This is a genomic window from Acinetobacter nosocomialis NIPH 2119, from assembly GCF_000368085.1.
GTDB classification, from domain to species: Bacteria; Pseudomonadota; Gammaproteobacteria; order Pseudomonadales; family Moraxellaceae; genus Acinetobacter; species Acinetobacter nosocomialis.
This window is the reverse complement of sequence record NZ_KB849239.1, coordinates 2,941,715-2,999,385: the sequence shown is the minus strand read 5'-3', so window position 1 is coordinate 2,999,385 and position 57,671 is coordinate 2,941,715. Positions and strand designations below refer to the sequence as shown.

At 40.6% G+C, this 57,671-nt stretch carries 45 protein-coding genes and 1 tRNA gene (1 of these 46 cut by a window edge); 36 read left to right on the top strand and 10 right to left on the bottom strand.

Annotated elements, in window-relative coordinates:
• The 3 genes from prpB to acnD form a co-directional block, all read left to right on the top strand.
• Window positions 1-191, top strand: the 3' portion of a protein-coding gene (gene prpB / locus F984_RS17855; RefSeq protein WP_002050520.1) for a methylisocitrate lyase. Its footprint begins 694 nt before the window's first position; only the last 191 of its 885 coding nucleotides appear in the window; the start codon falls outside the window, past its left edge; it ends in the stop codon at window positions 189-191.
• Window positions 192-460: 269 nt separating this feature from the next.
• Window positions 461-1,618, top strand: coding sequence for a bifunctional 2-methylcitrate synthase/citrate synthase (gene prpC / locus F984_RS17850; RefSeq protein ID WP_004711157.1), 1,158 nt, complete (start codon window positions 461-463; stop codon window positions 1,616-1,618).
• Complete coding sequence (gene acnD, locus F984_RS17845; RefSeq protein ID WP_004711156.1) at window positions 1,618-4,224, top strand: Fe/S-dependent 2-methylisocitrate dehydratase AcnD; 2,607 nt, start codon at window positions 1,618-1,620, stop codon at window positions 4,222-4,224. Before prpC ends, acnD begins: the two co-directional genes overlap by 1 nt.
• 59 nt (window positions 4,225-4,283) lie before the next feature.
• Here the strand turns inward: acnD and F984_RS17840 are convergent, their stop codons facing one another.
• Entirely contained in the window at window positions 4,284-6,074 is a 1,791-nt protein-coding gene (locus tag F984_RS17840; RefSeq protein WP_004711154.1) for a retron Ec67 family RNA-directed DNA polymerase/endonuclease, read from the bottom strand.
• Window positions 6,075-6,524: 450 nt separating this feature from the next.
• On the opposite strand from F984_RS17840, the gene F984_RS17835 reads away from it, so the two are divergent.
• From F984_RS17835 to F984_RS17830, 3 genes are all read left to right on the top strand, one after another.
• The gene (locus tag F984_RS17835) at window positions 6,525-7,454 is read left to right on the top strand and encodes a hypothetical protein (protein ID WP_004711149.1); all 930 of its coding nucleotides are present in this window, start codon (window positions 6,525-6,527) and stop codon (window positions 7,452-7,454) included.
• A 331-nt stretch (window positions 7,455-7,785) separates the two neighbouring features.
• Window positions 7,786-7,920, top strand: coding sequence for a zinc ribbon-containing protein (locus tag F984_RS22970; protein WP_001983336.1), 135 nt, complete (start codon window positions 7,786-7,788; stop codon window positions 7,918-7,920).
• Between the two features lie 124 nt (window positions 7,921-8,044).
• The gene (locus tag F984_RS17830; protein WP_004711148.1) at window positions 8,045-8,620 is read left to right on the top strand and encodes a DUF4126 domain-containing protein; all 576 of its coding nucleotides are present in this window, start codon (window positions 8,045-8,047) and stop codon (window positions 8,618-8,620) included.
• Between the two features lie 723 nt (window positions 8,621-9,343).
• Here F984_RS17830 and F984_RS17825 read toward each other — a convergent pair.
• Together F984_RS17825 and F984_RS17820 are read right to left on the bottom strand one after the other, a co-directional pair.
• The gene (locus F984_RS17825) at window positions 9,344-9,688 is read right to left on the bottom strand and encodes a hypothetical protein (RefSeq protein ID WP_004711142.1); all 345 of its coding nucleotides are present in this window, start codon (window positions 9,686-9,688) and stop codon (window positions 9,344-9,346) included.
• A gap of 192 nt (window positions 9,689-9,880) precedes the next feature.
• On the bottom strand, window positions 9,881-10,165 hold the full coding sequence (locus F984_RS17820) for a hypothetical protein (protein WP_004711139.1): 285 nt from the start codon (window positions 10,163-10,165) through the stop codon (window positions 9,881-9,883).
• Window positions 10,166-10,846: 681 nt separating this feature from the next.
• On the opposite strand from F984_RS17820, the gene F984_RS17815 reads away from it, so the two are divergent.
• A complete protein-coding gene (locus F984_RS17815) occupies window positions 10,847-12,076 on the top strand; it encodes a beta-ketoacyl synthase N-terminal-like domain-containing protein (RefSeq protein WP_004711136.1) in 1,230 nt (409 codons plus the stop codon).
• Window positions 12,077-12,173: 97 nt separating this feature from the next.
• On the opposite strand, the gene F984_RS17810 is transcribed toward F984_RS17815, so the two are convergent.
• The gene (locus F984_RS17810; RefSeq protein ID WP_004711133.1) at window positions 12,174-12,875 is read right to left on the bottom strand and encodes an SDR family NAD(P)-dependent oxidoreductase; all 702 of its coding nucleotides are present in this window, start codon (window positions 12,873-12,875) and stop codon (window positions 12,174-12,176) included.
• A gap of 243 nt (window positions 12,876-13,118) precedes the next feature.
• Here F984_RS17810 and F984_RS17805 point away from each other — a divergent pair, with 243 nt between their 5' ends.
• The 7 genes from F984_RS17805 to F984_RS17775 all read left to right on the top strand — a co-directional run bounded on the left by F984_RS17805 (window position 13,119) and on the right by F984_RS17775 (window position 18,548).
• Window positions 13,119-13,703 carry a TetR/AcrR family transcriptional regulator gene (locus F984_RS17805; RefSeq protein WP_004711132.1) on the top strand — a complete coding sequence of 195 codons (585 nt, stop codon included), beginning with the start codon at window positions 13,119-13,121 and terminating at the stop codon, window positions 13,701-13,703.
• Between the two features lie 197 nt (window positions 13,704-13,900).
• Window positions 13,901-15,100: an MFS transporter gene (locus F984_RS17800; protein ID WP_004711130.1), complete on the top strand. Its 1,200-nt coding sequence runs from the start codon at window positions 13,901-13,903 to the stop codon at window positions 15,098-15,100.
• 487 nt (window positions 15,101-15,587) lie between these two features.
• Window positions 15,588-16,091 carry a DUF2867 domain-containing protein gene (locus tag F984_RS17795; protein ID WP_004711127.1) on the top strand — a complete coding sequence of 168 codons (504 nt, stop codon included), beginning with the start codon at window positions 15,588-15,590 and terminating at the stop codon, window positions 16,089-16,091.
• Between the two features lie 80 nt (window positions 16,092-16,171).
• Window positions 16,172-16,873 carry a DUF1003 domain-containing protein gene (locus F984_RS17790; protein ID WP_004711125.1) on the top strand — a complete coding sequence of 234 codons (702 nt, stop codon included), beginning with the start codon at window positions 16,172-16,174 and terminating at the stop codon, window positions 16,871-16,873.
• A gap of 111 nt (window positions 16,874-16,984) precedes the next feature.
• Window positions 16,985-17,650: an RluA family pseudouridine synthase gene (locus F984_RS17785; protein ID WP_004711124.1), complete on the top strand. Its 666-nt coding sequence runs from the start codon at window positions 16,985-16,987 to the stop codon at window positions 17,648-17,650.
• Between the two features lie 111 nt (window positions 17,651-17,761).
• A complete protein-coding gene (locus F984_RS17780; RefSeq protein ID WP_002050544.1) occupies window positions 17,762-18,142 on the top strand; it encodes a ribonuclease E inhibitor RraB in 381 nt (126 codons plus the stop codon).
• 25 nt (window positions 18,143-18,167) lie between these two features.
• Window positions 18,168-18,548: a nuclear transport factor 2 family protein gene (locus F984_RS17775; protein WP_004711122.1), complete on the top strand. Its 381-nt coding sequence runs from the start codon at window positions 18,168-18,170 to the stop codon at window positions 18,546-18,548.
• Between the two features lie 46 nt (window positions 18,549-18,594).
• Here F984_RS17775 and F984_RS17770 read toward each other — a convergent pair whose 3' ends face one another.
• Window positions 18,595-20,685 carry a TonB-dependent receptor gene (locus tag F984_RS17770; protein ID WP_004711120.1) on the bottom strand — a complete coding sequence of 697 codons (2,091 nt, stop codon included), beginning with the start codon at window positions 20,683-20,685 and terminating at the stop codon, window positions 18,595-18,597.
• Window positions 20,686-20,759: 74 nt separating this feature from the next.
• Here F984_RS17770 and F984_RS17765 point away from each other — a divergent pair, with 74 nt between their 5' ends.
• Window positions 20,760-21,905 (top strand): acetyltransferase domain-containing protein, encoded by a 1,146-nt coding sequence (locus tag F984_RS17765; protein ID WP_004711118.1) that lies wholly within the window; start codon window positions 20,760-20,762, stop codon window positions 21,903-21,905.
• A 40-nt stretch (window positions 21,906-21,945) separates the two neighbouring features.
• Here the strand turns inward: F984_RS17765 and F984_RS17760 are convergent, their stop codons facing one another.
• Window positions 21,946-22,413 carry an Lrp/AsnC ligand binding domain-containing protein gene (locus tag F984_RS17760; protein ID WP_001247568.1) on the bottom strand — a complete coding sequence of 156 codons (468 nt, stop codon included), beginning with the start codon at window positions 22,411-22,413 and terminating at the stop codon, window positions 21,946-21,948.
• 136 nt (window positions 22,414-22,549) lie between these two features.
• On the opposite strand from F984_RS17760, the gene F984_RS17755 reads away from it, so the two are divergent.
• From F984_RS17755 to F984_RS17735, 5 genes are all read left to right on the top strand, one after another.
• The gene (locus F984_RS17755; protein WP_001263980.1) at window positions 22,550-23,815 is read left to right on the top strand and encodes a D-amino acid dehydrogenase; all 1,266 of its coding nucleotides are present in this window, start codon (window positions 22,550-22,552) and stop codon (window positions 23,813-23,815) included.
• 21 nt (window positions 23,816-23,836) lie between these two features.
• Window positions 23,837-24,940 (top strand): alanine racemase, encoded by a 1,104-nt coding sequence (alr, locus tag F984_RS17750; protein WP_004711116.1) that lies wholly within the window; start codon window positions 23,837-23,839, stop codon window positions 24,938-24,940.
• A 10-nt stretch (window positions 24,941-24,950) separates the two neighbouring features.
• On the top strand, window positions 24,951-25,310 hold the full coding sequence (locus F984_RS17745) for a RidA family protein (protein ID WP_000071347.1): 360 nt from the start codon (window positions 24,951-24,953) through the stop codon (window positions 25,308-25,310).
• 162 nt (window positions 25,311-25,472) lie between these two features.
• On the top strand, window positions 25,473-26,912 hold the full coding sequence (locus tag F984_RS17740) for an amino acid permease (RefSeq protein WP_004711115.1): 1,440 nt from the start codon (window positions 25,473-25,475) through the stop codon (window positions 26,910-26,912).
• A 369-nt stretch (window positions 26,913-27,281) separates the two neighbouring features.
• Complete coding sequence (locus F984_RS17735) at window positions 27,282-28,712, top strand: amino acid permease (protein WP_004711113.1); 1,431 nt, start codon at window positions 27,282-27,284, stop codon at window positions 28,710-28,712.
• A gap of 60 nt (window positions 28,713-28,772) precedes the next feature.
• Here the strand turns inward: F984_RS17735 and F984_RS17730 are convergent, their stop codons facing one another.
• Window positions 28,773-29,654 carry a LysR family transcriptional regulator gene (locus F984_RS17730; RefSeq protein ID WP_002050510.1) on the bottom strand — a complete coding sequence of 294 codons (882 nt, stop codon included), beginning with the start codon at window positions 29,652-29,654 and terminating at the stop codon, window positions 28,773-28,775.
• 165 nt (window positions 29,655-29,819) lie between these two features.
• Here F984_RS17730 and F984_RS17725 point away from each other — a divergent pair, with 165 nt between their 5' ends.
• The 7 genes from F984_RS17725 to F984_RS17695 all read left to right on the top strand — a co-directional run bounded on the left by F984_RS17725 (window position 29,820) and on the right by F984_RS17695 (window position 38,414).
• Window positions 29,820-31,337, top strand: a complete 1,518-nt coding sequence (locus F984_RS17725; protein ID WP_004711111.1) for a CoA-acylating methylmalonate-semialdehyde dehydrogenase — start codon at window positions 29,820-29,822, stop codon at window positions 31,335-31,337.
• 11 nt (window positions 31,338-31,348) lie between these two features.
• Window positions 31,349-32,239, top strand: a complete 891-nt coding sequence (gene mmsB, locus F984_RS17720; RefSeq protein WP_004711109.1) for a 3-hydroxyisobutyrate dehydrogenase — start codon at window positions 31,349-31,351, stop codon at window positions 32,237-32,239.
• An 81-nt stretch (window positions 32,240-32,320) separates the two neighbouring features.
• The gene (locus F984_RS17715; RefSeq protein WP_004711108.1) at window positions 32,321-33,970 is read left to right on the top strand and encodes an AMP-binding protein; all 1,650 of its coding nucleotides are present in this window, start codon (window positions 32,321-32,323) and stop codon (window positions 33,968-33,970) included.
• An 11-nt stretch (window positions 33,971-33,981) separates the two neighbouring features.
• Entirely contained in the window at window positions 33,982-35,109 is a 1,128-nt protein-coding gene (locus F984_RS17710) for an acyl-CoA dehydrogenase family protein (RefSeq protein WP_004711105.1), read from the top strand.
• A gap of 21 nt (window positions 35,110-35,130) precedes the next feature.
• Window positions 35,131-35,904: an enoyl-CoA hydratase gene (locus tag F984_RS17705; RefSeq protein WP_004711103.1), complete on the top strand. Its 774-nt coding sequence runs from the start codon at window positions 35,131-35,133 to the stop codon at window positions 35,902-35,904.
• A 12-nt stretch (window positions 35,905-35,916) separates the two neighbouring features.
• Window positions 35,917-36,942 carry an enoyl-CoA hydratase/isomerase family protein gene (locus tag F984_RS17700; protein ID WP_004711101.1) on the top strand — a complete coding sequence of 342 codons (1,026 nt, stop codon included), beginning with the start codon at window positions 35,917-35,919 and terminating at the stop codon, window positions 36,940-36,942.
• Between the two features lie 119 nt (window positions 36,943-37,061).
• Window positions 37,062-38,414, top strand: a complete 1,353-nt coding sequence (locus tag F984_RS17695) for an MFS transporter (RefSeq protein WP_004711099.1) — start codon at window positions 37,062-37,064, stop codon at window positions 38,412-38,414.
• A 95-nt stretch (window positions 38,415-38,509) separates the two neighbouring features.
• On the opposite strand, the gene abaI is transcribed toward F984_RS17695, so the two are convergent.
• Window positions 38,510-39,076 carry an acyl-homoserine-lactone synthase AbaI gene (abaI, locus tag F984_RS17690; RefSeq protein ID WP_079377154.1) on the bottom strand — a complete coding sequence of 189 codons (567 nt, stop codon included), beginning with the start codon at window positions 39,074-39,076 and terminating at the stop codon, window positions 38,510-38,512.
• Window positions 39,077-39,139: 63 nt separating this feature from the next.
• A complete protein-coding gene (locus F984_RS17685; protein WP_004711096.1) occupies window positions 39,140-39,556 on the bottom strand; it encodes a DUF4902 domain-containing protein in 417 nt (138 codons plus the stop codon).
• Between the two features lie 816 nt (window positions 39,557-40,372).
• On the opposite strand from F984_RS17685, the gene abaR reads away from it, so the two are divergent.
• The 9 genes from abaR to F984_RS17640 all read left to right on the top strand — a co-directional run bounded on the left by abaR (window position 40,373) and on the right by F984_RS17640 (window position 57,409).
• Window positions 40,373-41,089 (top strand): LuxR family transcriptional regulator AbaR, encoded by a 717-nt coding sequence (gene abaR, locus F984_RS17680; protein ID WP_004711094.1) that lies wholly within the window; start codon window positions 40,373-40,375, stop codon window positions 41,087-41,089.
• 680 nt (window positions 41,090-41,769) lie between these two features.
• The gene (locus F984_RS17675; RefSeq protein WP_004711091.1) at window positions 41,770-43,659 is read left to right on the top strand and encodes a fatty acyl-AMP ligase; all 1,890 of its coding nucleotides are present in this window, start codon (window positions 41,770-41,772) and stop codon (window positions 43,657-43,659) included.
• A 50-nt stretch (window positions 43,660-43,709) separates the two neighbouring features.
• Window positions 43,710-45,485 (top strand): acyl-CoA dehydrogenase family protein, encoded by a 1,776-nt coding sequence (locus F984_RS17670; protein ID WP_079377502.1) that lies wholly within the window; start codon window positions 43,710-43,712, stop codon window positions 45,483-45,485.
• The gene (locus tag F984_RS17665; RefSeq protein ID WP_002054205.1) at window positions 45,482-45,742 is read left to right on the top strand and encodes an acyl carrier protein; all 261 of its coding nucleotides are present in this window, start codon (window positions 45,482-45,484) and stop codon (window positions 45,740-45,742) included. Before F984_RS17670 ends, F984_RS17665 begins: the two co-directional genes overlap by 4 nt.
• Window positions 45,739-49,698 (top strand): non-ribosomal peptide synthetase, encoded by a 3,960-nt coding sequence (locus tag F984_RS17660; RefSeq protein WP_004711087.1) that lies wholly within the window; start codon window positions 45,739-45,741, stop codon window positions 49,696-49,698. Before F984_RS17665 ends, F984_RS17660 begins: the two co-directional genes overlap by 4 nt.
• A 24-nt stretch (window positions 49,699-49,722) precedes the next feature.
• Window positions 49,723-53,469, top strand: coding sequence for an outer membrane lipoprotein-sorting protein (locus tag F984_RS17655; RefSeq protein WP_004711085.1), 3,747 nt, complete (start codon window positions 49,723-49,725; stop codon window positions 53,467-53,469).
• On the top strand, window positions 53,466-54,737 hold the full coding sequence (locus F984_RS17650; RefSeq protein WP_004711082.1) for a hypothetical protein: 1,272 nt from the start codon (window positions 53,466-53,468) through the stop codon (window positions 54,735-54,737). Before F984_RS17655 ends, F984_RS17650 begins: the two co-directional genes overlap by 4 nt.
• Before the next feature lie 52 nt (window positions 54,738-54,789).
• A complete protein-coding gene (locus tag F984_RS17645; RefSeq protein WP_004711080.1) occupies window positions 54,790-56,655 on the top strand; it encodes an alpha/beta fold hydrolase in 1,866 nt (621 codons plus the stop codon).
• Entirely contained in the window at window positions 56,648-57,409 is a 762-nt protein-coding gene (locus F984_RS17640) for a 4'-phosphopantetheinyl transferase family protein (RefSeq protein WP_004711077.1), read from the top strand. Before F984_RS17645 ends, F984_RS17640 begins: the two co-directional genes overlap by 8 nt.
• A 171-nt stretch (window positions 57,410-57,580) precedes the next feature.
• Here the strand turns inward: F984_RS17640 and F984_RS17635 are convergent.
• Window positions 57,581-57,656, bottom strand: a tRNA-Gly gene (locus F984_RS17635).
• Window positions 57,657-57,671 lie beyond the last annotated feature (15 nt).

Below are 57,671 nucleotides of genomic sequence, written 5' to 3'. Positions count from 1 at the left end.
TTGCGCTTTATCCGCTTTCTGCTTTCCGTGCCATGAACAAGGCAGCTGAAACTGTGTATGAAACCTTACGTAAAGAAGGTACACAAAAGAACGTGGTTGATATTATGCAAACGCGTAAAGAGTTATATGAACGCATTAATTATTATGCGTTTGAAGACTACTTAGACAACGCATTTGCTAAAAAGAAGTAATAAATTAAAAAGTTGATTAATTGGAATCTGATACTCGGAGGCGTCATCTGCAACTGTTTGAGACAGGACTACATTTTTTAAAATTGGTTCTGCGATAGATAGGATATTTGATGGTTGTGGACGAGTTTTGCAGATGACAATGGTTTTGCCTACTTTTGCCAAAACAAAAGTAGGTCGAACCGAAGGTTAATCCTGAAATAAGAAGTGAAAATGGTACGACTCCGTCGTGCTTAATAAATAAATTCAGATAGATAGGAAAGGACAATCTTATGAGCTCAAATGAAACAACAACAGGCTTCAAACCAAAAAAATCAGTTGCACTTAGTGGACAAGTTGCAGGCAACACAGCACTTTGTACCGTAGGACGTAGCGGTAACGACTTGCACTATCGTGGCTATGACATTCTTGACCTTGCAGCGGGTAGCCAGTTTGAAGAAGTTGCTCACTTGCTCGTACATGGCAAATTACCAAACAAAGCTGAACTCAAAGCATATAAAGCAAAATTAAAAGCGCTTCGTGGCTTACCAGCAGCACTTAAAACTGCACTTGAACAATTACCACCGTCTGCTCACCCAATGGATGTAATGCGTACAGGTGTTTCAGTGCTAGGTTGCTTAACGCCAGAACACGAAGACCACAACGAAGCTGGTGCAAAAGACATTGCTGACAAATTAATGGCAAGCTTAGGCTCAATGCTGCTTTATTGGTACCACTTCAGCAACAACGGTCGTCGTATTGAAGTTGAAACTGATGACGACTCAATTGCAGCGCATTTCTTACATTTACTGCATGGCGAAAAACCATCTGAAGAATGGATTCAAGCAATGCATACCTCTCTGATTTTGTATGCTGAGCACGAATTCAACGCATCAACATTTACATCACGTGTGGTTGCAGGTACAGGTTCTGACATGTACTCGGCAATTACAGGCGGTATTGGTGCACTTCGCGGACCTAAACATGGCGGTGCAAACGAAGTTGCATTCGTGATTCAACAACGTTATGACAATCCAGATGAAGCAGAAGCTGACATCCGTAAACGTGTTGAAAATAAAGAAGTCGTGATCGGATTTGGTCACCCTGTATATACAGTTTCTGACCCACGTAACGAAGTGATCAAGAAAGTGGCGCATGACTTAGCGCAAGCACAAGAGAACACCAAAATGTACCTCATCGCTGAGCGTTTAGAAGCAGTGATGAAAGAAGTGAAAAATATGTTCCCGAACCTCGACTGGTTCAGTGCGGTGAGCTATCACTTAATGGGTGTTCCAACTGCTATGTTTACACCGTTATTCGTAATTGCTCGTACAGCAGGTTGGTCAGCACACGTGATTGAACAACGTCAAGATGGCAAAATTATTCGTCCAAGCGCGAACTACACAGGCCCTGAAAATCTCGAATTTAAACCATTGGCGGAGCGTGGTTAATGAACACAAAATACCGTAAACCGCTGGCAGGTACCCAGCTTGAATATTACGACGTGCGTCAAGCCGTTGAAGATATTCAGCCAGGCGCATACGAAAAACTGCCTTACACCTCTAAAGTACTTGCAGAGCAATTGGTACGCCGTGCCGATGCCGAGAACTTAACTGCTTATTTAACACAGTTAATTGAACGTCGTCAGGACTTAGACTTTCCTTGGTATCCTGCACGCGTGGTGTGTCATGACATTTTGGGGCAAACTGCATTGGTTGACCTTGCAGGTTTGCGTGATGCGATTGCTGAGAAGGGTGGTGACCCATCTAAAGTTAACCCAGTTGTACCAACACAGCTTATTGTCGACCACTCTTTAGCAGTGGAATACGGTGGTGCTGACCCAGACGCTTTTGCAAAAAACCGTGCTGTTGAAGACCGTCGTAACGAAGACCGTTTCCACTTTATTGAGTGGACCAAAACCGCATTTAAAAATGTCGATGTGATCCCTGCTGGGAACGGCATTATGCACCAGATTAACTTAGAGAAAATGTCTCCGGTCATTCAGGCGCGTGATGGCGTAGCATTCCCAGACACATGCGTAGGTACAGACTCACATACACCACATACCGACGCTTTGGGCGTAATTTCTGTGGGTGTTGGTGGTTTAGAAGCTGAAAACGTAATGTTAGGCCGTGCATCTTGGATGCGTCTACCAGACATTATTGGCGTTGAGTTGGTTGGTCAGCGTCAGGCAGGCATTACTGCAACAGATATCGTACTTGCTTTAACCGAGTTCTTGCGTAAAGAGCGTGTGGTTGGTGCTTACCTTGAGTTCTTTGGTGAAGGCGCTGACAGTATGTCTGTGGGTGACCGTGCAACCATTTCGAACATGACACCAGAATATGGCGCTACGGCTGCGATGTTCTACATCGACCAAAACACAATCGACTACTTACGTCTAACAGGTCGTGAAGATGCTCAAGTGGCATTGGTTGAACAGTACGCAAAAGAAATTGGCCTTTGGGCATCTGAAATGACCAAAGCAGAATACCCACGTGTACTACGTTTTGATCTATCGACAGTTACACGTAACATCGCGGGTCCATCAAACCCACATGCACGTGTATCAACTGCGGACCTAAAAGAAAAAGGTATTGCAGGTGTTGTTGAAAACCGTTCTGATGGCTTAATGCCTGATGGCGCAATCATTATTGCTGCAATTACTTCATGTACCAACACTTCTAACCCACGTAACACCGTGGCGGCAGGTTTGTTGGCACGTAAAGCAAATGAGCTTGGTTTGGTTCGTAAACCTTGGGTGAAATCATCATTTGCACCAGGTTCAAAAGCGGCTGCACTTTACCTTGAAGAAGCAGGTGTTCTAAAAGACTTAGAACAACTTGGTTTTGGTATTGTGGCTTACGCTTGTACAACGTGTAACGGTATGTCTGGTGCATTAGATTCAGCTATTCAGCAAGAAATTATTGACCGTGACTTGTACGCAACCGCAGTACTCTCTGGTAACCGTAACTTCGATGGCCGTATCCATCCATATGCAAAACAAGCATTCTTGGCATCTCCACCACTTGTTGTGGCATATGCAATTGCGGGTACGATCCGTTTTGACATCGAAAAAGATGCGTTAGGTCATGACAAAGAAGGTAACCCGATTTACCTCAAAGACATTTGGCCATCTGACGCTGAAATTGATGCCTTAGTTAAAGAAGCCGTGAAGCCTGAACAGTTCCGTAAAGTCTACATTCCAATGTTTGACTTGGGCGAAGTTGAACAAGCGAAAAGCCCACTTTACGACTGGCGTCCGCAAAGTACTTACATCCGCCGTCCACCATATTGGGAAGGGGCATTGGCTGCACCACGTACTTTGGCGAACATGCGTCCGCTTGCGATTTTGGGCGACAACATCACCACCGACCACTTGTCGCCTTCAAACGCGATTTTGATGGACTCGGCTGCGGGTGAATACCTTCACAAAATGGGCGTACCAGAAGAAGACTTCAACTCATACGCAACGCACCGTGGTGACCACTTGACTGCACAACGTGCAACATTTGCAAACCCGAAACTCTATAACGAAATGGTTCGCCGTTCAGACGGTACCATTAAGCAAGGTTCAAAAGCGCGTGTAGAGCCGGAAGGCGAAGTGATGCGCATGTGGGAAGCAATTGAAACCTACATGAACCGTAAGCAACCGTTAATCATTATCGCGGGTGCTGACTACGGTCAGGGTTCAAGCCGTGACTGGGCTGCAAAAGGAGTACGCCTTGCAGGTGTTGAAGCGATTGTGGCAGAAGGTTTTGAGCGTATTCACCGTACTAACTTGGTGGGTATGGGCGTGTTACCACTCGAGTTTAAACCGGGTGTAAACCGTAAGACTCTAAAACTAGATGGTACAGAGCTTTATAGCGTGATTGGTAATATTGCGCCGCGTTCGACTTTAACTTTAGTGATTGAACGTGCCACAGCAGATGGTAAAGAAGAGATTCTTGAAGTACCTGTGACGTGTCGTTTAGATACAGAAGAAGAAGTTTCTGTATATGAAGCGGGTGGTGTATTACAGCGTTTTGCGCAAGACTTTTTAGAAGGCCAAGTGGCTTAATATTTTAGTTAAACATTATTGATGTTGTTCAAAAAAAGCCCTATCTTGATGATGGGGTTTTAACTTTCCATATTACAATAAATATAATGATAGAATTGTATATGAAAAATAGTATTAAATATTAAATCAAACTTTGAAAAATCAATAGTATCCTGTTGTTCATAAATTATTTTTTCTAATAAAACTTTTTTTCCATAATGTATCTTAGAGTCAAATTTAGTATTTTTTTTCTTATCATCTGAGTGAAAAGTTTTAGAACCTATCGGTATTGTTAGAATTAAAGGATCATAAAAATCTTCAATAACTTTATTTTTAGGTAATTGAAGAATATATAAATTATTAAAGATATGATACCAATCTAATAGTCCAGCTGTGGTCATAGAAGAATGACTTATTTTTTTGAAAGTGGTTTTGAATTCAGCACTAGCTTTTGAAATAACGGCATCTCCATCAGAATCTCCATCAACTATAATTAAGCATGGTTTCAAACAAATATTTCTAGCTTTGTAAAATTGTTTATAATTTTGAAGAAATATTTTAAGTAATCCTGTCCCGCCTCCGTAACCAGTTATTTTAGAAAATCGCTTAGTTCCCTCTAGTGAAGAAAATTTAAGAAAACTTAAAGATTCTTTATAAAGTTTATGGCAAGCTAATTTAAAGTGCAAAGGATCAGTATAGCCTTCACCAATTATTAACATTCTCTGTGGATGGACAAAGTAATGATGAAAGAGAAATTTGGCATAGAGTTTTTCAAGACTATTTAATTCACTAAAGTTTCTTGCGCAATTTGGAAAGTTAATGTCTTGTTGATTTTTTATTTGGTAGATGTGACTTAAAATACCATTTAATGCTTCTCGGCTTATTTTTTGTTTATCCATGTGAACTTTTGATTTAAAGAATTCACCTTCAGCACAGAATTTTTGAACCATTGATCTTGTATAACGATAATAAGTTCGATCAATATTTACTTTTTTGTTAATAGTTAATCCTGTTACTTCTTGTTTATTATATTTGTCAGTTAATCTTGTTTTTTTAGGATTAATCTTAAATTTACTGCTATTAATTGTATGATTTAAGGCTGAACCTAGAACCCATTTTTCACCATCAAATTCGATGATATCCTCAGAAAATTGAGGTAAATTGGTTGATAGTGTCAAATCATCAACATATCTTGTATAAGTAAATTTATATTCTTTTGCTAATTTTACCATTTTAACATCAAGAATATTACCGATTAGATTACTAATTATGGGTGAGCAAGGACTACCTTGAGGTAAAAAACCTTCTTGTGAGGTAGATGTTCGGTATGTGACAATTTGGGCAATTAAGACTGCAATATCCAAAGGTAAAAGGAAAAGTTTATTTTTAGTAAAAAAGCCAACAACTCTAGAAAAAGTAATACTTTCAAAAAAATCTTTTAGATCGATATTTAATACGAGCCGTTTGCCAGTATGTTGTTTCGCATTACTATAAATACCAAAATTAATCTCTTTATATTCAATGATTTTTCGATTTTGTTTTGATGCTGGAATATTTACTATAAGTTTTTTTCTGAATCCATGTGAACTAATACATTTAATATAAGAAGAGGTTGATAGTCTTTTTAACTCTAATTCCTCATAACAATTACTTAGCAGAATAGACAAACGAGTTTGTAATACTTTAAGTTCAGAAGTAGGGGCAAGAATTTTCCTTTTATCGCCATTTTTTTTGGGAATTTCAAAACTTTGATATCTCAAAGAAATATTTTGGCTAAACAAGATGCGAGTAAAATTCTTTTCTGAATAGCCTAATAAATTTGCTAAATCTTTTTGTGTTTGACAAGATTTAAGCTCTTTTAAATATTTCAAAAGGTGCCCCTTGGGAACTCATATGGTCAACGCACAACAGCATGGTTAGCAGGGTGCCCAATAATTGGTTGGCAAATTTGACAATAAGCCACTGACATTTTCAAAACAGAATGCGATACGCAATCTAAAAATCTTCCCAAAGGACATTAAAATATTAATTTAAAATTTAAATGGAAACAATTCTTTATGTATATAAATTTGAAAATATCTATATTGATAAATAAGAAAAGAAAATATTTTATAGAATATATATGGGGTGAATGATAATAAAAAAATCCCAGCATCCTTAGAAAAGCTTTTGCCTATGCAAAGCTAAAATACAATAACGTTAAAATTAATAGATATATTTGTTATTGTGTACCTTATCATAATTCTTAAGGTAAACTTATTGATTTTGTTTAAAAAACATCCTAGTTTAGAGTAGGTTTCTTTGTTTTGCCAGAGGCTTTTATGAGGTTTAAAGATAGAAATTTGAGAGGTATTGCAGAGTGTATTGTGGGAGACCAGCAATATTTCCCTTATAGAAGTAGCTTTTATATTTCAGAGTTTTTTAATGAGTGTGATTTACCTTATGTACATGATGGTAGTACAAGATGGTGGTGGACAGCAGAAAGATTAAAGGAATTATTGGAAGAACCTTGCGCAAAAGACTCTTTACCTGAGAAATTTATTAATCTGCTTAGGGTATTAATGTATAAGTCTGATGCAACAGAAGATGATCCTGAAAGAATAAATGCATTACTTGAATTGAATAAACCATTAAGTCGAGAAGGATTCGAAGCTTTTTATGGAAGAGATAATATTTTATATGTAAGAAATATTAGAACTAATAGTTTAATAAAACCAAGTGAAAATCCACATAGACCATTCACAGAAGATGAGTTAAAGAAAAGAGAATTACTCGTAAACTTTCTAGAAAGATGTTCAGAAGATGAATTGATTGAAAAAGTTTTATTACCCTTATTTAGAATACTAGGTTTTCAAAGGATTACCGTAGCTGGGCACAAAGACAAAGCTTTAGAATATGGCAAAGATATTTGGATGAAATTTACACTGCCAACACAGCATATTATTTATTTTGGGATACAAGTTAAGAAAGGAAAATTAGACTCTTCTGGAATGACTAAAGCAGGGAATCATAATATTGCTGAAATTTACAACCAAACTACAATGATGTTAGGACATGAGATTTTTGATCCTGAAACAAATAAAAGAGTTTTAGTTGATCATGCTTATATCATTGCGGGTGGAGAAATTACTAAAGCAGCACGAAATTGGTTGGGAAATAAACTTGATGCTAATAAGAGAAGTCAAATAATCTTTATGGATAAAGAAGATATTCTAAATTTATTTACAGTTAACTTAATCGAAGTTCCGTAATTATCTTAGATCAATAAAAAAAGCCCGACATCCTGTCGGGCTTTTTCGTATTTGGTTGCTAGATATGACTCCTGTCGTATCTCACGATCCTGATGCATGAACCTATTATTGTTGTTTTATGTTCCGGAACATCCTGTTCCTGTATGAGTCCATATTAGAAAAAAAGCAGAGGACAGCCAATCCGCTAAATCCCTAAATCTGTGTAAGATAAATCGTACAAATAACATTTTTTGCATTTATGCCATCATCATCGGGCGAAATGGACAATTGACAATCACTCTAACTGGGTTATATTCCTGTTTAATATATATACGATTATAGGAATGTAATCATGGTAACAGCTGGCGAAAAACCCGGAACAGGCTTCTATTTCTGTGCTCAGTGTGGACATAGAGTGTTTTTAGAAATTAATACCGACCCTTTACCACCTTGCACGAAATGCTACTGTACACAATTTAAACGTTAAGAATGAAATAATATTTGCGTTCGCATTTAACAAAAAGCCCTGTCACCCGATGGGGCTTTTTTGTTAATTTAAAAATAAGACTTACATAACAAGACCCGTGATGGGCATGAAAAAGGAAACCGTTATGGAAACTATATTGGGTTTATGTATTGGCGTGGGTCTGAGCGCTGCCTGCGGTTTTCGCGTGTTTGTGCCGCTACTGGTCATGAGCATTGCCACCATGATGGGCTGGTTTGAGCCATCGAAAGGTTTTGAATGGTTAGCGCTGCCATCGGTGTGTTTGGCCTTAGGTGTGGCAACGGTGTGTGAAATTGCAGCCTACTATATTCCGTGGGTCGATAACGCCTTAGACACAGTCGCAACTCCTGCGGCGATGATTGCGGGTACGTTAACGACAATGGCGGTCAGTAGTGGAGAAATGTCTCAGTTTGCCAGTTGGGCGGCAGCGATTATTGTAGGTGGTGGTACGGCAGGTGTGGTGCAAATGAGTACCGTCGCTGCACGCGGTGTTTCAACTGCAACCACAGGTGGCTTAGGGAACTTTATAGTTGCGACAGGGGAGTGGATTGGCGCAATCTTACTTTCGGTTTCTGCCATGTTAGTGCCCGCGCTTGTGGCAATAGTGGTGCTGATTGCGGTTATTTGGGTGGTACGTTGGATTCGCCATAAAAAGCAAGAACAGGCGCATAGTCCCTTGTAGGTTCGTCTAAATATCAATTTTTAATAAGCATAAAAAAAGCCCGACATCCTGTCGGGCTTTCTTGTATTTGGTGATTAGATATGACTCCTGTCGTATCTCACGCTCCTGGTGCTTGAACGTATTATTGTTGTTTTATGTTCCGGAACATCCTGTTCCTGTATGACTTCATATTAGGAAAAAAGAGGGGTGTCGCCAATCCGCAAAATCCTTAAAAGTTTGTAGGATAAAACGTACAAGATTGCCTTTTAATTTATCATTATGTTCTCATGGTATTGTTTTAAACCGAGATATATCCATGCTGAGTGATTGTGAAAAATGTGATGAGTGCGGAAGCCAGTATTTAAAAAGTAAATCTAGCATGGCTTCGTTGTGTCCTGAATGTGCTTCTATAATTTATGGATATGCAAATTGTGAGCACGTTTTTGAAGAGGGACGTTGTATACATTGTTACTGGGATGGCAGCACAACCACTTATATTGAAGACTTAAAGAAAAACTCATAAATATTCAGATATAAAAAAAGCCCAACATCCTGTTGGGCTTTTTCGTATTTGGGTACTAGATATGACTCCTGTCGTATCTCACGATCCTGATGCATGAACCTATTATTGTTGTTTTATGTTCCGGAACATCCTGTTCCTGTATGAGTTCATAATAGGAAAAAAGCAGGGCATCGCCAATCCGCAAAAACCTTAAAAGTTTGTAGGATAAAACGTACAAGCTACTATTCATTTTGAGGTAAAGGCCAAAGAATATCTTTGTTTTGCTTGAATTTTTTGTACCAATATTGGCTTATAAACGCTTTGTCATCTCTATCGAACTGATAAACGAATATATCTAAAGCTTCATTTAGGTCGAGGTCATAGCGAAACTTGGCAGTAGCTAAATGATCTTGTATTTCATATAACTGATTAAATATAGGTAAAGATTCTTCATAAGCTAACAATTGAATTTTTTGAAGAAGTTCTTTTATTTGAAGCTCATACGCATCTAAAACTCTTGCCAGATCAATCCTTACATCTCTATATGTGATAAGTCTTTGCTCAAATTCATCCCATGTGTAGTTCATTCTAATAAATGTTCAAAAGTTGAATGTAAGCACAGCATAACTGGATTGGTTATAAAATTAATCTGATTTTTCAAAATGCTAGATCGGCAAATCAAACAACTTAGGCCTCTGTGCCACAACAGACTTTAATTTTTTGCGCTGATTTAAAGTACAACACCATTGCGACACAGAGATAAAGAGCTAAGCCAAAGCTTAGCCCAGACTACTTTTGTCACACCGCTGCATGGTGCTTAAAAAAGTAGGGGCAAAGTCCCGTGGGAGAACAGGACTTTGCAAACTGACATGTTCTAGGCGCTTCATCATTTTCGGGGAATAAGCTTTTTCAAGTTGCTGGTAAATACAGTCACAACTGGCCTCGCTATGCCCACCCGACAGGCAAATTTTTTCAAACTCCTGTTGGGCATGAAGGCTACAACCTGCCACACCTAAGCTACCGACTATGAAACTTAAAGCCAAAAAGGGTTTATAAATTTTCATATTATTCTCATGAGTATTTATATCTATAACTAAAATAAAAAATATAATTTCTTGGGAAGTTAAAATAATTTTTTAAATAAAAGTTAATCCTCCTATAAATACAGGAAAATAAAATAATTAAAATTTTAAAATAAAGTTAGTTTATAAATTTAAAAAAATAAGGCGTAAAAACCCAAATTTTAAATCAATAAAATAGTTAAAAAACAGAGAAAACGAGATTAAAAAATGTCATGGCCAACTCCTTAAAAAATGGAGTTCTACCACCAGATTACCGCGAATTAATTAGGGTGGTAGAACGAAAGGGGGTTAGCAGACTGGCCTCGTAGAACCAGCACGCGCGGGGCGTCCCCCTCCCGTCCTACCGCAAAGAAAAGGGGACGCAAGGGTCTAACGACTTATAGATTGTACTATAAACCGCTACGAGGTTACGGTCTGCTAAAACCGTCTGGCAATGTAGGCCAGCAACGAGATAATAATCGGTGATTTTAAATACGTCAATTTAATATTTAAAATATTTTTGATTTAATAATAAAACTAAATATGTTTTTAAAATAACAGAATTATTATTAACTTTTTATTTATATTTGATGAGAAAAAATAATAAATATAGAAATATTTTGCCAGTTCCAAAAAAGAACTTGATTGTTAAGATCTATTTTTGTCGTTTTTATAGAGATAAGAATGGAACGAGTTGTCATCACAGGTATGGGAATTAATTCTTGTATTGGAAATACATTAGAAACAGTAACCGAGTCCTTAAAAGCAGGCCGCTCAGGCATTCGCTATAACGATGTCTATGCAAAACTAAACTTTCGGAGTCATGTGAGCGCCACTGCCGAAATGAATTTTGAAAATATCAATCCAGAACTAAAAAAACACATGGGCGTTTGCGCGATGTACGCCTACAACTCGGCACTCGATGCGTTACAACATGCCGAGCTTGATGTAAATGACATTGCCAACAACTCAAAATATGGCGTGATTGGGGGAACAGGCGGTACCTCAACAGCGTCTATCATCGACATGCTGCACACCTTAAAAGAAAAAGGCGCAAGCGAGGTATCGCCCGATTTAGCACCACGCTACCTCACCAGTACCATTAGCTCTAACTTATCGCGTGCCTTTAACTTAAAAGGCGTATCTCAATCGATCGCAAGTGCCTGTGCGACTTCAGCCGATGCAATTGGTTATGCTTATCACCTTATTGCCGCTGGTAAACAAGACCTCATGCTGGCGGGTGGTGGCGAAGAAGACCATTGGTCGCAAACGGCAATATTCGATGCAATGGGCGCATTATGCTCTAAATACAACGACGCACCAGAAACCGCTTCACGCCCATATTCTGTCGATAACGATGGTTTTGTGATCGCTGGCGGCGGTGGCATGGTGGTTTTAGAGTCTTTAAGCCATGCCCAAAAACGCGGAGCAAAAATTTTGGCAGAAGTGGTTGGCTACGCTGCCAATAGTGACGGTGTCGATATGGTGGCCCCGAGCGGTGAAGGCGCGACACGTTGCATTAAACTGGCACTCGCAGAAGCCAAGCAAAACGGCTGTGAAACCATCGACTATATCAACACGCATGGTACTTCAACGCCGGCAGGCGACATTCCCGAACTATTGGCCATAGAGCGAGCTTTTGGTGGCGAAAAAGTCCCGCCACTCAGTTCGACCAAGTCGATGACTGGGCATAGTTTGGGGGCAGCAGGCGTACACGAAGCGATTTATTCTATTTTAATGCTGCAAAATAACTTTATTGCGCCGAGTATTAATATTACCGAACTACGCGAAGAAGCTAAAAAGTTCGATATTGTTCAAACGAGCCGAGAAACCGAACTCAAAACAGTCATGAGTAATAGCTTTGGTTTTGGTGGGGTAAATACCTGTCTGGTTTTTAGAAAATGGGAAGGGTAATTTAAACTCGAAATATATATGGGCGTGAGAAAAAGAATAAATTTAAAAAGTTAAGAAAAGCGTAATGGATTACGCTTTTTCTCTCATCAGAAATAGTTTAAGCAGCTTGAATGGCTTCTCCACAAAGAGAAACAGTTTCTTGTTTATGTTGGTGTAGGTACCAGAACTGATCTGCAACTGTTTCAGGATGTACCGCGTAGGTTTTATCCTTCGCTTCTGGGGTTCCATCTACAAAACCATTTACAATCACTTGGCTCACATAAACATTTGAGTCAGCAAGACTATGAGCAAGCAAGTTGGTGGCTTTGTATTGAGCGGCAGCGGTGGTTGCTAACGATGAATATTCTTTGGCAACCAAGTCGATACCCACTGCATCGAAAGCAAAAATTCCGTTTGTCGATAAAATGCTACCGTGGTTCTTCTCTAAATCACCTAAGCAAGCTTGTACCGTCGCAATATAGCTCGAAACACGAATATGAAAGCTTTTAGTAAGCTCTAGTGGAGGGGTTTTTAAGATATTGCTTTCAATATCATGGAAAGCATTCCAATGAATATTTTTAATCTCTCCTAATTGATCTTTAATGCGTTTAATTAGGTTTGGTATATCTTCAAGAACCGCTAAATCACATGTAAAAGCATAAGCTTCAATACCTTGTGCCTTAAGTTCTAAGATGGCTTTTTCAAGTTTTTCAGCATTACGCGCCACTAAACCGATTTTATAGCCTTCCTTACCAAACTTATGTGCCACGGCTTTGGAAATACCTGTTCCATAACCAAAAATTATAATATTGTTGTTCATTATAAAGTTCCAAAAAACCAATTATTTGGTTAGAAATAATTTATAATATGTTTTTATAATGTATTCAAGCGAAAAAATTAAATCTAAAAATAATGCAGAAAGAACAAGACAAAAATATGAAAAACCTAGGGTAGTGATTTCTGAATTGAAGAACCGTTTGCTATAGAAATAATTTTTTAGTTTGACTTCTCTATCTTCCTATCATAGATTAATTGGAACGATCGTTCCTGTTAAGTATGTTTTATGCGAACCAAAGAATTTGAAACCGATGAAATTGCTGATGCTGCAATGCAGGTTTTTTGGCGTCGTGGTTATGCTGCAACTTCAGTTCAAGACTTGGTTGATGGTACAGGCTTATCTAGAAGTAGCCTTTACAGTACCTTTCAAAACAAACAGGGGCTTTATCAAAAAGCGTTACAGCGCTATGAAATTTTAACCACACTTAACAATGTGAAGTTGTTGGCTGGTTCAGGTTCACCCAAAGCACTGATTCGGCAATTACTGATAAATGTGGTTGAAGATGAGCTGAATGATTCAGAACACAAAGGCTGTCTTGTTGCAAATGCTTGTTTGGAACTGGCTGGACATGATGAAGATGTCTCTCAATTCGTTGCAAGTAACCTACAGAAACTTCAACATGCTTTAGAGAGTTTATTAATTAAAGCTCAACAATCTGGTGAAATCGCTTCTACCCAAAATCCGCGTGCGCTAGCAAGTTTCTTTCTAAACACTATGCAAGGTTTACGTGTTTTAGGGAAAGGCAGCCCACTTGAACAAAGAAAGCAATATTTAATGGATGTGGTTGACGTTGCTTTAAACGTTTTATAAAACTCATTTAAACCTTAACTATGGTTGAGCTGAATAGTTAAGGTTTTTATTTAACTTAAATTGGAATGATCATTCCAAAATAATGATTTTAGTTCACATGGAGAACAAATGTCTTCCTATCCTAACCTGATAAAACAAGCTTATAGCAAGAAAGAGCAGAGTAAGTACGCTGTAAAAGAATTTGAGAGTAAATCTTTATGAATACTAAGAGTAATGAAACATCTCATCAGGTAACTGATGAATTCTCTACTCAATTACCAATTTGGAAACTGTTGGCTTTTACAGTTGCAGGCTTTCTGACCATTATGACAGAAACCATGCCAGCAGGGCTTTTGCCCCAAATCAGTCAAGGCTTACATATTTCAGAAGCTTATGCAGGACAGCTTATAGCAGTGTATGCCTTAGGTTCTGTTTTAGCGGCAATACCGCTAATTAGTCTTACTCGTAGTTGGAATCGGAGACCCTTATTACTCAATGCTATTGCAGGGTTACTTTTATTTAACGCGATTACTGCCTTATCAAATGACTACATGCTGACGTTGATTGCTCGTTTTATTGCAGGGATGGCAGCGGGTGTTATTTGGGGGCTTTTAGCAGGTTATGTAAGACGTATGGTCTCTGCATCGTATCAGGGACGAGCTTTAGCAATTGCTGGGGTTGGGCAACCGATTGCTTTATCAATTGGGGTTCCTTTGGGTGCATGGTTGGGAACGTTGTTTGAATGGCGTGGTGTGTTTTGGATCATGTCTTTACTGGCATTGATTTTATTTGTCTGGATTCGGTTTAGCATTCCTGATTTTGCAGGGCAGTCAGCACAGAAAAGGTTACCCATTTTAAAAGTTCTTTTAATACCGGGCATTAGAGCTGTTTTAGCAGTCGTCTTCCTTTGGATATTGGCACATAGCATTCTCTATACTTATATTTCATCATTTCTGGCCTCGACAGGGCACACATACAAAGTTGAGAATATCCTGTTTATATTCGGCATTTCTTCAATTGTCGGCATTCTCATTACAGGCATGTTTATCGATCGTTCATTAAGAAAAATAACGCTTTTAAGCTTATTTATCTTTGCTATCGCAACAGTGCTCTTGGGTGTTTATAGCTCTTCAAGTTTTGTCGTACTGGCGGGTGTTGTGTTATGGGGAGTTACTTTTGGTGGGGCTCCAACACTATTACAAACAGCCTTGGCAAATTCTGCGGGTCACGAAGCAGATGTAGCGCAGTCTATGTTGGTCACGGTATTTAACCTTGCTATCGCATTTGGTGGAATGATTGGCGGAGGACTGCTTGAAAGTTTTGGGGCAGCTTCTTTTCCATGGTTTATGCTAGTTTTTGCCTTGATCGCATTATGTACCGTTTACCAAGCCCGTAAACATGGTTTTATCTCTTCATAAAAGACTTTTGTTCTTCATGACTAAAAAATGAAGGGTAATTTACTTTTTATAGTCTGGTGCTAATTGCTCAAAATAGTTGATGATTTGGTAAAATAAACCGAAAAACAGAAGTAAAGTGGAATTTAAATATAACTAATTATAGGTAAATGGGAATAAATTCTTTTAAAGTTGTCTAATGGCGTAAAAATTCCCAAAAATATTAAAAATTCGCTTTTCTTAGAAAAACAATCCCGCAGGGTGCTGGCTAAACTATATCTCAAGGGTGTGATAGGGATCGAAAAGAGTAGCATGCACCAAAACGTATAACGTTAGTGTGTACTCACCCAAAAGGTCTCGATTCGGCTTAGGACGCTATAGATCAAAAGTTTATAGGCACAAGGTTATAACTTACAAAGTTATGATTGTTGAAGTAAACCATAGATGTTTTCCCTTGACACCCTAAAAAATTCTCTATAATAAAAAAAGATACTTTACAAGAATATAATCTATGAATAAGCCTTATCTTTCTGCTTTACCTAGCGACAGTCAAATCTCATCTCAATTAAACAATGCTTACTTTCACGACTCGTGGAGTATTGTGCTGGGTCGGCCAGACCTGAATGTATTTGGGCAACTTATTAAACTGTTCCATCACACTCCAGAGTGGGTAGAGTGGAGCATGAATGTGCGTAATAAAATTACTTCAAAGATTGGGCTTAAAGACTTAGGAAGTTTCAAACAAATAGATACGAATAAAAAAGAAAATGAGTATGTCGCAGGCGATCGAATTGGAATTTTCACCTTACGGCAACGTACCGAAAATGAATTAGTGATTGGAGATGATGACAAGCATTTAAATGTGACTTTATCTATTTATAAGAATGAAAAGACTCAAGTACTGACGGTAACCACAGTGGTGCATATTAAAAATTGGCTGGGAAGACTCTACATGATGCCGGTGATTCCTGCACATCGAAAAATAGTGCCAGCAACTTTACAAATATTGGGTTAAAGCATTATTTTTATTTACGATGTTGTCGCCTGAAATCATTTATATAATATGCTTATTATTATAATTGCGAGCTGAATAAGATGGAGAATAAAAACCAGTGTCGCCAATGCGCCGTATGCGGAAAGAATTTCCCGTTAAAAGATCTGGTTTCGGGTGAAGTCATTCGAAATGTGATTAGCGATGAAATTATCCAAGATCATCCAGATTGGAATTACTCAAGCTTTATTTGTCGAGCCGATCTGGCAGATTATCGAATTAAATACGTGCAATCATTATTACGTTCCGAAAAGGGCGAACTCTCTAATTTAGAAAATGAAGTGATTGGCAGTATGCAACGCCATGAATTAATTAGCCGAAATACCGAATCTGATTTTGATCAAAAGTGGACGTTTGGAGAAAAGTTAGCAGATAAGATTGCATCATTTGGCGGAAGTTGGTCTTTCCTTATTTGTTTTGCGATCTTTTTAACAGGTTGGATAGTATTAAATACAGTCGTGATGGTGGTACGTCCTGTCGACCCTTATCCTTTTATTTTACTGAATTTAGTGCTGTCATGTTTAGCCGCAATTCAGGCACCTATTATTATGATGAGTCAAAATCGTCAAGAAGCCAAAGATCGGCTGCGCTCCCAACATGACTATCAAATTAATTTAAAAGCGGAACTTGAGATACGCCATTTGCATGAAAAAATGGACCATCTTTTATCGCATCAGTGGGAAAGGCTTGCGCATATTCAAGAAATTCAGCTCGATCTTTTAGCGGAAATGAATAAAAAGCGATAAAGATTTTTCGAGTTTCACGTGGAACATGATGATAGCTTATAGATTGTTTTTGCGGTAGGTCTGAAATTTCTTTATGATTTGCCGTCATGCTCCATTGCTGTTTCTAAGACCATGCCTTTAAACGACAACTTTGTTTACGCTCCACCACAAGATCCGCTTTCCATTTTATTTGAAGATGACGATTTGATTGTGGTTGATAAACCTGCGGGTTTGTTGTCGGTCATGGGCCGGTTACCTGAGCATCATGACAGTGCTTATTTAAGGGTACTGGAAAAGTTCCCTTTGGCTAAAGTGACGCATCGTTTAGATATGGCAACCTCGGGTTTACTTATGTTTGCCAAGCACCGTGATGCAGAAGTCGCGGTAAGTAAAATGTTTCAGGCCAGAACAGTCAAAAAACATTATATTGCGTTGGTGCAAGGCCAAGTCGAACAAGAGGGTAGTGTTGAAGTTCCACTCATTACCGACTGGGAAAATCGCCCAAGACAAATTGTACATTTTGAATTGGGTAAACATGCTAAAACCTTGTTTCAACCGCTCGTTTATGATGAAAAAACAGATCAAACGCGAGTGTTACTTGAACCAGTCACAGGACGTTCACATCAGCTACGTGTGCACATGATGCACATTGGACATCCAATTATGGGCGACAAGCTGTATCACCCTGAACCTAAACGTTTTCATTTAAGCCGTATGGCCTTACATGCTGCGTATTTGGCTTTTCAACATCCATTGAAAGGAACCGATGTAGTGATTGAATCGCAAGTGCCTTTTTAAAAAATTAAAATTTGATGCAATTCGCAACTGAATACATATCCAAACTGCAATAAAAGTCGGTTATTCTTGATGTCGAATAATACAAATTAGAGCAACAACAAGGACAATCTAATGAATCGCGACTACGAACAATTTCCCGATGACGATAACGGCAATGTACTTTGGCAAATGGTTGAAGATGGGGATGACTTAACAGAGCTACATGAAATTGAATTTTCAATTGCTTTTCATGATCAAAAAAATGCAGAGCAATGTGCACTTTATTTACTTTACCAAGAACAAAAAGTTTCTCTTTTCCAAGATGACTCTGTTGAGCCGAATGAATGGGTAATTACCATCTTTGTTAATATGGAACCTGAGTATTCAGATATTGTTGACTTGGAACAATGGTTTGCCAGCATCGCTGAAAAATTTCAGGGTGAATATGATGGTTGGGGCTGCATGGCCTATGTCTTCGAAGAAGAGAGTGAGGAAGATGACCTGTTACAGTAAGGACTAAAAATAGTAGGAGATAATCATGAGCTTATCTCAGAAACAAATTGCGGTACGGTTTCTAGAACTTGCCGCAGCAGGCGAAGTCGATGAAGCCTATAGCAATTACACTGCGCCTAACTTCAAGCATCACAATCCTTATTATGCGGGTGATGCGACTTCTTTGAAGGAAGGGATGCGTGAAAGCGCGGCTGAAAATCCCAATAAAGTCTTTAATGTTCAACATGTCATTGAAGATGGGACTTTGGTCGCCGTGCATTCGAAACTTGAAATGCAAATGAACGGCAAATCTACCATTTTGGCTGTGGTTCATATTTGCCGTTTTGAAAATGGAAAAATTGCTGAGCTTTGGGATATTGGACAAATACAGCCCGAACAGCTTGTAAATGAAAATGGCATGTTCTAATAAAAAAGCCCGAAAATAATTCGGGCTTTTTTATTTTATAGATAAATTAAAACTTCCACTGTGCCGAAATTGAAGCATTCAATGGTTCACCCGGCTGAACCCATAAATCGCTATAGCTTGAGACATAGTAGGTTTTATCAAATAGGTTGTTTACGTTCAGTTGATAGCGTAAGCGGTCAGATGGAGCATAGTAAGCATTTAGGTTTACGAGGGTATAGCTTGGTAAATTAAAGCCATTATCAAGGTTATGTCCGCTACGCTCGCCTACATAGGTAAGGTTGGCACCTACACCTGCTTTTGTTGAGCCTTCTTGTAGAAACTCATAATTGGTACTTACAGCACCTTGGTGTTTTGGAACATTACTTAGACGTGCACCTTTTGCCAAGTCTTGGTCTTTTTCAATTTGAGCATCAGTATAACTGTAGTTGGCATTGACGAACCAGCGGTCAGTGATTTGGCTATTTAAGTCAAACTCAATTCCTTTACTGCTCACTTCGCCTGCTGCGGTTTGAAAGTTACTGTCGATTGGGTCGGTTGTGAGTACATTTCGCTTTTTCATTTTAAACAGGGCGAGACTCAGCACACTTTGGTCATTCACTTTATATTTGGTGCCGACCTCATAACTTTCACCTTTTTCAGGAGCAAAAGTCTGGCCATTGCGGTTCATACCACTATTCATGGCAAATGAGCGACCATAGTTGGTATAAAACGCCCATTGGTCAGAGGCTTTAAAATTTATTCCGAAACGCGGACTATTCTGGTGAAGCGTCTGGTTGCTTTCAGTCTGACTCAGGTGATTTTTAAAGTCTTGTTCGACCTGATCAAAACGGTTGCCAAATAGCACACTCCACTGATCATTAAAGAAGATCTGATCTTGTACATTAAGCGCAAAGTAACGCTGCTGTTCCTTTGTATTGGTAAATGGTGCTAGGTTTGGTAAATATTTGCCATATTCAGGTTGGTAAATATCAATTGTGTTTGGTGAGCTTGTGCTGTGATTACGACGAAGCTGGTTTTGTTTGTAGTCGAGTTGACCAAGTTCGGTTGAAAGTAAAATTTCATGGCGAGCCCAAGACGTATCAAGCTTGCCAAGTAACTCTGTCTGAGCCAGCACATCTTCGCTTGTATAATCACGATAGCGACGTTGACGCTCTAAAGTACGTCCATCGGCTTGTATACGACGAGGTTCGGTTGCAAAGCCGACCATTTTAGCGTCTTTATAGCTAACCGCACTATTTAGCTTCCAGTCAGGGTTAAATTCGTGACTCAGACGTAATTGGTAAAAGTAATCTTTTATTTTCAAATCACCATCGTCAGGTTCACCTGTAAAGGTTTTCGGGTCCATCACAAACTCATGATTGACAGTGCTTACACCACGGTCAAAGGTTCCTTTATGCTCTGTAAATTCACTGTCAAAGTCGAGTTGCGTTTGGTCTGAAATTTTCCATGTGAGCTGTGGTGAAAAGAACCAGCGTTCACTGCTGACATGATCACGAAAGCTTTGATTATCTTCATGAGCCACTGCTACACGATAGGCCAGTTCATCGTTTATAGGCGCCGTGTGTTCCAGACTAATTCGATATTGTTCTTGGGTATTGGCACGTAGGTTAACTTCACTTTCGCTTTCCCACTGTGGTTTTTTACTGTTGAGATTAAGCAAACCACCTGTTTCACCGCGTCCATATAGCGCAGCCATTGGCCCTTTTAAAAACTCTAAAGATTCAATATTTACGACATCTTTGGGAGCACTAATACCTCGGTTGACACTCAAGCCGTTACGGATCATGGATGCACCTAAATTGGGGTCGGTACTAAAACCACGGAAAGAGTAGTTATCCCAAAAGCCGCCACCAAAACTGTTTTGATGAAAAACCCCACTCACCAAGCTTAATGCGTCATCAATCCGTTGAACGTCTTGTTGTTCCATCATTTGTTTTGAAACATAAGCACGGTTAAAAGGGACATCTAAAACATCGTGAGAAAATTTAGTCGCCGAGCTATTTTGGCTCACACCTTCTTGGGTACTTTCAGCCTGAACGCGTATGGTCTCAAGTACCGTTGACGTTTCTTCTGCCCAAGTGAATGTCGATATAAATGATAGACCCAACGAAGACAACAATCCTAATTTGTGTTGCATAAATAATCAGCCATAAAAGACAAAAGAACTATAATGTAATAGTATAACGTTACATTATTTTATTGATTACTGCTATGTCTTTAGAAAAAAATATTGAACGTTTACAGTCGATTGATGCATTGCGTGGTTTGGTTATCCTCATTATGTTGCTCGACCATGTAAGAGAAACTTTCTATTTACATAAACAGGTTACCGATCCAATGGACGTAACAGTAACAGAACCAGCATTATTTGGCAGTCGTTTATTGGCCCATATTTGTGCTCCGGTTTTTGTACTTTTAACCGGTATTTCTGCATTTTTATTTCAATCAAAAAAACAGGACTTACAACAAACACGTGTTTTTTTATTAAAGCGCGGCTTATTTTTAATTGTATTAGAGCTTACCCTTGTGAACTTTGCATGGACAGCAACTTTTCCACCCGAAGTCATTTATTTACAGGTGATTTGGGCTATTGGTATTAGCATGGTGGTGCTAGCTTGTTGTGTAAGTTTGCCTTTGCCAGTCCTTGCTGGTGTAGCGTTAGTCATTATTTTTGGGCACAACTTATTAGATTCTGTGCACTTCTCACAAGGCATTCTACAAAATATATGGTTCGTTTTACACGAACGTGGCTGGCTTGAGTTTGCGGGCATTAAGCTTCGCACAAGCTATCCGGTTTTACCTTGGATTGGTGTGATTTTATTGGGCTACGTATTAGGCCAGTTGTTTAGTTCAAAATATACAGCAAAGCAAAGAGGCCGCGCTTTACTTAGTTTAGGTTTAGCAAGTATCGGGTTATTTGTTTTACTGCGTTTTATTAATGTTTATGGTGACCATCCGTGGCAGCATTTTGAGTCATTACAACTAAGCCTCATGAGCTTTTTTAACCTCACCAAGTATCCGCCGTCTTTACTGTTTATTTTGCTAAATGTTGGGATCGGACTAATTGTACTGACTGCTTTTGAACGTATGCAGCAATACTCATTTCTAAAACCATTGGTCGTGTTCGGCTCGGTGCCGATGTTCTTTTATTTACTGCATTTATATGTGCTGAAACTGATGTATGTATTTGCGCTAAGTATGTGGGGAGCTAACTATGGGAGCTATTTGTCGGTCGGCCATGTATGGATGCTGTGGCTAATCAAGATTGTACTGTCTTTTGCACTCTATCCAGCGGTTAAGTGGTTCTCGAAATTCAAACATCAAAACAAGCATATTTCGATTTTAAAATATTTTTAATTTCCAAAAGGTGAGTAAAGCGAGTTCAAGAATGCTCGCTTTACTTACTTACATCTAAGTATAGGGTTTCTTTCACTTCTTCCATGACCACATAACTATGTGAAGATGCCGAAGCAGGAAGTTTCTTTAATAGATCTCCCAATAAACGGCGGTATGCACTCATTTCTTTTAAACGCGCTTTTACAAGGTAGTCAAATTCGCCTGAAATTAGGTGGCATTCAAGCACTTCAGGAATCTCAACTAAGTCTCTGGCCACCTGATCAAATACGTCACCAGATTTGGCAGATAACTTAATTTCTAAAAAGACCAGCAGATTGCGGTCTACGTAGGCGGGGTTTAGGCGGGCGTAATAACCCATAATAATGCCATCGCGTTCAAGGCGTTTTACACGCTCTGAACAGGGGGTGGTAGAGAGGTTGACTCTCGATGCCAATTCACTAATCGCAATTCGTCCTTCACGCTGCAAAATATCCAGAATCATGCGATCTATACGATCTAACGGGCGCATAGATATTTCCTCTTTTTTTAAAATTCTCGCGAGAAAAACATAAAATTACCTAGATTATAGCCTGAAAAACAGTGAAATAAACTATTGAAGCAGAAATATACTAGTGAAATAAACTGGTGTGCGTGAGGGAATGGAAATGCGCGTAATTGTACTAGGTAGCGGCGTTATTGGAGTGGCAAGTGCCTATTATCTGGCTCGACAAGGAGCCGAGGTTACTGTTCTCGATCGCCAGTCAGGTCCTGCTGAAGAAACAAGTTTTGGTAATGCAGGCCAAATTTCGCCTGGGTATTCGACCCCTTGGGCAGCACCAGGAATTCCTTTTAAAGCTGTGAAATGGATGTTCCAACACCATGCACCGCTTGCGATTAATTTAGATGGCAGCATGTGGCAATTACAGTGGATGGCGCAAATGCTGAAAAACTGTAATCCGCAAAGTTATGCCGTGAACAAAGAACGTATGATGCGTGTGGCTGAATACAGCCGTGACTGTTTACGTGAACTCAGAAAAGATACGGGTATTCACTACGAAAACCGCGCTAAAGGTACTTTGCAGCTATTTCGTAAAGAAGCACAAATGGAAGCGGTTCAACGCGACATTAGCGTGCTTGAAGAGTGCGGCGTAAGCTACGAGTTATTAAATGGCAACGAGCTTGGTCGTGTAGAACCAGCTTTAGCAAATGCACAAGATAAACTCGTGGGTGGTTTACACTTACCAAATGATGAAACAGGCGACTGCTATTTATTTACCAATGCTTTAGCTCAAATTGCCAAAGAGTTGGGTGTTAACTTCCAGTTTAATCAGAACGTAGAAAAATTGATTGTTGAAGGCGACCAAATTAAGGGCGTTCAAGTTAATGGTAAAGTTTTAACAGCAGATCGTTATGTCTTAGCGTTTGGTAGCTATTCACGTGATTTCTTGAAACCACTTGATCTACAGTTGCCTGTATATCCTGTGAAAGGTTACTCGTTGACGATTCCTATTGTTGACCCAGCTTTTGCTCCGCAATCTACAGTGCTTGATGAAACCTATAAAATCGCGATTACTCGTTTTGACCAACGTATTCGTGTAGGTGGAATGGCAGAGTTAAGCGGTTTCAATTTGGGTCTAAACGAAGACCGCCGTGCAACCTTGCAAATGGTGACTCAAGACTTGTTCCCGGGCGGCGATATGGCACAGGCGTCTTTCTGGACAGGTTTACGTCCAATGACACCAGACAGTACCCCAATTATTGGTGCGACTCGCTTTAAAAATCTGTTCTTGAATACAGGTCATGGCACCTTAGGTTGGACCATGGCGTGTGGTTCAGGAAAATTAATCAGTGACATCGTATTGAATCATAAGACTGATATCAGTACCGATGGTCTTTCAATCCAGCGTTATTCACACGCACATGCGGCTTAACGGACGTTAGGAAAGTAAATCATGCCTCGTCCTATTACCGCAGTGATCCACCGTCAAGCTTTACAAAATAACTTGGCGGTGGTGCGCAAGGCTATGCCAAACAGTAAGATCTTTGCTGTTGTAAAAGCCAATGCTTACGGACACGGAATTGAACGTGTTTATGAAGCATTTAAAGCAGCAGATGGCTTTGCCTTACTTGATCTTGATGAAGCAAAACGAATTCGTGCTCTAGGTTGGACAGGTCCAATTTTATTGCTCGAAGGAGTTTTCTCTCCTCAAGATTTATTTGAATGTGTGCAGTATCAACTCAGTTTCACCGTTCATAGTGAAGCGCAAATCGAGTGGGTAGAAAAGCATCCTTATCCAGCTCAATTTGATATTTTCTTGAAAATGAACAGTGGTATGAACCGTCTTGGTTTTAAACCACAACACTATGTTCAAGCTTGGGAACGTTTAAATAACTTGGCAAATGTGTCCAAGATTACGCACATGATGCATTTTTCAGATGCAGATGGCGAGCGTTTCGGTCAGCAAGGTATTGATTATCAAATTACTGCCTTTGAAGAAATTGTGAAGGATTTACCAGGTGAAAGATCGGTAAGTAATAGTGCGGCAATTTTGCGCTATCAAGACCAGCTCAAATCAGATTATGCCCGCAGTGGCATCATGCTCTATGGCAGCTCGCCAGATTACCCAACGCATAGTATTGCAGATTGGGGCTTACAGCCGACTATGAGCTTACGCAGTGAAATTATTTCCGTTCAGCATTTAGAACCGAATGAAAGCGTAGGTTATGGCTCAAACTTTGTCGCAGAGCAACCCATGACGATTGGGATTGTGGCTTGCGGCTATGCCGATGGTTATCAACGTATTTCGCCAACAGGTACTCCGGTTTTAGTGGACTCAGTACGCACGCGTACAGTTGGCCGCGTCAGTATGGATATGTTGGCAGTTGATTTAACGGGTATTGATAGTGCCAAAGTCGGTAGTGAAGTGGTGCTCTGGGGGCAATCAAGTACAGGCGTTGTTCTACCTATAGACGATGTTGCAGTTTCATCCGGTACGGTGGGTTATGAACTGATGTGTGCTGTCACCGCCCGTGTTCAATTTATTAATCAGGTATAAGGAAATCCGAATGTCTAATTCAGATATACAAAAGATCAACACCAACGAAGTCATGAGCGCCGTGACTGTTTTTAACAAAGTGGTTTATCTGTCAGGTCAGGTGCCTAAAAATACCGAGCAAGACGTGGCAGGCCAAACTCGTGAAATTCTTGCCACGATTGATGAACTTTTGGCATTAGCCAATACCGATAAATCTCGCTTGCTTTCTGCGCAGCTCTATTTGAAAAATCTTTCTGACTTTTCAACCGTAAATGCAATTTGGGTTGACTGGTTAAAAGGGTGTGTTGCTCCATCGCGTGCCACAATTCAGGCCGATTTGGTCAATCCGGATTGGCTCATTGAAATTGCCGTGACGGCAGCACAAAAGTAATTCGTTTTTACTCCAAAAATGATGATGTATCTAACAGAAGGAAGATAGATACGGTTTATCCAGTCATTTTTTGGTGAACAGATTCAGTGACCTATGGCATACGGTTCAATTTTCGCCATAGGTTGCTGATCTTAACAAAGGAATTCAAAAAGGAATTTTAATATGACAACGGCTCGTCATTCAGATACGGAAAATTCTCCCGATCATCTGCAACGAAAACTGTCTAACCGTCATTTACAACTGATTGCAATTGGCGGTGCAATTGGAACTGGCCTATTTATGGGCTCAGGTAAAACCATCTCCCTCGCAGGTCCTTCAATTCTCTTTATTTATATGATTATTGGAGGAATGTTCTTTTTCTTAATGCGTGCAATGGGTGAACTACTCCTTGCAAATCTGCATTATAAATCTTTTGTTGATATGGCTCATGACCTGATTGGTCCTTGGGCCGGTTACTATTTGGGTTGGACCTATTGGTTAGGCTGGGTGCTGGTGGGTATTGCGGACCTTTCAGCAGTCATTAACTATTTGAGTTTCTGGTTACCTGATGGTGCAAGTTTCTCTCCAATACAGCAGGCCATGATTAGTGCAGGCTGTGTATTGTTTGTGATGGGTCTTAACCTCCTAACAGTACGTCTATTTGGTGAAATTGAGTTTTGGTTTGCCCTTATTAAGATTCTGGCAATTATTGGCCTGATCGGGGTAGGTGGCTACATGATTTTCAGCCATTTCCAAGCTCCGCAAGGCGCTGTTGCCAGCATTAGTAATGTCTGGTCACATGGCGGTTTATTCCCGAAAGGTACAGAAGGCTTCTTGGCAGGATTCCAGATTGCCGTTTTTGCTTTTGTCGGGGTTGAGTTGGTTGGTACGACAGCTGCTGAAACCAAAGACCCGCAGAAGAACTTACCAAAAGCAATTAACGCGATTCCGGTACGTATTATCCTCTTCTACGTGCTAGCACTATTTATTGTGATGTCAGTAACCCCATGGGACCACATTCGTGCAGACAAAAGTCCGTTTGTTGAGTTGTTCTTAAATGCCGGTATTCCTGTTTCAGCCATCATCATGAACTTGGTGGTACTTTCTTCGGTGATGTCTTCAATGAACAGCGGCGTGTTTTCAACCAGCCGTATGTTGTTTGGTTTATCAAAAGACGGTCAGGCACCTGGTGCATTTGGTCGTTTATCAAAACGCGCAGTTCCTTCAAATGGTTTGATTTTCTCTTGTACCTTTATCATGGGCGGAGCGGTGCTTCAGTACTTTGTTCCAAACACCATGGAGGCATTTACTTTAGCAAGTTCACTTTGTGTGATTCTATTCATTAGTGTTTGGAGTCTCATCATGGTGTGCTATTTACGCTACCGTAAATTACGTCCTGAATTACATGAAAAATCAACATTCAAAATGCCAGGTGGCGTTTGGATGAGTTATGTTGTTTTGGCATTCATGCTTTTCACTTTAGTTATTTTGGCATTAGAGCCAGATACATTGAAAGCTTTATATGTCAGTCCAGTATGGCTGGTTATTTTAGGTGTTACCTATCATGTGTTGTATAAACCACGCATGAAAAAACTAGGACGTGAACTCGTCAACGATCATTAAGTTTTATTAAAAAGCCAATCAATCATGATTGGCTTTTTTTATTTTTATTAGATTTTTTATCGGAATAATATTGTTTATTTTTGGATCAATAGAGCAGTTTGGAGGGTGTTGGCAAAGTACTTTTAGGATGATCACATGCTAAACTCCGGCTAATCTGGTGAATCGAGATTGGATAATTAAAATTGCCGTGAAGGCAGTACATAAATAATGCAACTTAAAAAATAGGGACAAAAGATAGATCAATTAAGGAAAAAATATACTTGAACATCTTGTCCTGAGGTATAGACTCAGCAACCCACGATATACGGTTCGTTTTCTCCCTATAGGTTGCTGATTTAAATTAAGCAAAATATAAAAAGGACTTCTAATATGACAATGGTTCATCATTCAGATGAGGCAGGCTCCCCTGATCATTTACAACGGAAATTAAGTAATCGCCACTTACAGCTCATTGCAATTGGCGGCGCAATTGGTACCGGTCTATTTATGGGCTCGGGCAAAACCATCTCTCTCGCAGGTCCTTCAATTCTTGTAATCTACATGTTAATTGGTGGAATGTTCTTCTTCCTTATGCGCGCATTGGGTGAATTACTACTTGCTAATTTACATTACAAGTCATTTGTCGACATGGCGTATGACTTGATTGGTCCGTGGGCTGGCTACTATATAGGTTGGACCTATTGGTTAGGCTGGGTATTGGTCGGTATTGCCGATCTTTCTGCGGTTATTAACTATTTAAGTTTCTGGTTACCCGAAGGCGCCAGTTTTTCACCCATGCAACAAGCGATGATTAGTGCGGGCTGTGTACTATTCGTCTTAAGCCTTAACCTTCTTACAGTGAAGTTGTTTGGTGAGGTTGAGTTCTGGTTTGCGCTTATTAAGATTTTAGCCATTATCGGTTTGATTGGTGTGGGCGGCTACATGATTTTAACCCACTTCCAAGCTCCTCATGGTGACGTGGTAAGCATCAGTAACGTCTGGTCACATGGTGGTATATTTCCAAAAGGTGTGAGCGGGTTTTTGGCAGGTTTCCAGATCGCCGTATTTGCCTTTATTGGTGTTGAGCTGATTGGTACAACTGCTGCTGAAACGAAAGATCCAGAAAAGAACCTACCAAAAGCAATTAACGCGATTCCGGTACGTATTATCCTGTTTTATGTGTTAGCACTTTTTGTGGTGATGTCTGTAACACCTTGGGATCATATTCGTGCCGATAAAAGCCCATTTGTTGAGTTGTTCTTAAATGCAGGTATTCCTATTTCTGCAATTATTATGAACTTGGTTGTTCTGTCGTCGGTCATGTCTTCAATGAACAGTGGCGTGTTTTCAACAAGCCGTATGTTGTTCGGCTTATCAAAAGATGGTCAAGCGCCGGGTATATTAGGACGTTTATCAAAACGTGCCGTACCTTCAAATGGTTTAATCTTCTCATGTATTTTCATTATGGGTGGGGCAGTGCTTCAGTACTTTGTTCCAAACACAATGGAAGCATTTACTCTGGCAAGTTCACTCTGTGTAATCTTGTTCATTAGTGTGTGGATTTTGATCATGGCGTGCTATTTACGTTATCGTAAAACTCGTCCTGAACTTCACGCTGCATCAACCTTTAAAATGCCGGGCGGCGTGTTAATGGCGTATGCGGTTATAGCCTTTTTCTTGTTTACTTTAGTGATTTTGGCGTTAGAGCCAGATACATTAAAAGCGCTCTACGTCAGTCCAGTATGGGTGGTGGTTTTAGGGGTGACTTACTATGCATTCTATAAGCCGCGCATGAAAAAATTAGGCCGAGAAATCTTTTAATTATCCTTTCTCGATTTACCAAAAAGCCAATCATCATTGATTGGCTTTTTTATTAAAAGATTAATCGACTAGCAAATGTTGATATTTATCAGCTTGTTTACGCAAATAGTCCCAGACCAGTTTAATGCGAGGTTCATGCTGTAAATCGACGAAGGTCAGCATCCAGAAGGTATGGGTAAAACGAACTTGTTGCTCTAATACCTCTTCGAGCTCAGGTTTGTCATCTGCTAAAAACTTCGGCAAAATTGCAAGCCCTGCGCCTGCACTGACCGCAATTTGTTGGGCCAAAATGCTGCTACTGCGAAAGTTAGCATTCAGCTTTAAAGGTAAACGTTCTAGACAATACAGCTCTGGGCTATACACTAGATCATCAATATAATTTACAAAGCGATGCTGGGTTAAATCTTCTAAACCACGAATTGGTGGATTTTGTGCTAGATAGCTCTGGCTGCCATAAATTTTTAAACAATAATCAGACAAGCGCGTAATTATATAAGGCCCTGAGGTTGGGCGTTCAATGGATACCACAATATCTGCTTCACGGTGCGAGAGCTTAATCATTTTTGGCACGGGTATTAGATCGATGGTAAGCAGTGGATACTGAATAGAGAACTCAGCCAGTAAGCGGGCTAAAAATGCAGTTCCAAAGCCCTCAGGTGTGCCAATTCGCACACGTCCTTGTAAAGGTTGATGCGGTTTTTCAATTTGTAAGAAAGCTTGTTCCATTTGCTCAACTCGAGGGACAAGTGCCATCCCTTCGAGAGTTAACTCATAGCCCGTTGCTTCACGCTTAAATAGCGTCGTACCTAAAGCAAGTTCTAGAGCCTGAATCCGTCTAGCTACCGTACTGTGCTCGACACCAATAATACGTGCAGCATTGGTTAGAGTTTTAGTGCGTGCTAAAACCAGAAAAAACTGTAGATGATCCCAATCCACTTTCATTTTTGTTATTGTCCCTGTGCATATTTGCACAACAATCGTGCATGAATTTGCGTTGGTGGTCAAAGATTTCTTTGTTAGTCTCAAATAAAACCTGAATAAAGAAAATACGTAGAAAAGTATTTTCTAATAACTGAACACAATAAAAATATGACCTACGGAGAGGTTATGAACACAATCCAGAAAATCGAATTGGACACCGCTAAATTACTTATTAACGGACAGTTTATCGAATCTAAAACCCAAGAATGGCAAGACATTATTAACCCTGCAACTCAGGAAGTGATTGGCCGCGTGCCTTTTGCAACGGTTGAAGAAGTCGACGCTGCTATTCAAGCTGCACAAGATGCTTTTACTTCTTGGCGCCAAACCCCAATTCAGGCACGTATGCGCATCATGCTCAAGCTACAAGACTTGATTCGTGCCAACATGAAAGAAATTGCACAAGTATTGACGGCTGAACAAGGTAAAACCTTGGCAGATGCTGAAGGCGATATTCAACGTGGTCTAGAAGTGGTTGAACATGCCTGTTCAGTTGGTACTTTACAAATGGGCGAGTACGTCGAAGGTGTAGCACGTGGTGTAGATACATATACCTTGCAACAACCTTTGGGTGTTTGTGCGGGTATTACGCCGTTTAATTTTCCTGCCATGATTCCACTTTGGATGTTCCCAATGGCAATCGTGTGCGGCAATACCTTCGTTTTAAAACCATCAGAACAAGATCCTTTATCAACCATGATGCTGGTTGAACTTGCAATTCAAGCAGGTATTCCAGCAGGTGTCTTAAACGTTGTGCATGGCGGTAAAGAAGTAGTTGATCGTTTGTGTACTCATAAAGATATTAAAGCGATTTCGTTTGTAGGATCAACTGCAGTCGGCACACATGTTTATAACCTTGCAGGTCAACATGGCAAACGCGTGCAGTCGATGATGGGCGCAAAAAACCATGTGGTTGTGATGCCAGATGCCAATAAAGAACAAACCCTAAATGCCTTAGTGGGCGCAGCGTTTGGTGCTGCTGGGCAACGTTGTATGGCATTGTCTGTTGCAGTAATGGTTGGCGACAGTAAACAATGGATTCAAGAGTTAGTCGAAAAAGCCAAAACTCTAAAAGTAAATGCAGGTCATGAACCAAATACTGACATTGGCCCAGTCATTTCAAAACGTGCCAAAGCGCGTGTAATTGACTTGATTAATAGCGGTGTTGAGCAAGGGGCAGAACTTCTACTCGATGGTCGCAATGTTCAAGTACAAGGTTATGAGTCAGGTAACTTTGTGGGTGCTACGATTTTTAGTGGCGTAAATACCGATATGCGTATTTATAAAGAAGAAATCTTTGGTCCAGTACTTTCAATTATTTGTGTTGATACACTCGATGAAGCAATAGCTCTTATCAATGCCAATCCATTTGGTAACGGTGTAGGCCTATTCACACAAAGTGGTGCTATTGCACGTACTTTCCAAAACTTGATTGATATCGGCCAAGTTGGTATCAACATTCCAATTCCTGTACCTGTGCCGTTCTTTAGTTTTACCGGTTCAAGAGGCTCAAAACTTGGCGATTTGGGACCATACGGCAAACAGGCTGTCCAGTTCTATACTCAAACCAAAACCATTACGAGTCGCTGGTTTGAAGATAGCCATGAAGTTGGCGGTGTAAATACAACTATTAGTTTACGTTAAGGGGATCACGGATGAATATCGCCTTTATCGGTCTAGGGAATATGGGCGGCAGAATGGCCCAAAACCTACTAAAAGCCGGAATCAAAGTTTATGGTTATGACCTCAGTGAAGTCGCGATCCAGCACTTCGCCGAGGCAGGTGGCATAGTCTGCGACAGCCCCCAGAATGCAGCTAAACAAGCAGATGTGGTCATTACCATGTTGCCTGCGGCGAAGCATGTTAAAGAGGTTTACTTGGGTGAAAATGGTGTCTTGGAAGTGCTAAAAGCAGGTAGCTTATGCATTGATAGCAGCACTATTGACCCGCAAACTATTAAAGACATTGCTGCTGTTGCACAGAGTAAAAATATTAAAATTTGTGATGCACCAGTTTCTGGTGGAACCATTGGTGCTCAAGCAGGAACCTTAACCTTTATGGTGGGTGCCGATGAACAAACCTTTAACGAAGTAAAACCTGTGCTCAGCCATATGGGCAAAAATATTGTTCATTGTGGTGATGTGGGTGCAGGACAAATTGCCAAAATTTGCAATAACCTGATTTTAGGCATTTCAATGGCTGCGGTGGCCGAAGGCATGGCACTCGGTGTGAAGCTAGGCATCGACCCACAAGCATTGGCAGGGGTAATTAACACCTCAAGTGGTCGTTGTTGGAGTTCGGATGTATGTAACCCATGGCCACACATTAATGAAAATGCGCCCGCATCTCGAGGTTACCAAGACGGTTTTGCAACTCAGCTAATGCTAAAAGATTTAGGACTCGCTGTAGAAGCCGCAGGCCAAGTCAAACAGCCTGTTGTATTAGGTGGTATGGTGCAACAGCTTTATCAGCAAATGTGCATGCGTGGTAATGCCAATCTCGATTTTTCGAGCATTATTCAGCAGTACCTGCCACAAGAGGCATAACGGTAAAGCCAAAGGATGGCTTTAAACCAATAAATCAAACCCTGTCGTGAATAACAACAAATCCGGACTGAGGGAAAAGATATGATGGATTATCAAAATGCTGTACAGGCTTTCGATTTGGAAAGCACTGCTAAACAGATGTTGTCAGGTTCACTCGATGCACTGAACGCTTGTTATGAATGCTGTGATCGACATGCAGATGGCGACAAGATCGCGCTGTACTGGCAAGGAAAAGACAGTCGCAAAGAGCAATATACCTTCCGTGAACTAAAAGAATGGTCGAGTCAGTTTGCTAACTTTTTAAAAGCACAAGGTGTAAAAGCAGGCGACCGTATTTCAGGCTTATTGCCAAGAACACCTGAACTGATTGTAACCATTTTGGCGGCTTGGCGAATTGGTGCTGTGTACCAGCCTTTATTTACTGCATTTGGCCCAAAAGCGATTGAGCACCGTATTCAACTTGCACAAAGCAAGTTGGTGGTGACCGATATGGGCAACCGTAGCAAGCTCGATGAAATTGAAAAGTGCCCTGCAATTATGACAGTGGCCGATGCACAAGGGACTCCGCTTAAAGCAGGGGATTTTAATTTCTGGAATGAAGTGAAGCAGCAGTCCGATCAATGTGATCTGGTGATGCGTAGCATCCAAGATCCTTTCTTGCTTATGTTTACTTCAGGTACTACAGGACCAGCGAAACCATTGGAAGTGCCACTAAAAGCACTGATTGCTTTTGGTCGATATATGCAAGATGCCATTGGTTTAACCGAAGAGGACTCGTTTTGGAATATTGCAGATCCGGGTTGGGCTTATGGTCTGTACTATGCGATTACTGGGCCGTTATTTTTAGGTCATGCGACTTTGTTTTATGAAGGCGGTTTTAGTACCGATAGCCTATGCCAAATTGTGAAAGATTATAAAGTTAACAACTTGGCAGGTGCACCAACAGCTTACCGTATGATGATGGCAGCAGATCCGGTACAAATGGCACCGTTAAAAGGCCAGTTCCGTGTGGTGAGTAGTGCAGGCGAGCCGCTTAATCCGGAAGTAATTCGCTGGTTTAAACAAGTCCTTGATGCTCCAATTTATGACCATTACGGACAAACCGAAGTCGGCATGGTGGTGTGTAATCATCATGGTTTAAAACATGAAATTCATGCTGGTTCAGCAGGTTTTCCAAGTCCGGGCTATCGCGTTGCAATTGTTAATGAACAAGGTGAGGAACTTCCGCCTGATACACCGGGAATTTTAGCGGTCGATATTAGCCAGTCTCCAATGATGTGGTTTGGTGGCTATAAAGAAAGCCGTAAATCACCTTTCGTTGGTCATTACTACTTAACGGGTGATACTGCCGAACTTCATGACGATGGCAGTATGAGCTTTGTAGGCCGTAGTGATGATGTAATCACCACATCGGGCTATCGTATTGGGCCTTTTGATGTAGAAAGCGCACTGCTTGAACATGATGCTGTGATTGAAGCCGCAGTAATAGGCGTGCCTGATCCGGATCGTACCGAAGTGGTCAAGGCCTTTGTAATTTTAGCTGCGGGCGTACAACCTTCAGATGCACTTGCTGAAGAACTCAGCCAGTTTGTGAAAAGACGACTTTCTGCACATGCTTACCCACGATTAGTTGAATTTGTGAGTGAATTACCTAAAACTCCAAGTGGCAAAATTCAGCGCTTTTTATTGCGTAATCAAGAAATTGCTAAACAACAAGCTAAAGCAGGGTAAAGGAAATAATAATGCAATTTACCGAAGAACAATTACTCATTCGTGATATGGCGAAAAGTTTCGCCCAAGAACAAATCAAGCCTAATGCCAGTGATTGGGACCGAGACGGGACTTTCCCAAAAGATACTCTGACTCAAATGGGACAACTCGGTTTTATGGGAATGCTTGTTTCAGAGGAATGGGGTGGTTCAGAAACGGGTAACTTAGCCTATGTACTGGCACTCGAGGAAGTTGCGGCAGCAGATGGGGCAACCTCGACCATCATGAGTGTACATAACTCGGTTGGTTGTGTGCCTATTTTAAAATTTGGGACCGACGAGCAAAAAGAGCGCTTTTTAAAGCCTTTGGCACAAGGTGAAATGATCGGTGCTTTTGCCCTAACTGAGCCGCATACAGGATCGGATGCGGGAGCCATTAAAACCCGAGCGGTGAAAGATGGTGACGATTACATTTTAAATGGTGCCAAGCAATTTATTACCTCGGGTAATAACGCCGGCGTCATTATCGTGTTTGCCGTGACGGATCCGAGCGCAGGAAAAAAGGGCATTAGTGCATTTTTAGTCCCACGCGAAACACCGGGTTATGAAGTGATTCGTGTAGAAGAAAAACTCGGTCTGCATGCTTCAGATACCTGCCAAATTGCGCTGACAGATGTACGCATCCATAAAAGTCTCATGCTGGGTAAAGAAGGTGAGGGTCTGAAAATTGCTCTTGCCAATTTAGAAGGTGGACGTATTGGTATTGCTGCACAAGCAGTGGGTCTAGCACGTGCGGCACTTGAAGAAGCAACTCGTTATGCCAAAGAGCGTATTACTTTTGGAAAACCAATTTTTGAGCATCAAACCATCGCATTTCGCCTTGCCAGTATGGCAACCGAAATTGAAGCAGCGAGACAACTCGTTCACTACGCTGCGCGTTTAAAAGAAGCAGGCCAACCGTGTCTCAACGAAGCCTCAATGGCTAAGTTATTTGCTTCAGAAATGACGGAACGTGTGTGCTCAAGTGCCTTACAAGTGTTTGGTGGCTATGGCTATCTCAGAGACTTCCCAATTGAGCGTATTTATCGTGATGCGCGTATTTGTCAAATTTACGAAGGCACAAGTGATATCCAACGTTTAGTCATCGCACGTAGTCTATAAAACCAGAACAAGGAATAAATAATGCAGTGGCAAAGTATTTTATTAGAAAAGCGTAATGGGGTTGGACTGATTACCTTAAATCGCCCTCAAGCGCTCAATGCCTTAAATAGCGAATTAATTAGTGAAATTAATCAGGCATTAGATCAACTCGAAAAAGACCGCGAAATTGGCTGCATCGTATTGGCAGGCTCAGAAAAAGCTTTTGCCGCAGGGGCCGACATTAAAGAAATGGCCGATTTGGCATTTCCTGATATTTATTTAGATGATTTTTTTCATCTTGCAGACCGTATTGCACAGCGCCGTAAACCTTTAATTGCTGCGGTGAGTGGCTATGCATTGGGTGGTGGCTGTGAGCTGGCGCTTATGTGTGACTTTATTTATTGTGCTGACAACGCCAAGTTTGGTTTACCCGAAGTCACTTTAGGGGTAATTCCGGGCATTGGGGGGACACAGCGTTTAACGCATGCCATTGGTAAAGCTAAAGCAATGGAAATGTGCCTTACCGCTCGTCAAATGGGCGCAGTAGAGGCAGAACAAAGCGGTTTGGTTGCACGTGTTTTTAGTAAAGAAGAATTACTTGAACAAACCTTGCAAGCCGCTGAAAAAATCGCAATGCGGTCTTTAACTGCAAACATGATGCTCAAAGAAACCATTAACCGAGCTTTTGAAGTGAATCTTACCGAAGGTTTACGTTTTGAACGCCGCATGTTCCACTCCATTTTTGCAACTGCGGACCAAAAAGAAGGCATGCAAGCATTTGTTGAAAAACGGCAGGCAAATTTTAAAAATCAGTAAGAGATCAATAAAATGAATACAGAAAATCACTTAATGATTGAGCGACAAGGTAAGCTTGGTGTGATCACCTTAGATCGTGTGACTCATCTTAATGCATTGTCGCTAGATATGATTGAAGGGATTGGTGCCCAATTGGAACTGTGGCGAAATGATGCTGCTGTTCAGGCGATCTTAATCAAATCAAATAGCCCAAAAGCCTTCTGTGCAGGGGGCGATATTCGCTATCTCTACGACAGTTATAAAAATGGCACGGCTGATTACAAAGGCTACTTTAGTGCCGAATATAAAATGCTCAATACACTGCGCGAATATGAAAAGCCAATCATCGTTGTGCTTGATGGCTATGTATTAGGCGGTGGTTTTGGCTTGGCTCAGGCGTGTCACATTGTGGTAAGCAGCGAAAAGTCCAGATTTGCTATGCCTGAAACAGCGATTGGTTTTTTCCCGGACGTTGGCGCAACTCATTTCCTGTCTCGCCTTGATGATATTGGCGTTTATATGGCAATTACGGGTGAGCAGATTAGTAGTAGCGATGCGCTCTATCTCGACTTAATTGACTACCATGTACCAAGCGATCAGTTACAAGCTTTACAAGACGCTCTCGTTGAAGCACCAAGTTTAAGCAAAGAGGGAATTGAACGCATCATTACCCGATTTATTACTCGGCCTGTCGAAAGTGAGCTTAAACAACTTGCCGAAGGCATCCGTAAACACTTCGGATATCAGCATTTAGATGAGATTGAGCAAAGCCTTGAAAATGAACAGGATGAAAGCTTAAAGGTTTGGGCGAGTAAGATGCTTAGTATTTTGCAGCAGCGTTCATTTATTGCCAAACAAACCAGCTTGAAACTGCAATATTTAGGGCGCGGCCTTTCACTACAGCAGTGTATGCAGCTTGAGCGTGATTTACAGGATATCTGGTTTGAGCATGGTGACTTTATTGAGGGCGTTCGTGCACTGATTGTCGATAAAGATAAACAACCACGTTGGCAAGAACGTAATCCGGAGTTAGAGCAAATTTTAGAAAAACTAAGCTAACCCATTTTAAAAACACACAAAAAGCTTAAGGAGATCAAGCGAGACCTGAACATGCTTATGGTCAGGACAGGTCATAAGCATAAAAAGACAAAACAAGAAAATCTAAAAAGGACATTACGATGCAAACAATACATGGAAACGGTTCACATCCTAAAAAGTCGTCACATCGATTAGCAGGCATCTCTAGCATGGTTGGCACCACGATTGAGTGGTATGACTTTTTTGTTTATGGCGCAGCAGCAGCCCTCATTTTTAACAAGCTATTTTTCCCAAATCTGGACCCACTTACAGGTGTGCTTGCAGCATTTGCAACTTATGCTGTTGGGTTTATTGGGCGGCCTTTAGGTGGCTTGCTCTTTGGTCATTTCGGTGACAAGATCGGTCGTAAGTCAATGTTGTTGTTAACGCTGATGCTCATGGGAATTCCAACCGTACTGATTGGCCTCTTACCAACTTATGAATCAATTGGATATTGGGCTGCAATTGGCTTGGTGATCTTACGATTTATTCAAGGTATGGCCATGGGTGGTGAATGGGGCGGTGCCGTGCTTATGGCCGTTGAACATGCACCCGAAGGTGGTAAAGGGTTTTGGGGAAGTTTGCCACAGGCGAGTACAGGTGGTGGCTTAATGCTCGCCTCAATCGCACTAGGACTGGTGTCGTTATTATCTGAGCAAGCACTGTTTAGCTGGGGCTGGCGTTTACCATTTCTTGCCAGCATTATTTTACTGGCAGTGGGCTGGTATATTCGTGTAAAAGTGCCTGAGTCACCAGATTTTGAAAAAGTAAAACAGCAGTCTGAAGAAGTCAAAGTTCCTGCCTTTCAGGTTTTTAAAAACCATCCAAAACAACTTATCACCATTATTTTGGCGAGAGCTGCTGAAAATGCATGGTTTTATATTGCGTCAACATTTACGCTAGCTTATACCACTACACAACTTGGTATTCCCCGCCAAGATATTTTATTTGCCACCATTTGTGGTGCAGCCGTGATTTTATTTATGACGCCGTTATGCGGACATTTGTCCGATAAAGTCGGTCAACGCAATATGTTTATGTTTGGCTTATGCGTATTAGCACTTTACTGCTATCCATTTTTTAGCATGCTCAATACCAAAGATCCGGTACTGGTCTGGACAGCAATTGTGCTGGCGATTGGTGTGGTGTTTCCAATTATGTATGCGCCACAAGCACAGCTTTTTGCGCGTCAATTTCCTGCGGAAATTCGTTATAGCGGTATTTCAATTTCGGTACAGTTGGCAGGTGTTTTGGGTGGTGGTTTAGCCCCTATGATTGCCACCAAGCTGCTCAGTATTGGGCAAGGTAACCCATATTTAATTATGCTTTATATTGGAAGTATGGCTGTCGTTGCAATTATATCGACATCATTTATGCCGCGTGATGGAAACTCTAAAACGGATGAGACTTATTATAAGAAAGCAAACTTAAATTTAAAAACCAAGATTGATTGATACGTGTTATTTATTCTTCGCGATAAGCGTATTTCTTGATTATAAAAAAACTAGGTTAACTCATGTCCGAGAGACAAGAGTTAACCTTTAAACCATTACACATCAATTAAACAGGCAAACATAGAATAGCCATCAATCGTCATTGGTGGGCCTGCACGATGGGCGCGAAAACCAGCAGCACGTAATAAACGCTCTACACCCAGAGGAGAGGTCGTAATAAGTTGTTTGGCCCCTTGTTCTCTTGCAAAGTTAATCGCTTCTTGCAGAATTGCAATTGAAACTGGCGATGACACTGCTTGACTTACTGTTGTAGGCGGATTTGAAAAATCTACGGCTGAAAACCTTGATAATTCCCAAATTTCTGGGGAACACGGGAGAGGTATTCCATTAAGTAATTGAGGAAATATTTCACCAAGTAAATATGGTTGAGTCGTAGGTAGTAATCTGGCACAGCCAATAATATTAGAGTCTCTATCTTGAGCGACCACATAAGCTGTATCGACTTTATCAAATTGATCGAGTTCTTCATTATGTGGGCAGTTTAACTCCCATCCTAAATGCTCAACAAATACCTTATAACGGTAACTTTTAAATTTGCTATATAAGCCTTCTGAAAAATTGTTTTGAAATCCAGCAATAATATTCACTACAAGTGCTTCCACTTATTTTTGATGTGACTTTACTGAACAGCTGGAAAGGCGGTAACTGTAAAAATTTACAGGTTTCTAAGAGAAATTCAGACTTACTTTAGACTTGATTAAGCTTGTATTGATTTGAGCATAAATGAACTGTTCCCAGAACAAAGTATCTATCTTCCTTTTGATTAATGTTTCAGTGCTATCAAATCCAATATCTGTACCAGATATATCAACAATCATAATATTGCTTCTAGGCAGACCAGTTCGTTTTAAAGTAACAAAACCGTTTTGTTCAACGAATTCCCAGTCCCATCCTGTACTTAAAGCAGGAGTTTTTAATGTCGCCCATTCAGTAAAACCATAATAAACAATTTGAGATTCTTCAATTTGGGCTGATTCAACGATAGATACAACGTGTTGAAAAGGGTAATTCATGAGTTGGTTCTCATTCATACGAATAAAACCATCTGTCGAAATTGAAAAATGAGGGGTAATGTTGGCCATGCTACCTGTTCAAGTACCCTGAATTAGAAATCTTTTGATAAATACCATAAATTATTGCCAATTAAATACTGTTATGTTTAACAGGTTAAATATAATTTGATGCCCTATATCGTTAAGCTATTCTTATTGGAGGTTTATTTAAGTATTAAGGTTAGCTAAAGTAAAAAATGATTATCTTGTAGTTATAATATAAAAAATGCTTTTAACGATGCTCAATTGACTTACTTTTTTAGCTTTTTTAGGTGGCTTTTATACTTGTTATTAAAACAATAGTTTTAACTAAAATAAGCTACCATGTAATTATTTGATTTGCTAAATAATTATTTATTTTTTTAGTTTGAATATATAATGATTGGTAAAATTATATTTCTTGGGTTATTGTTGAAATGTATTATTTAATTAAATTAATAAAATATAATTTCAAGATTAAATACTGAGCATTGTTTTTTTATTTTAAAAACTATGTTTTTTGGAATAAAATGCATCCTGTAAAATTTAATTTTTTCAAGCATAATCTGTATATTGAATATAACAACCTTAAAGGCTTTCAGAAATTTAGTTTATCTGAATAATTTACAACCATTTGGGCTTAAAAGTGTTGTTAATTGGATGATGAGTTCAAAATCTGCAATTGAGAAAGTAATAAAAGAAGATGAAGTAGTGGAAATATTTTGACAGCCTCATAATCTTTTAGATTTTTGTAGAGTTCTATTGAAATAAAGGTAAAAAATAGCCCTACGCTTCAATTTAATTATTTGGATTCACAAGAGATAACTGAACAAAAAATAATTTCTGAATGGAGCCTAATGAGAGCAAATGGAAAGTTGGCAAGAGGATTTATTATCAGCATTTTTGGTCGTAAAAAATGAAGATGAATTGTTTGAAGTAGTCAAATCTACAGCGTCAAAGCTTGGATTTGATTATTGTGCTTATGGTATGCAGTCACCGCTGTCTATTGCTGAACCAAAAACAATTATGTTGAATAATTATCCTCAGGCATGGCAAAAGCGCTATATAGAGCAACGTTACGTGAAGGTAGACCCTACTGTGCAGCATTGTATGGTATCACTGCAACCTCTTGTCTGGTCGAGTCAAAATGCAAAAACACAAGAAGAAAAAGATTTCTGGGAAGAGGCGCGTTCTTATGGTTTAAATGTCGGTTGGGCTCAGTCAAGTCGTGATTTTATTGGGACGAGAGGGATGTTAACACTAGCAAGATCCACCGATCAATTATCAGAAAAAGAGCAAAAAGCACAATATACAAATATGTATTGGTTGACTCAAACAGTGCATTCCAGCATTGCTAAAATTGTCAATGATGTAGAGTTCTCTCAGTTCAACCTTTATTTAACGAACCGAGAAAAAGAAGCTTTACGTTGGACAGCAGAGGGTAAAACCTCAGCAGAGATTGCTCAGATTATTGGGGTTACTGAAAGAACTGTAAATTTTCATCTTTGTAACTCGATGCAAAAATTAAATGTAAATAATAAAATTTCAGCAGCTATTCGAGCAGTAATGTTGGGACTTTTGTAAAAAGATATATAAAGAATATAGGGTATTATAAAATAAATAATTATATGATATTTATTTAAATATTTTTATAATGTGTATCTTAATTTTTATTTTAAAAATTTAATCTATGAATTTAAAGTAAGGAATAATTTTATTATTTTAAATAAAATTATTTATAGTTTATTGTAATAATGTAGAAATTAAATTTTAATTATCTGAAGTAAAATTAAATAGGTGGAATTAATAATTTAATCTTAAAAGTGAAATTGTATGAAAGTTGATATTTTTTGATAATTTACCTTTAAAAGAACTATAAGTTATACCTCATATAGAAACTAAAAAAAATTAAAACAAAAGCATAAGAAGAAAAACTAAGTAATGATCTGAAGATTAAAAAAATTTACTTAAGAGTATCTAAAATTAGATCAAAGATTGGTCGCTTTTTTAATTGTTTAAAAATTTTTAACCTATATAACTGAATAAAAATAATTTTTAAAAATATTTTAGCTTCTTATTTTTCAATAAGTAACATCTAACCTGTAAACCCTTACAGGTGTAATAAAGGACACTTGTGCATAAAATATAATGTGAATTTATATTTTAAAGAAAAAGTATATTCATTTTTATTAAAACCCCCAACTAGAAATTAATTTCTGAATCAGCAGGTTTTAAGGGTTAATTATAATTAATCGGAGTAAGTTATGGCTGTAATGTGTACGGATAATATCATTGCAACTTTGGAATCCCACGCGAACCTAAATGGGGGTAAGACTGCTTTTGAGTATTTGGGACGCCAATCTAGTGGGATTCAATCTCTAACGTATGCAGATCTGAATAAGCGAGTTCAACACCAAGCTCAGATATTAATGAACCTTGTAGACAGTGGTGATCGTGCAGTCTTGCTGTTCGAACCGGGGCTAGACTTTATCGTATCGTTCTTTGCTTGTCTGAAAGCTAAAATTATCGCAGTACCAGTTAGCTTGCCGTTTAATCGTAATGGTTTTTCTAATATTTTGAATATTATGAATGACTGTGAGCCAAAAATCGTGCTCACAACAAAAAAGATTCTTGAGTTATCGGGCCTAATTACATTAAAAGCTCAAAATGAAAGTTTAATACTACATGCTGTTGATACGGAATTTCAGCGTGACTTGGCGGAAAAGGATTTTCCTTATATTGATGCAGATGATGTTTGTTTCCTTCAATACACTTCAGGATCGACCGGTTGGCCTAAAGGTGTAATTGTCACCCACAAAAATATTATGGCAAATGAAGCCATGATTACGGAGGCTTTTTGTACACAACCTGATGATATCGGCCTTACATGGTTGCCTGTTTATCATGATATGGGATTGATCGGCTCGGTTTTGCAGAGCGTGTATGTGGGGCTAACTTGTTATGTAATGTCGCCTCTGGACTTCATACGTAAACCGCTTAAATGGCTACAATTTATTAGTGAAAAAGGCGTCACGATCAGTGGTGGTCCAAACTTTGCGTATGAATTGTGTTTGCATCGTATTTCAGATGAAGACGCAGCAACACTTGATCTGAGCCGCGTACGTGTACTATTTAACGGTGCAGAACCAATCAAAGCGCATGTCATGCAGCGTTTCATGGAGAAGTTCAATACTCAGTCCAAACTGAAACTAGATAGTTTCTTACCATGCTATGGCTTGGCGGAAGTGACGCTCTTGGTCAGTGGTGTGACTGGACCTCTCAATGCAATTTCTCTTGATCGTGATAAGTTGAATGCCCACTTGGTACAAACCAGTCAGGATCAGACCGCGGTGCAAGTGGTGAGCTGTGGCAAGATCTCGGCGCACATTGATTGCCGCATAGTTAATCCGCATACCCATAAAGAAGTAGCAGCTCATGAAGTTGGTGAAATCTGGCTAGCAGGAGAGAGTGTCACAGCAGGCTACTGGCAGAAGCCTGAGATCAATCAGGAAACCTTTGAAGCAACGATCCTTGATGAAGCAGGTCAGCCAAGTAAAGAATATTACTTAAGAACGGGTGATATGGGCTTTATCAAAGATGGAGACCTGTATGTAACTGGCCGTCTTAAGGATGTAATTATTATCCGTGGCAAAAACTATTACCCACAAGATATCGAATGCTCTGTTGAAATGGCACATCCTGCTGTTCGTAAAGGCTGTGTTGCAGCAGTAAATTTTGCTGATTCTGAGGGTGTTACGGTTGTACTTGAGATCAAGAAGAAGTCATTAAACAAGACTCTTAATTTTGAAAACATCAGGACTCAGGTTAAAGAACAAGTGGCAGCTGATATTGGCTTGCCTGTAGAAGGGGTCTATTTATTGCATCAAGGCCGAATAAATAAAACGACTAGCGGCAAAATTAGAAGAAGAAAAATTAAAGAACAGATCGAGCGAGGTCAGCTGGTCTGTTTGACCCATCCAAACCGTAGAACGGTGATTGCTCGAAATTATATCAAGAACGGCTTAGACGTCATCCGTGATCGTGAGCAGCGGGGGCAGTTGATTCGTTATAGCTCCAATCTACTCAACTCAATGATCAAGGAACGTGAAGTGCGCACGCTGATTTTTAATCGTCTGAAAAGTGCTTTGTTTTAACCCTTACCCTTTAATCATTTGAGTGAAAATTCATGTCACTTACTTCCAATTTGCGGCAGTTTCAATCTGCTGCTCGTCTGGAGCAAATTTTAGGCTCCGTACATGATACCAACAATGATTTTTCTTGGTCCGCTGCCATCGAGCGTGATGAAAAGGAACAGTATCCTCAGCGTGCTGTTGATTTTCTGAATGCGGTGGGCATGAACCGTTTCTATGTACCTTCAGAACTTGGGGGGCGCATGGAAATTGGTGAAGAGTTGTTATATCTGCATCGTGTGTTAGCACGACGCGATCTAACCATCAATTCGACCTATAGTACGAATGCTTGGTCTGTGATCGTATGGATCGGTGGTAATGCGAATCAATGTCAAAACATCGCTAACCGAATTTTAAGTGGTGCTGCGCCAGCACTAGCTTATAGTGAAAAAGCACATGGTGCAGATCTGTTATCTAGTGAAGTGACTGCACAATCTGGTGAAAGCAAGTATGTCTTAAATGGCGAAAAATGGTCGATCAATCGCGCCACTTTAGGTGACTCTTTAAGTCTGATTGCTAAAACATCGAATGATCGTGGACCGCGTAGTTTGAGTGCATTCTGGCTCGATAAGCGTCAAATGGCTTCGAAAGGAACGTATAGCCTGAACCGTCTGCCAACAGTGGGTATGCGTGGTCTAGATATTAGCGGTATTGGTTTTAATAATGCTGAAATTCACAAAGACGCTCTAATCGGTGAAGAAGGCCAGGGCTTGGAGCTTGGTCTCAAGACGCTACAGGTAACACGTGCATATTGCAGTAGTTTCTCGCTCGGAGCGGGTGACACGATGCTACGTATCGCGACCGAATTTGCTATTGAGCGCGAGTTATATAACAAAAAAGTGATAAACATTCCGCTAGTGCGTGAGCAACTCGCCACCGCCTATGCTTATCTTTTAGCGGCTGAGGTGTTATCACTCGTTGGTGCGCGTGGATTACATGTTTGTATCAATCAATTCAGTACATGGTCACCAATCGTCAAGGTCGTAGTACCTGAGTATGTAGAGTCGCTTGCCAAGATCACTTCTTCAGTGCTTGGCTCACGTTTTTTCTTAAGAAATGCATATGCTGATGGAATGTACCAAAAAGCATTCAGAGACCATCTGATTGTTAGTGTATTTGATGGTAGCAGTACCGTCTGTCTAGACAGCCTGAGTTTTCAGCTCAAGTCTGCCAATAAAGGTCGTAGTAAAAAAGCCGATCAACTCAATCAAGCCGAAGCTAAAGCACGCTATCGCCAGTTGTATGACTTGCAGGTAGAGACAGGTGCTATTGATTTTCGTGAGCTGGAGATTTTTAACCGAGATGGTGACTTGGTAATGGAGTCGCTCGGGACAATCATCGAAATGCTCAACAATACCGATGTCACAGCAGGATTGTCTGCCCAAACGCTTTCTACACTACGTGAGCGAGCAAACCAGTTGCTTGTTGAACAGCGCTCATTGGATCAAAAAATTCAGGATTACTTTTCAAACTCTGAGAAAAGCAACGAATTTGAAACGCTGCGCTTTAGCCTTGCCCGTGGCTACGCCGAGCTGTTTGCCCGCATTGCTGTGCTGGGTTTCTGGGTTTTTAACCGTCATGGTTTAAGGCCTGCTTTGCAGGATGGTGCATGGCTGATCATTTTCTTAAATACCGATGAAGGAGAGTCATCTCCTCCTATGGCATCAGTACGTGAAAGCACATTGGCAGATTTGCTAGACCGAATTTCAACTAACCATATGTTATCTGTTATCGATTTTGCATTGGCACCGCGCGATGCCAAACCAGTTAAAGAGGAGATTACCCCATGAATAAGGATAAAGCTTACTGGAGCGCGATCATTCGTACACTAGTAGCCAAAGAAATGCGTGTAGAGCCTGAGACGATTGATCCAGAGCAAAAATTTACCAGTTATGGTCTTGATTCGATCGTTGCTTTGTCTGTCTCTGGGGATTTAGAAGATCTGACAAAACTGGAGCTTGAGCCGACATTACTATGGGATTACCCAACAATTAATACATTGGCCGAATATCTTGTTTCTGAGTTGCAACAGGGAGTTGCTTCATGAATAACATTGCACACCTAGAGCCAAAAATTCTGTCACGTCACGCGATTTCTGCAGAGCAGCTTGGTATTTGGTATATCCAACGTTTTGAGCCAACTTGCAGTGCCTACAATATGGTGGTGGCCTTTGATGTAAAGGTCAATCAACCATTAGGCAACAAACCGATGGAGATTTTGGAAGCGGTGATGGATGATTACCCGCTATTGCGTGTAAGCATGCCTGCCAATGAACAGGGGATTGAGCAACTTATCTGGGATCGCGTGTATCCTAATATTATTTTCACTGATGCTCGACATGTTGAAGCTTCTGATTTGACAAAATTGGTTGAACAAGATACCAAGCAACCATTTGACCTGACTCAACCACCATTGTGGCGTATTCATTGTTATGAACGTGGTCAGAATCATTATGTGGTCGCAGTTGTGATTCATCATGCCTTAATGGATTTCTGGTCAATTGGTCTGTTGCTGCGTGATGTCTGCAAGCGCTTTGGACTAATTACAGAGTCAAATGCGGTAGACGGAATTGAGTTCGCACAGTATGCGGATAAGCAGAAGAACAATGCGACCGACGATGATGATGAAAGCCTACTTTTCTGGAAAAATGCGTTACAGCACGCACCACATGTGCATAGTATTCCGCTTGATTACCCACGTCCAGCTGTGCAGCAACATAAAGGTAGCTCGGTGATTTTCCGTGTGCCTGAGTCAGTATCATCTGGGCTTGTGAGCTTGGCGAAAGATTATGAGATCACATTGTTTGGTCTTGTACTATCTGGCTTTTATATCCTACTGAACAAACTATCAAATGAAAATAATCTAGTTATTGCCACAGCAGTAGCAGGTAGGCTTGAGCGTTCTTTGCGTAATGCGCTTGGGCAATTTGTCAATACAATAGCTCTTCATGTAGACATTGATGCTGATCAAACCTTACGCCAATTTACGCAACAGGTCCAAGAACAATTAAAACAAAGCCTAAAACATCAAAAAGTTGCCTTTTCTAGAGTAGTTGAGGCTGTCTCACCAAAGCGCGATGGCAGTATTAACCCATTGGCTCAGGTGGGAATGTTCTGGGAACGTCTAGGCGGCATGGATGAGTTTAAGGAACTACTCTTACCAATCCAGAATCCAGCTACATTAGTTGGTCAAGACCTGACTTTAGGAAGCTTTCCAGTTCGCCAGCAAGAAGGTCAATTAGACATTATGCTGGAAATGGGGGGTGAATATCAGGGTGAATTGGTTGGTGTACTGAAATACAATTCCGAAATATTCTCTGCAGAGTCTGCCGAAAATATGGTGCAACTGCTGCAAATCATACTATCGGAGATGGTGACCCATCCTGAGCGTAAGCTCATTGAGTTAGATATTGCTCCTAGTTATGCGAATAACATCCAGCTAGGCTATCTACATGGTCAGGTTACGGACTATTCTAAGCATGATTTATTGGCAATGATTCTGAAGCAGATTGACGAGCGTGGTGACAACTATGCTACGACCTGCAGAGATCATGATGTCAGCTATCATGAGTTAGGTCAGCATATCGCTGGTATCGCTGAATATTTGCGTGCACACAATATTACCAATGGTGATCGTGTAGGTCTGATGTTAGACCGTACTACGCTATTGCCTGCTGCAATCCTCGGAATTTGGGCGGCAGGAGCAGCATATGTGCCATTAGATCCTAGTTTCCCAAGAGAACGTCTGCATAACATCGTAGAAGACGCTGAACCTAAAGTCATCTTGACTCAAGCTGAGTTAATGGATGCTGTTAATGTTTCTGTGCCTCGTTTAGATATTAATCGAGCTGGTGTTGTACCCCTTGAGCAAGTGCGTGAGACACTTGCCTTTGGTGATACCGCTTATGTGATGTACACCTCAGGTTCGACAGGGAAGCCCAAAGGCGTGCGTATTGGGCATCCTTCAATGGCTAATTTCTTGCTGTCTGTGAATGATAGGCTGCAAGCAACGCCAGATATGCAGTTATTGGCGATTACAACTTATGCCTTTGATATTTCGGTTGTTGAGCTATTGATTCCGTTGATGTATGGCGGTGTGGTACACGTCTGCCCACGTGAGGTATCGCTAGATGGTAACTTGCTGGTGGACTATATGCAGGCGAAGTCGATCAATATTATGCAGGCAACACCAGCCTCTTGGAAAATGCTTTTAGATAGCGACTGGAACGGTATTCCGGGTATGACTGCAGTTAGTGGCGGCGAGGCACTCGATCCTATACTTGCAGAAAAACTTTTGGGCAAAGTAAGTTGTCTCTGGAATATCTATGGTCCGACCGAAACTACAGTATGGTCCAGTGCAGCTCATATCACCGATTCAAAATTGATTGATTTAGGCCAGCCAATGGCGAACACCCAGCTTTATGTTCTTGATGAACAACAGCGGTTGGTCCCACGCGGTGTTATGGGAGAGCTCTGGATTGGAGGCGATGGCCTAGCAATTGATTACTGGCAACGACCTGATTTGACAGATGCACAATTCAGAACCTTGCCATCTCTACCAAATGCCGGTCGACTTTATCGTACTGGAGATAAAGTCTGTTTGCGTATGGATGGGCGTTTGACCCATCACGGACGTCTGGACTTCCAAGTCAAGATCCGTGGATTCCGTATTGAACTGGGTGAAATTGAGAATGTTCTCAAACAGATCGATGGTATTACAGATGCCGTAGTATTGGTTAAGACCACTGCCGACAACGATCAGAAACTGGTGGCCTATGTGACAGGGTCTGAGATTGATATGGCAGGTTTGAAAAAGACCCTGCAAATCCATCTCCCAGCTTATATGGTGCCAAGTACGTTTATCCAATTGGATGAATTTCCAATGACGGGTAGTAACAAAATAGATCGTAAGGCGTTCCCTGAGCCAGTGTTTGAGCAGAGCAATGATTATGTTGCACCACGAGATTCGATCGAAATCGAGCTATGTACGACCTTTGAGCAGATTTTGTCAGTTAAGCGAGTGGGTATACATGATGATTTCTTTGAGTTAGGCGGGCATTCATTACTTGCGGTGAAGCTTGTCAATCATCTCAAGAAGGTATTTGGTACCGAATTATCAGTTGCCTTACTAGCACAGTACTCCACTGTAGAAAGTTTAGGCGAGATCATCCGTGAAAATAAAGAAATCAAACCTTCCATCGTAATCGAATTACGTCGTGGAACCTATGAACAACCGTTGTGGCTGTTCCATCCGATTGGTGGTAGTACTTTCTGTTATATGGAGCTTTCGCGTCATCTCAATCCGAATCGTACTTTACGTGCTATTCAGTCTCCAGGATTGATTGAAGCTGATGCTGCTGAAGTAGCCATTGAAGAAATGGCGACACTCTATATTGCTGAAATGCAAAAGATGCAGCCTCAGGGGCCTTATTTCCTCGGTGGATGGTGCTTTGGTGGTGCGATTGCATACGAGATCAGTCGTCAGTTGCGTCAAATGGGGCAGCAGGTCACAGGGATTGTCATGATCGATACTCGTGCTCCAATTCCAGAAAATGTACCTGAAGATGCCGATGATGCCATGCTCTTGTCTTGGTTTGCTCGTGATTTAGCTGTCCCTTATGGGAAAAAGTTGACGATCCCAGCGCAATACTTGCGCGAATTAAGTTCAGATCACATGTTTGACCATGTGCTTAAAGAAGCTAAAGCTATCAATGTTATACCTTTGGATGCTAATCCATCAGATTTCCGACTTTACTTTGACACTTATTTGGCTAATGGCGTCGCACTCCAGACCTATTTCCCAGAACCTGAAGATTTTCCGATCCTCTTGGTCAAGGCTAAAGATGAGATGGAAGATTTCGGGGAAAGCCTCGGTTGGGATCAACTGATCAAAGATACGCTTACACAAGTGGATCTGCCTGGTGACCATTCATCGATTATGTTCGCTGAGAACGTGGCGGCTGTGGCCCAGACAATTGATCAGATGTATCCAGTTCCTGCATAAAAAATATAAGAAGGTAGAACCACTATGGTGACCATAGAACATGCTTTCCTCATACCAGGCGATATTGATAAGGTCTTTAAATATCTTGCCAACCCGGGTCATGATGCAAGCTGGCAATTGTCATGTAAGCATTCTGAGCTGCTAGATAATACTCCGCGTGTGGGCAGTAGGTATGAAATCGGTTTGACCTTTGCTGGTCGTGAGTTGGCCTTTAAAGGTGAAATTACACATCTGGTACCCAACGAATTATATGCCTTTCAAGTGCTAGAAGGACCTTTTCTTTATACGGGTACTTACCACTTTAAACCGCATCCAGAAGGTACATGGATTGAGTGGCTTTTTGTGGCGGAACCAGGCGGCTTTTTTGGTGTCTTTCCCGATGCACTGCTAAAAAAGATGGTTCTTGCCCAGTTCAAGAAAGATCTTATTAATCTCCAAGCACTGGCCAAAAAGGGTGGAACCTATGAGGCAGTGAGTCAGCAAGCACAGGAGATCGAAGAACCGTCGCAAGAGATCGAGAAGCTATCGCAGGAGATCGAGAAGCCATCACAAGAGATTGAAGAGCCAGCACAAGAGGCCGATAAAAAATCACACGAGATCGAAACACCACTTCAAAAGACTCATCCAGTGATGGAAAAATATGCGCGTTGGATTCTCAGCCATCGCCGTATTGTGCTGACCGTAGTCATGCTCTTAACGATTGTCTTGGCATATCTCGCATCGGGCGTAAAAATTATTATTGATCCGGGCGCACTTGCACCTAATGGGCATCCTTATATCACCTCGACCAAACTGATCGAAAAGAAATTCGGTTCCAAGTATATGGTCGTGATCGGCATCACACCGAAACAAGGTGATATTTATCAGCCGCAAGTATTAGAAAAAGTTAAACATATTACCGAGGAAGTTGACAATGCACCTGGCGTAGTTCGTTCTACGATGATGAGTCTGGCTGCACGCCAAGCCAAAGGGATCATGGCTAATTCGGAAGGGTTTGATGCCAAGAAATTATTGCCAACCAGTTCTGTAACTCAGGACGATATCGATCATTTGAAAAAAATGTTGGCAATGAACCCGACCTATATGAATTCAGTCGTATCTAAAGATCAAAGAACTGCTGCAATTTTGCTTGAGCTTGAGGAAAGCCCGGAAGGCTTCCAGAAGATGATGGCTCCAATCAACAAAATTGTAGAGAGCGAACAATCTAAAGATATGACCATCAGTGTTGGTGGCAATCCCGTCTATCTCGATAAAGCTGAAGATTATTCTAAGCGTATCAATATCTTGTTCCCAATTGCTGTGTTGGTGATAGGTTTATTGCACTTTGAAGCATTTCGCAGTAAGCAGGGGTTGATCTTGCCACTCGTTACAGCTTTGCTGTCTGTGGCATGGGGTATGGGCATGATGGGCCTATTTAAACAGCCGATGGATATTTTTAACTCGCCTACACCAATTTTGATTTTGGCCATCGCAGCAGGTCATGCCGTACAGTTGTTAAAGCGGTACTACGAAGACTTTGACCGTTTGCTTGCTCAAGGGATGGAGCCTAAAGCTGCCAATAGTGAAGCTGTTGTTCAATCTCTGGTCCGTGTTGGTCCTGTTATGATATTGGCTGGCGGAATTGCAGCGGCTGGGTTCTTCTCCCTGTTAACTTTCAATATTCCGACTATTCGTTCATTCGGTATTTTTACTGGGATCGGGATCATTAGTACACTCGTGATTGAGATGACTTTTATTCCGGCACTGCGCTCGATGTTGCCACCACCTTCTGCTACGAAGGTCAAACGTAAAGGTCTACCGATATGGGATTGGATTCCAAACCGTATTGGTGATGCTATTTTGTCAGTTCGTCCGCGAATGATGTTAATGACTGCGATTGCGGTAGTAGGTGTCTTACTTGCTATCGGCACCAGCCGTATTGTAGTAGATAACGATAGTCGAAATTTCTTCTCGCGTGACCTACCAATGCAGCAAGACGACAGATTTTTGAATCAGTCTCTTGGTGGAACAAATAGCCTTTACATTATGGTCGATACTAAAGTTCGTGATGGTATCGAAAACCCTGAAATTCTCAAAGCAATTGATAATACAGAAAAGTTCGCGAATTCAATTCCAGAGGTCGGTAAAACAATCTCTATTGTGGACTATATCAAACGGATGAATCAGGCCATGAATGCCGATCAGCCACAGGCATTTCAGGTTCCTGCAACCAAAGATGTTGTCGCTCAGTATTTACTGTTGTATTCAATGTCTGGTGAGCCGACGGATTTTGATTCCTACATTGATACCACTCAGCGCTATGCCAAGATTACGATTCTGATGAAAACAGGTAGTAATCATCGCATTACAGAAATCCTTGAATCTCTAAAAACTTATATGGCAGGTCAATTCGGTGATAAAGCTGTAGTAAGTTTTGGTGGTGACGTGACTCAGACTATTGCTTTAACTGAAACAATGGTCCACGGCAAACTCATGAATATTCTACAAATTTCATTTGCCGTCTTCTTTATATCAGCTTTGGTCTTCCGCTCACTTTCAGCTGGGCTGATCGTTCTGACACCCCTTTTATTCTCAATTCTTGCGATCTTTGGGGTAATGGGTTGGCTCAATATTCCCCTCAATATTCCAAATTCTCTCATCTCGGCTATGGCTGTTGGTATCGGTGCGGATTACGCCATCTACTTCCTCTATCGCTTGCGTGAAATCTTGCGTGAAGAAGGCGGAGATATCAAAGATGCTGTTCGTAAAACCTTAAGTACAGCTGGTAAGGCTTCTCTTTTCGTCGCGACTGCGGTTGCTGGTGGTTATGGTGTACTGTCCTTATCACAGGGCTTCCACGTACATCAATGGCTAGCGCTGTTTATTGTGATTGCGATGCTTTTCAGTGTATTTGCAACCTTAATTATGGTACCTACAATGATTTTGATGCTAAAACCACGTTTTATCTTTTCTTCAAATAAGAAGAGCATTCCTGTTGCACAAACTGTCGTGACAAGCCTTTTGTTGGGTACGGCACTTACTTTTTCACTACCTAAAACATCACATGCAGATGAGGCTCAAGACATTGTTAATCGTAGTGATGATGCCTCTAAGTTCTTGTCTTCAACTGCTAGCGCCAAATTTATTCTGACGTCTAAAAATGGTGAGCAACGTGTACGTATGACTAAAAATATGACTAAGCTTGCTGGAAATACTCAGAACAATATGCGTTTGACTGAGTTCATCTCGCCAGCGGATGTCCAAGGCACTACGACACTGTTGATTGAAAATGCAAAAGGCAGTGATAGCATGTTTGTCTATTTGCCTGCATTGAAAAAAGTACGTCGACTAGCATCAGCGAATAAGGGCGATGCTTTTATTGGTACCGATTTTAGTTATGGTGATGTACTTGGCTATAAGCTCAGTGACTGGAAGTACACGAAACTGGCAGATGGCAAATTTAATGGTAAAGATTGCTACATGATTGAAGCAACGCCAATCAATAATACGGTGAAGAGTGACTTTGGTTATAGCAAACGTCGCATGTGCATACTCAAAGACAACTTTGTTACAGCAACCATCGATATTTGGGATACCGCAGGTAAGCCGTTAAAGCACATTGAGTTCACCGATATCCGTCCTTACGGCAAAGTGAAACCAAGATGGCAGGCTATGAAATCTATGGCGAAAAACTTGCAAACTCAACATATGACGCAAGTGATCGTCAATGATTTTGTCGCAGAAAAAACTTTATCCGATAAGCTTTTCTCACCGCAGAGCCTTGAAAAATGACGCAAGGTGCCTATTGGGTATTTGCATGCTGTAGTAGCTTTATGCTACTGCAACATGCTTATGCAGATGACAGCGAAATTAGTTTTGTAAGCCAGAACTCGGTCAGACTCGATGTGTGGTCATCAGATCGTGATTTAAGTTCGTTAAAAAATATTGGGCAAGCAAGTTTCTGGTCCAATGGTACGCTTAAGTTTAACCCAGCGTTTAAGATCCATTACGATATAAATATTGGAGACGAAACGGACCATACTGTAAATCCGGATCAGGTGAGTAAGGTGAATCGCAACTTACGTGAGTTGTATGCATCTTATAACTGGGATCAAACGTTTTATTTCGACTTTGGTCGCCAGATTGTGGTCTGGGGGAGAGCTGATGGGATTAACCCAACGGATAATCTCTCGCCTCGTGACTATACGCGTCTAGTGCCAGATGAGACAGATCAACGTCTTGGAAATGACGCACTCAAATTGACGTATATTCCTGAATCTGGAACTAATAAATGGACGGCATTATGGTATCCGCGTAGCCGTTCAGATGTGATTCCATTGCGTCAGATTGCTGGTGTTCAGTATGACATAGACCGTAAGAGCCGTCCTGCGTTTGCAGTGCGTTGGGATTATTCCGTAGATGGTCTAGATGTAGGTGCATCGTATTTTTCAGGTTTAGATCACATGCCTGATCTGTCATTGCAGTCGTTATCTCCAACAGGAGCAACGTTACAATTGAAAAATAATCCTATGTCTGTCTATGGGATTGATTTCAGTTATAACCGTAACGATATCGTGTGGCGTGGTGAAGCTGCATATACAAAGACTGACTCGGATGGCAGCGAAGATCTTACACATAAGAAAAATAATTTAACCGTGGTCATGGGACCCGAATGGTCATTAAAAAATACTACGCTAAGCTTAATGGGTGTGTACAAACATACAGAGGACGTAAGGTCTGCCGATAGCTTGACAGATCCATTATTGAGAGAAGTTTACCGTTATCAGCAAACAATTAGTGATCAATATCAGCAAAATCAGTATGGAGCTATGCTGCGCTATGCACTTAACCTGCTGAATGACAATTTAAAATTAGAAGTAACAGGGTTCTATTTTGCGCCCAAACCGAATGAGTTACTAAGAGTACGTATTAATTACAACCTCAATGATCACTGGCAGCTGAATGCAGGTGGCGATCGCTTCTGGGGCAGAAATGATACTGTGTTTGGACAATTTAGAGATAACAGTCTGGTATATGCCCAGATTCGATATAATTTTTAAGATAATCCGCTTCAAGTAATACTGGAGCTCGCAATCCCTAATAAGGTGATTTATGGATAATTTAAATAAAGCAAAAAAAGATAATTTTTCACGGAAAACTATATTAGTAACAGGTGCAGCTGGTTTTATTGGAAGCAGATTAGTTGTTGAACTTTTACGTCAAGGTCATCAAGTAATCGCTGCACTGCGTAATGCTCCAACCAAGAAAGAAAAACTATTAGATTTCATTGCAACAGAAGGGCTGATTGATCCCTCTATTTCTTTTGTTGAATATGATTTAAGCCGTGATTTTAAGCTGGACTCTCTATTAGCGGATACTCAAACGAAGATCCATGTTATTTATCATTTGGCTGCATCATTTAATTGGGGAATTAGTAAAGCTGATGCTCAACTTACCAATGTAAAATCAGGCCTTGCCTTGATTGAGTGGGCGGCAACATTAAAACAGCTTGAGCGATTCATCTGGATTGGTGGATACCGCATGGTTTCTCCACCGAAAGGTTCACCTGATGATTTATATCGTAAATACGGCGGTTATGAGGCTTCGAAACTTTTAGGTCATCAGGCTTTCATTGAGGCTTGTAAGCGTTTAAATGTGCCATGGACTGCAATACATCCTGCTACAGTTATTGATGGTTTTTATCGTTATGGCGATATGCAATATATTGGTATTGCCGAAATGATTGGTAAGTTATATCAGGGACGACTGATGGCACTGCCTGGTGGTCGTGACACATTCTTACCACTTTGTAATATGCAATATATTGTAAGCTTCCTAATCCGCACCATGTTTTATCCTGAAACCATTGCTCAGGAGTATATGCTGCTCGATCCTGCGACGCCGAAATTTCATCACCTGATCCATCTGGCTGCCGAGTATTTAGGAGTGAGTACACCACATTTGCAACTCCCTAAAATTCTACTCGAGAAATTACCTGAAGTATTGCTTGATAGCTCCAAAGAGCAACTTGCTTTCATTTCTAATGAAAACTATCAAGTCGCTGAAACAGAGATGATGGCAACGAAGATGGGGATTGCTGATCTAATCAATACTACTCCTTATTTCTCTCACTGGATTGATCGTCTGGTACTCACACGTTTTGGTCATATGCAAGTAGCTACACCGAGTCGTTTCAGCTATCAGAGTCGATATTGGACAGAAACCTATATTAAACAGTCGCTTGGTTCAGAAAAAGCTTCTGCATTATTTTTACATGGAATCCCATTTGATAGTGCATGCTGGTCTCCAATCATCAATAGAATTACATATGATCAGGTCGCTATGATGGACCTACCGGGACTTGGGCGTTCGGGTAGTTATGAGATAATGGAAGATAACAACCATCAATTTATTGATGTTGCTTCAAAGCTTTTAGCACCAAATAGTGTTGTGATTGCTCACTCGTTAGGGTGTCTTTTCGCATTAAATCTTGCAAAGAAATATCCAGATAAAGTTGCTCGCCTTATCCTGATATCACCTTATTTTGTTCAGGCGCGGGCTGCTAAAATATTCCAAATACAGGCCATCTCTAATTTAATTTTCCGTTTTGTGCCGAAAGATATCATTGCTAAAGATCTGCATCCAGATGGACAAAAAAATCCGTCAGTGGGCTATGCGATGGATTCATTATGTCGTGTGTCAGTATCTAAGCATATTAGCGAGTATATGCATCTCGTTAATTTGCCACAGCAACGAGCCGCTCAAACTACTCTGCTCAATGAGCTTCGATCTAAAGTCGAGATTATTATTGGAGAGAAAAATCCAATTGTTACCCCAATAAGTCCTGATATTCCTGTACATATCATTGCTGGCGCAGGTCATAATCCACACATTACCCATGTAGAAGCGGTTTATGATTACCTCACACCAGTTCTAACAAAGTATATCAGTACTACAGCGCAACTTAGTGATGTCTGATATACCCCAAGTGCAGGTTTATATTTGCCCAGTTTCACGGGTACCAGATAATCATCTCATATTGAGTCATTATCTCAGCTTTCTCAATGCCGCAGAAAAGTTGAGATATGATCAATATCTTCCTCAGGCAGCGCGTCTTTTCTTAATTTCTCGTGTCTTAACGAAGTCTGTTCTAGCAGATAAGCTGGGTATTTCAGCCCATCAAGTCAATATTCAATTACAACCGAACGGTAAACCTTTTGTACAAGGTAGTAAGACGATTTATTTTAATCTTAGTCATTCAGCGGACGTTATTGTCCTTGCTGTGACTGAAGAAGGGGAAATCGGTGTTGATGTTGAACGAGTGAATCGAGAGTTCCAATGGAGGCGTGTCGATAGTGTATTAGACCTAAGTGAAATAGAGTGGATTCAGGAAAATGAACCGATTGACCCATTCAGCGTATATCAGCGGTTTTTTCAAATATGGACCTTGAAAGAAGCCTATATTAAATGTACTGGTCAAGGAATGAGTAGCCATTTAAAGAAGCTGAATTTCAGTGTCTTTTCTGAACATATAAAGTTTTTTGATGCAACTCATAATGCTCAAAAAACAGAACATTATTATTTTCAAAGTTATATCTATGACTGCAATTTTATCTTTTCCATATGTTTACAGCAGAGCCACCATATAGAACGCTTTAATATGGACTGTTTCCAATTATTGCCGTGTATATCTATGCATCCAATGAAGCCGACACCTTGTAAATATAATTAAATGGATGTAACTGGCAATTTAAAAAGGTGAATCGGGTAGAAGCTAGAAAGTCTTTCGTTGGACTTGAACCGGGTTCTTCTCAGTAAGTTATGCTCTGAATTGATAAAGTAAAAAAATAAGGATCGATAAAAAGAAAAAAGCCCCAGTCTTTTGACTAGGGCCTTTTAAATTTGGAGCGGGAAACGAGACTCGAACTCGCGACCCCAACCTTGGCAAGGTTATGCTCTACCAACTGAGCTATTCCCGCATATATGAGCAGTTT

Bases quoted from the DNA above. Each gene is read 5' to 3' on its own strand.
- F984_RS17805 (WP_004711132.1), top strand. From the start codon at position 13,119: ATGCGAACCAAAGAATTTGAAACCGATGAAATTGCTGATGCTGCAATG.
- F984_RS17710 (WP_004711105.1), top strand. From the start codon at position 33,982: ATGCAATTTACCGAAGAACAATTACTCATTCGTGATATGGCGAAAAGT.
- F984_RS17705 (WP_004711103.1), top strand. From the start codon at position 35,131: ATGCAGTGGCAAAGTATTTTATTAGAAAAGCGTAATGGGGTTGGACTG.
- F984_RS17830 (WP_004711148.1), top strand. From the start codon at position 8,045: ATGGAAACTATATTGGGTTTATGTATTGGCGTGGGTCTGAGCGCTGCC.
- abaR (WP_004711094.1), top strand. From the start codon at position 40,373: ATGGAAAGTTGGCAAGAGGATTTATTATCAGCATTTTTGGTCGTAAAA.
- F984_RS17675 (WP_004711091.1), top strand. From the start codon at position 41,770: ATGGCTGTAATGTGTACGGATAATATCATTGCAACTTTGGAATCCCAC.
- acnD (WP_004711156.1), top strand. From the start codon at position 1,618: ATGAACACAAAATACCGTAAACCGCTGGCAGGTACCCAGCTTGAATAT.
- F984_RS17770 (WP_004711120.1), bottom strand. From the start codon at position 20,685: ATGCAACACAAATTAGGATTGTTGTCTTCGTTGGGTCTATCATTTATA.
- F984_RS17775 (WP_004711122.1), top strand. From the start codon at position 18,168: ATGAGCTTATCTCAGAAACAAATTGCGGTACGGTTTCTAGAACTTGCC.
- F984_RS17765 (WP_004711118.1), top strand. From the start codon at position 20,760: ATGTCTTTAGAAAAAAATATTGAACGTTTACAGTCGATTGATGCATTG.
- F984_RS17735 (WP_004711113.1), top strand. From the start codon at position 27,282: ATGACAATGGTTCATCATTCAGATGAGGCAGGCTCCCCTGATCATTTA.
- F984_RS17820 (WP_004711139.1), bottom strand. From the start codon at position 10,165: ATGAAAATTTATAAACCCTTTTTGGCTTTAAGTTTCATAGTCGGTAGC.
- mmsB (WP_004711109.1), top strand. From the start codon at position 31,349: ATGAATATCGCCTTTATCGGTCTAGGGAATATGGGCGGCAGAATGGCC.
- F984_RS17825 (WP_004711142.1), bottom strand. From the start codon at position 9,688: ATGAACTACACATGGGATGAATTTGAGCAAAGACTTATCACATATAGA.
- F984_RS17810 (WP_004711133.1), bottom strand. From the start codon at position 12,875: ATGAACAACAATATTATAATTTTTGGTTATGGAACAGGTATTTCCAAA.
- F984_RS17685 (WP_004711096.1), bottom strand. From the start codon at position 39,556: ATGGCCAACATTACCCCTCATTTTTCAATTTCGACAGATGGTTTTATT.
- F984_RS17645 (WP_004711080.1), top strand. From the start codon at position 54,790: ATGGATAATTTAAATAAAGCAAAAAAAGATAATTTTTCACGGAAAACT.
- F984_RS17725 (WP_004711111.1), top strand. From the start codon at position 29,820: ATGAACACAATCCAGAAAATCGAATTGGACACCGCTAAATTACTTATT.
- F984_RS17755 (WP_001263980.1), top strand. From the start codon at position 22,550: ATGCGCGTAATTGTACTAGGTAGCGGCGTTATTGGAGTGGCAAGTGCC.
- F984_RS17800 (WP_004711130.1), top strand. From the start codon at position 13,901: ATGAATACTAAGAGTAATGAAACATCTCATCAGGTAACTGATGAATTC.
- F984_RS17780 (WP_002050544.1), top strand. From the start codon at position 17,762: ATGAATCGCGACTACGAACAATTTCCCGATGACGATAACGGCAATGTA.
- F984_RS17715 (WP_004711108.1), top strand. From the start codon at position 32,321: ATGATGGATTATCAAAATGCTGTACAGGCTTTCGATTTGGAAAGCACT.
- F984_RS17785 (WP_004711124.1), top strand. From the start codon at position 16,985: ATGCCTTTAAACGACAACTTTGTTTACGCTCCACCACAAGATCCGCTT.
- F984_RS17740 (WP_004711115.1), top strand. From the start codon at position 25,473: ATGACAACGGCTCGTCATTCAGATACGGAAAATTCTCCCGATCATCTG.
- F984_RS22970 (WP_001983336.1), top strand. From the start codon at position 7,786: ATGGTAACAGCTGGCGAAAAACCCGGAACAGGCTTCTATTTCTGTGCT.
- F984_RS17640 (WP_004711077.1), top strand. From the start codon at position 56,648: ATGTCTGATATACCCCAAGTGCAGGTTTATATTTGCCCAGTTTCACGG.
- F984_RS17650 (WP_004711082.1), top strand. From the start codon at position 53,466: ATGACGCAAGGTGCCTATTGGGTATTTGCATGCTGTAGTAGCTTTATG.
- F984_RS17795 (WP_004711127.1), top strand. From the start codon at position 15,588: ATGAATAAGCCTTATCTTTCTGCTTTACCTAGCGACAGTCAAATCTCA.
- F984_RS17695 (WP_004711099.1), top strand. From the start codon at position 37,062: ATGCAAACAATACATGGAAACGGTTCACATCCTAAAAAGTCGTCACAT.
- F984_RS17730 (WP_002050510.1), bottom strand. From the start codon at position 29,654: ATGAAAGTGGATTGGGATCATCTACAGTTTTTTCTGGTTTTAGCACGC.
- F984_RS17815 (WP_004711136.1), top strand. From the start codon at position 10,847: ATGGAACGAGTTGTCATCACAGGTATGGGAATTAATTCTTGTATTGGA.
- F984_RS17665 (WP_002054205.1), top strand. From the start codon at position 45,482: ATGAATAAGGATAAAGCTTACTGGAGCGCGATCATTCGTACACTAGTA.
- F984_RS17745 (WP_000071347.1), top strand. From the start codon at position 24,951: ATGTCTAATTCAGATATACAAAAGATCAACACCAACGAAGTCATGAGC.
- alr (WP_004711116.1), top strand. From the start codon at position 23,837: ATGCCTCGTCCTATTACCGCAGTGATCCACCGTCAAGCTTTACAAAAT.
- F984_RS17790 (WP_004711125.1), top strand. From the start codon at position 16,172: ATGGAGAATAAAAACCAGTGTCGCCAATGCGCCGTATGCGGAAAGAAT.
- F984_RS17760 (WP_001247568.1), bottom strand. From the start codon at position 22,413: ATGCGCCCGTTAGATCGTATAGATCGCATGATTCTGGATATTTTGCAG.
- F984_RS17655 (WP_004711085.1), top strand. From the start codon at position 49,723: ATGGTGACCATAGAACATGCTTTCCTCATACCAGGCGATATTGATAAG.
- F984_RS17835 (WP_004711149.1), top strand. From the start codon at position 6,525: ATGAGGTTTAAAGATAGAAATTTGAGAGGTATTGCAGAGTGTATTGTG.
- F984_RS17700 (WP_004711101.1), top strand. From the start codon at position 35,917: ATGAATACAGAAAATCACTTAATGATTGAGCGACAAGGTAAGCTTGGT.
- prpC (WP_004711157.1), top strand. From the start codon at position 461: ATGAGCTCAAATGAAACAACAACAGGCTTCAAACCAAAAAAATCAGTT.
- F984_RS17660 (WP_004711087.1), top strand. From the start codon at position 45,739: ATGAATAACATTGCACACCTAGAGCCAAAAATTCTGTCACGTCACGCG.